This is a genomic window from Micromonospora sp. NPDC004336 (assembly GCF_053602615.1).
Genome location: NZ_JBSGDY010000028.1, coordinates 1 through 47,620 on the forward strand (window position 1 = coordinate 1; position 47,620 = coordinate 47,620).

A 47,620-nucleotide genomic window follows, 5' to 3' on the forward strand; every position below is an offset into this window, starting at 1 on the left:
GTACGCCCCAGGCAGGCGCCCGCGCGGCTGCTGCGCGCGGTCGCCGACGCCGAGCGGCGCGACGACGCCACGATCGTCGACCTGGCCCCGCTGCGTCCGGCCGACGCCGGGCGGCTGGTGGACTCGTGGGGGGTGCCACCGCGCTGCCGGGAGGCGGTGCTCGCCGCCGGCGACGGTAACCCGCTTTACCTCACCGCGCTGGCCCTGGCCCACCGCGACGCCCCGCCGTCCGCCCTCCCGCCGGCGCCGGCCTGTCGTGACGCGCTGCTGCACCTGGAGCTGCCCCGCCCGGCGCACGCCGCGCTGTCGGCCGACTTCGACGGCCTGTCCGCGCGGCAGAGCATGGTCGCCTCCGCCGCGGCCCTGGCCGGGGAGAGCTTCGACCCGGGCCTGGTCGCGGCCGTCTGCCGGCTGACACCCGGCGAGGTGTACGCCGTCCTCGACGCGCTGGTCGACCGCGACCTCATCCGGCCGGTGGCGGGCGGCTTCCGGTACCGCCACCCGCTCCTGCGGGTCGTGGCGTACGGCGCGGCGAGCCCGGTCTGGCGGCTCGACGCGCACCGTGCGGTCGACGCCGCGCTGCGCGACCGCGGCGCCGCCCCCTCGGTGCGGGCGGGCCACGTCGAGCGCTACGCCGTCCCGGGCGAGCGGGCCGCGGTCGACACCCTCGTCGCGGCGGCGGTCGCGGCCGCCGAGACCGCACCGGCCGCCAGCGCCCACTGGCTGACGGCGGCGCTGCGCCTGCTGCCGGGCGACGAGGACAACGCCGCCCTCGAACGGCGGCTGCGGATCCTGCGGGCCCGGTCCCTGGCGGTCGCCGGCCGGCTCCAACTCAGCCGCGAGCAGCTGGACGACGTGCGGCGGCGCCTGCCGACCGGCAGCGTCGAGCAGCGGGCCGAGGTCGCCACGCTCTCCGCCCTGGTCGACCGGCTGCTCGGCCGGCACGTCGAGGCCCGGGCCCGACTGGAGCGGGAGATCGAGGCCCTGCCCGAGGGCCGCACCGGTCCCGCCGTTCGGCTCCGCCTGGAGCTCGCCGCGACCTGGCTCTGCGATCGGCTGCCCCCGGACGCGCCGGCCCGGGCCGACGAGACCCGGCAACTCGCCGCCGGGTCGGGCGACCCCGCCCTGCTGGCGGCGGCACTGGCCGTCAGCGTCGCCACCCGGGTGGCCGCCGAGACGTTCACCGACCGGACGTCCACCCTCGCCGACGACGCCGCGGCGCACGTCGACGCGCTCTCCGACGGTGACCTGCGGTCCAATCTGGAGGTCGTCTGGTTCCTGAGCTGGGCGGAGATCCGCCTCGAACGGTTCGAGGCCGCCCAGCGGCACCTCGCCCGGGGCCTGCAACTGGCCCGGGTCGGCGGTCAGCACCACCTGACCACCCACCTGCTGCACGGGCAGGCCACGGTGTACGCGCTGCTGGGGCGCCTCGACGCGGCAGCCGGATGCGCGCGGGAGGCGCTGTCGGCGGCGGCGGGCACCGACAGCGAGATCCTGCGGGCGCTCGCGCTGACCCTGACGGCGTGGACGGCCATCGGGCAGGGGCGGCTGCCGGAGGCGGTCGCCGACGCCACGGCGGCCCTCCGCTGCGCCCCACCGGAGACGGGCTGGTACGGCACGTCCGCGCAGGTCACCCTCGCCTGCGCCCGGCTGCACGCGGGTGGGCCGGCCGACTGCGCGGACCTGCTCGGGGCGGGGCCGGAGCACGACACGGGCGGGCTGGTCGTCGCCCGCAGCTACCGGTACCACCTCCTGTCGATCGCGAACGCCCAGCGAGGCGACCCTGCCGCCGCGCGGGACTGGGCGCGGCGCGCCGAGCAGGCGGCGCCGCCGTCGCTGGCGCTGCCCCGGGCGTTCGCCCACCTCGCCCACGCCGGCGCCCTCGCCGGGGACCCGGCGGCCGCGGCGGTCGCCGCGCAGCGGGCGGCGGCCCTCTTCGAGCCCGCCGGAGCCATGTCGTACGCCGGCCGGGCGCACCTCTGCGCCGCCGTCGCGTTCGGCTCGGCCGGTCGGCTCGGACCGGCCCGGGCGGCCTTCGCCAGGGCGCGGGCCCTGTTCGAGCAGTGCGGGGCCGAGCTGTACCTGGCCGAGGCCGTCCGCGAGGAGCGGCGCATGAACTCGCGCCGCCCCCGGCAACGCACCCGCGCCACGGCCGAGGGCGGCGCGGGCGGCCCCGACCGGCCCGCGTTGACCGACCGCGAACTCGAGGTCGCGCAGATGGTGACCACCGGGCTGACCAACGACCAGATAGCCCGCCGGCTGTTCCTCAGCCCCCGGACCATCGAGGCACACCTGCACCGCATCTTCGCCAAGCTGGGCGTCAACAGTCGTACGGCGGTCGCGGCGATCCTGGCCGCCGGCATCCCGTCCGCCCCGCTCCAGGGCATCGGCCTCGGGCAGGGCACGCACAACGCCATGGGGCAACTGGCCTAGGTGTTCCGTCCATGGACGTTGGCGACGCACACGGGCTGGTCCGGCCGGCTGGTGATCGAAACATGCCACGTGGTGCCACCGCTCGCACGCGCACCATGGCACTGGCGTCTGCGAGTCGGGTCTTCGTCCGGATTGGACTGTCGTACACCGACGGTAACCTCCGTGCCTGGGCTCCTGACGGCGATGTCGTCGAAGTCGAATCACCCTGGCCGGCTGGCTGTCCTGCACTTCTGTGCGAGCGTCACGGTGCGAGGCGTCCGGGACGAGAAGGGACGAAGATGGCGACGTTGGAGACGGTCGGGCAGATAGCAGACCGGGCAGCGGAGCTGGGCATAGTCGCGCCCACAGCAGTGGCGAGGCTCGCGGACGAACGCGACGAACCACTGTCGTACTACGGCGATGACAAGACAGGTGCCTTGATCGCCCTGATGGAAGAGCTGGGTGTCGGCGTCAGTGTGGGCCCCAAGGTGGACAGCCTGCTGGCGGGCTACCGAGATCTGTTCGACCGGTTCGCCGCCTGTACGGGCGGCGCCGTGGCGATCACCGGTGTGGAGTTGCCTGACGGCGAGGACGGGGGGCGCATCCGGCTGCTCGTCAACGGCGATGAGCTCGAGTGGCACCTGGAGCATCTTTCCCACCGGTACCTCGACACGCTGATGATCTTCGAGATTCACGACCTTCTGCGTGCAGACGCGGATTCGCGGGTGTTCGTCAGCCTGATGGACGCGAACGGCGATTCCGGCTACGTCTTCGCCGATCCGGTCGCGTTCTCGACCTTGGCTGAAGAACTACAGATCCAGATGGATTGACCGGAGTTGTCGAAGGGGCAGCTCCAGGCGCTGCGGCGTGCCGAGCGGGTGCGTGGGCCCCTCCGCCGGCGCCGCCCCGCGCGTGGCCATCACCCGCCGGTCCGGGGCGGAAACGTGGTGACGCCGCGACCGCGCACCTCCCAGGTGCCGCCGTCCACGCCGGCGCCGCGCAGACCGTCCAGCGCGCCGGGACCGGCGAGCGTCGGCAGGCGCGAGTCGCAGAGGGATCCGAACGCGTACGTCCGGGAAGGGTCCCACGCGGTGCTCACCAGCATCCGCCGGGCGAGTTGCACGAAGCCGGTCATGGCCGCGGCGACGACCCAGGCGTCTGGGGTCTCCGCGGTCATCCGGCCGGCGGCCCGCAGCCACGAGGCCGCCGTCTCGGGCCAGTCGACGACCGCCAGGACCACGCCGCCGCGCGCCTCCCACCACGCGGTGAACGCCGCCACGGACGCTGTGGCGGCGGCGTCCCTGCTGTGACCGACCGTCACGGTCGTGACGCCGGCCCCGGGCGCCGTCAGCAGGCCGGCGAGTGCCGCCAGCTCGGCCGCCGTGTGCGGGGCCGGCCGTGGAAGCCGCTCGTACGCGTTCGCGGCCGGTCCCAGCAGCGGAGACGGGCGGGCCTCGTCGCCGCCGGGGTTGCCGGGCCGGCTACGCATCGTGGAAGACCATGCCGAGGGCGTGGCGGCGGCCGGAGTGGACGAGGCTGACCCCGTGCCGGACGGAGCCGGCGGACCAGCCGCGCCTGGTGCGGACGGGGCGGTCCCGGGTGGTGAAGACGAGGCCGTGTCCCTGGGGCAGGGCGACGGTCGTGCCGCGCGACTGGGCGCGGGGCCGCTGCTCGACGAGGAGGAACTCGCCCCCGGTGTAGTCGGCGCCGTACGCGTCGAGGCCGATCACCACCTGGAGGGGGAAGACCAGATCACCGAAGACGTCGCGATGCAGGGCGTTCCAGTCGCCCTGCCCGTAACGCAGCAGGATCTGCGCGGAGCGGTCCTGCCCCGCCGCGTGGCACGTCGCCAGCCACTCGTGCAGGTCGTCGGGCCAGGGTGCGGGCCGGCCGAGCCGCTCGGCCCAGTCCCGGGCCACGGCCAGCAGTCGCGGGTAGAGAGCCTCGCGCAGCTCGGCGACCACGGGGGGCAACTCGTGGGTGAAGTAGCGGTACGTCCCGGAGCCGAACCGGTGCCGGGCCATGTCGACGGTGCCGCGGAACAGCTCGGCCCGCTCGAACAGCCCGGCGACGGCCCGGCACTGCCCGGGGGCGAGCAGCTCGGCGGTCAGGGCGCAGCCGGTCGCGTCCAGCGCCTCGGCGAGCGCGACCCAGTCCGTCTCGCCGACACGCTGGCGGGCGTCTCGACGGGTGCTGTCGGCGTACATGAATCTCCCAGGTGTCGGACGGCGGTGATCCCGCCTGGGCCACCAGGGTGCGCCTCCGCGGTCGCGGCTTCCGGCGGTTATCGGACCTGGCATCCCGAAGCGGCGTCTCCGGCACCTCGTCCGGGCCCGGGAACTCAGTCGCGGCCGGTCGCCGACCTGCCGAAGTCGGTGCGCAGCCAGGTGGCGAGGTCGTCGGCGGGGGGATCGCGCCGCGTCGTCGGCCCGTCGCCGACCACGTCGCGTATCCGGTCGAGACGGAAGACCCGCCAGTCGGCGCGGTCGAGGTCGTAGGCCAGCACGTTCCACCGCCCGCGCACGAACAGGCAGCGCACCGAGTCGACCCGCCGGCGGGAGGTGGTTCCGTGCTGGTCGGTGTAGGTGAAGCGGACCCCGAGGTCGGCGGCGGCCGCGGCCGTCAGCGGTCCGAGGGGGGCGTCCGGCGGCCGCGCCTCGTCGAGTACGACCGTCTCGCTGTGGGCGGCGACGTCGGTGGCGAGGGCCGCCAGCCGCCGGGGCAGGACCCGGCGCAGCTTGACCAGGGCCCGCGCGGCGGCCTCGGCCGCCGGCCCCTGCTCGGCCATCCGGAGCCCGACGACCAGGGCGACCACCTCGTCGTCGTCGAACACCATCGGCGGCACCCGGGCGCCCACCGCCAGCCGGTAGTGGCCCCCGGGTCCTGGCCTGCCCACCACCTCGTAACCGAGTTCGGCGAGTCGCCGCAGGTCGCGGCGCAGCGTGCGCGGGCTGACGCCGGTGCGCTCGGCGAGTTCGGCCGCCGGCCAGGTGGGCCGGGTCTGGAGCAGGGTCAGCAGGAGCAGGGTGCGGGCGGCGACATCGTGATCCATGACAGCGTCAAGGATGCCCGGAGATGTGGCCGTGGGCTGGCCACATCCGGCGTTAGCGTCGCCCGCATGACCATCGCCACCACCGCACCGTCCGGTAACGTCGGCCGCCACGTCGTGCGCGACCTCGTGCGCGCCGGCGTCCGGCCCCGGGTGCTCGGACACCGCCCGGGGAGTCTCGACCCGGCCCTGCGTGACCACGTCGACCCGCGGGTCGTCGACCTCGCCGACGAGGCCGCCGTCGAGGAGGCCGTCCGAGGAGTCGAGGCCCTCTTCGTCACCGTTCCGGCGGTCGCGTCCGACGACCCCCTGGCCGACTACGCACGCTTCGGCGCGTCGATCGCGGCCGCCGTGACCCGTTCGGGTGTCGCCCGGGTCGTGCTGCAGAGCAGCGTCGGCGCGGAGCTGCGGCACGGCGCCGGCGAGATCGACGGCCTGGCCCGGGTCGAGGAACTGCTCGACGGCACCGGCGCGGCGGTGCTGCACCTGCGCTGCGGGTTCTTCTTCTCCAACCTGCTGCCGCAGATCGACCAGCTGCGCGCCGGCGAGGTGCCGGTCGTGCTTCCCACCGACCAGCCTATGCCGTGGGTGGCCCCCGCCGACATCGCCCGGGTCGCCACCTCGTGGCTGCTGCGCGCCGACTGGTCCGGCCGCCACGTCCGGGCCGTACACGGCCCCGAGGACCTCAGCTGGGACGAGGCCCTCGCGATCGTCGGCCGGGCGACCGGGCACCCCGTGCGGGCCCGGCGGGTCGCCGACGAGGAGATGCGGGCGATGCTCGCCGGCGCCGGGATGAGCGCGAAGCAGGTCGAGGCGATGCTCGGGATGTCGATCGGGCTGCGCGACGGCTTCGTGCCCGAGCAGGCCCGCGACGTCACCACCACCACGCCGACGACCCTGGCCGCCTGGTCGTACGCCGTCCTCCGCCCCCTCCTCGCCGGGGACGGCGGACAGCCGCGCTGACGCCCACCCGGCCCCGCGCCGCACCACGACCTCCTCCGCCGACGCGGTGCCGCGGAGCCGGGGACGCCGGTGGGACAGGCACCCCGGCTCCGAGATCACCGTAGGTGCGCGCCGGGCGTGTGCCCGAAGGCCCGCCGGAAGACGTCGATGAAGGCGCTCGCGGACGCCCACCCGCAGCGCCGCGCCACGGCGGTGACCGGCATGTCGTCGGCGAGCAGCAGCAGCGCGTGGTGCAGGCGCAGCTGGGTGCGCCACTGCGGAAAGCTCATGCCGAGATCGGCGGCGAACAGCCGGGCCAGCGTGCGGTCGCTCGCGCCGACCTCGCGGCCCAGCGCGGCCAGCGTGCGCCCGTCCGCCGGGTCGGCCCGCAGGATCGCGCAGAGCGCGACGAGCCGGGCGTCGGTGGGGTACGGCAGGTGGAAGGGCCGCTGGGGCGAGACGCGGAGCTGGTCGAGCAGGACCGCGCGCAGCCGTTCACGCTCCGGGCTGTCGTCCTGCGGATCGCGGGTGTAGGCCAGGATCAGCTCGCGCAGCAGCGGCCCCACCACCAGCACGGCGGGCCGGTCGAGCGTCAGCGGGTTGTCCCGCGCGGGCAGACCGACCAGGTGCAGTTCGGCCCTGCCGTGCGCCCGATGGGCGTGGACGGTGCCGGCGGGGATCCAGATCGCCCGGTTCGCGGGCGCCACCCACGAGCCCGCGTCCGTGTCGATCGTGAGCACACCCCGGCCGGCGTAGACGATCTGGTGGTCGTCGTGCCGGTGCGGGGTGATGCGCGCCCCCGCGGGCAACGGCTGGGCCCGGGTCGGGGCGATCGCGACGTGGCGGGTCTCAGGCATCGAGTGGCAGTTTATCGGAAGCGGGACAGCGCGCCGGCCGGCGACGATGGCGGCGTGCGAAGACGCGAATCGATCGTCCCGCTGTCGGCCGGGCATGCGTGTGTGGACTTCTACCAGGGTGCGGTGGCGGCGCTGGTGCCGTTCTTCGTCGCCGAGCGGTCGTACACGTACGCCGCCGCCTCGGGCATCGTGCTGGCCGCCTCGTTGCTCTCCTCGCTCGCGCAGCCACTGTTCGGCGCGCTGACCGACCGGCGGGCGCTGCCCTGGCTGCTGCCGGTCAGCACGCTGCTGGCCGGGGCCGGCACCGCGCTCGCCGGCGTCACCGCCTCCTACGCGACGACGCTGGCACTCGTCGCGATCGCCGGCATCGGCGTGGCCGCGTACCATCCCGAGTCCGCCCGCCTCGCCCGCCGGGCCAGTCGGGGCAGCCACACCGCGATGGGCTGGTTCTCCCTCGGTGGGAACCTCGGCTTCGCGTGCGCGCCCCTCCTGGTCGCCCTGGTGATGGCGGGGGGTGGCCTGGGGCTGACCCCCGTGCTCGCCGTTCCGGCCCTGGTCGGCGCGGCGCTCTGCGCGCCCGTGCTGCGTGGCGCGGGCACCGGGCCGGCCGCCCGCACCACGGCCCGGCCCGGCGGAGACGACCGCAGGTCGTTCGCCGTACTGACGCTGGCCATGGTCTGCCGGTCCGTCGTCTTCACCGGCTTCAGCACCTTCATCTCGTTCTACGCCCGGGAACGCACCGGCGGCGGCGCCCCGGCCGGCGCCCTCGCGCTGTTCCTGCTCTACCTGGGCGGCACCGTCGGCACCGTGGTCGGCGGCCGGCTGGCCGACCGGTGGGACCGGGTGACCGTGGTCCGGTGGACCTGCCTCCTGACGCTGCCCGCCGTCGCCGGGGTGGTCCTCGTGCCGGGGCCCGCCCTCCTCCTCTTCGTGGTGCTCACCTCCGTCGGCCTCTACGTCCCGTTCTCGCTGCAGGTCACGCTCGGCCAGGACTACCTGCCCAACCACGTCGGCACCGCCAGCGGGATCACGCTGGGTCTCACGATCAGCGCCGGCGGCCTGGCCAGCCCGCTCATCGGCGCGCTCGCGGACGCCACGTCGCTGCGGACGGCACTCGCGCCGCTGATCGTCCTGCCCGCGCTGGCCTGGTTGCTCGTCCGACTCCTCGCCGAACCGCCGGCACCACCCCTCGCCGAGCCGCCGGCGCCGCGGCCGCCGCTCTCCGGCGTCAGTCCCGCCGGCGGGTGACCGGCCGACGGTACGCGTCGGCCGGCTCGGCTTCCGGCCACGAAACTCGGGAACATCCACGCCGGCGATGTCGAGAACCGATGCCCGGCTCCGTCCCCGCAGCGGACGCGGCCAGAATGGGGGTCGCGCCGGCATCGAGGAGAACGCCATGGCCAAGTACCTGCTGCTCAAGCACTACCGCGGAGCCCCGGCCGCGGTCAACGACGTGCCCATGGACCAGTGGACGCCGGAGGAGATCTCCGCGCACGTGCGGTACATGCACGACTTCGCGGCCCGGCTCGAGGGCACCGGCGAGTTCGTGGACGCTCAGGCGCTCGCCCCCGAGGGGACGTTCGTCCGGTACGACGGCGAGGGGCGCCCGCCGGTCACCGACGGGCCGTTCGCCGAGACCAAGGACCTCATCGCCGGCTGGATGGTGATCGACGTGGACAGCCACGAGCGCGCCGTCGAGCTGGCCGGCGAGCTGTCCGCCGCGCCGGGGGCGGGCGGGCGGCCCATCCACGAGTGGCTCGAACTGCGCCCCTTCCTGACCGCGTCGCCCACCATCACGGAGTGACCTGATGGACGAGGCCCTGCTGCGGAGCCTCACACCGGTCGTGCTCGGCGTCCTCGTCCGCCGTGGAGCCGCCTTCGCCGCGGCCGAGGACGCCGTGCAGGACGCGCTGGTCGAGGCCGTCCGCGGCTGGCCCGCCGACCCGCCGCGCGACCCGAAGGGCTGGCTGGTCACCGTCGCCTGGCGCAAGTTCCTCGACGCGGCCCGCGCCGAGGCCGCCCGCCGCCGACGCGAGGACCTCGTCGACGTCGAGCCCCCGCCCGGCCCCGTGCCCGCGTCCGACGACACGCTCCAGCTCTACTTCCTGTGCGCCCACCCGTCGCTGACGCCCTCGTCGGCGGTCGCGCTCACGCTGCGCGCCGTGGGCGGACTGACCACCCGCCAGATCGCCCGGGCGTACCTGGTGCCCGAGGCGACCATGGCACAGCGCATCAGCCGCGCCAAGCGCACCGTCTCCGGCGTGCGACTCGACCACCCGGGCGACGTCGCCACCGTGCTGCGCGTGCTCTACCTGGTCTTCAACGAGGGCTACTCCGGCGACGTGGACCTGGCCGCCGAGGCGATCCGGCTCACCCGGCAACTCGCCGCCGCGATCGACCACCCCGAGGTGGCCGGGCTGCTCGCCCTCATGCTGCTGCACCACGCCCGGCGCGCCGCCCGGACCGCGCCCGACGGCAGCCTGGTGCCGCTGGGCGAGCAGGACCGCCGCCGGTGGGACACCACGTCGATCGCCGAGGGCGTCGGGATCCTGCAGGCGGCCCTCGCCCGCGACCGGCTGGGCGAGTTCCAGGCCCAGGCCGCCGTCGCCGCGCTGCACGCCGACGCGCGCACCGCCGGTGAGACCGACTGGGTGCAGATCGTCGAGTGGTACGACGAACTCGTGCGCCTGACCGACAGCCCGGTCGTCCGGCTCAACCGCGCGGTGGCGGTCGGCGAGGCCGACGGCCCGCGCGCCGGCCTGGCGGCGCTCGCGGCGCTGGACGACTCGCTGCCCCGCCACGCGGCGGTCGCGGCGTACCTCCACGAGCGTGCCGGCGACCTCGCGACGGCGGCCAGGCTGTACGCCGAGGCGGCCCACCACGCACCCAACCTCGCCGAACGCGATCACCTGACGCGGCAGGCCGCCCGCCTCAACGCCCGCCGGCGCCGCTGAGGGACGGCCGGCCGCACCGGCGTCGACGGGTCCGCCACCCGTCACGGCGAGGCCCCTGGTGCCGGACGACGGGGCGGGACGCCTTGCCGCCGGCCACCACATAAACAATGATCACTGACAGCTGTGCAGGTGCGAGCGGGCGAGCTGTGGAGGCTGTGGTGGTCGGCGGCTACTCTCCCCGCCGTGGCGCGGCGGAGCCGGACGTCGACGGGGTGGCGGCACCGCTGCTGATCGGCCGCGAGGAGGAACTGGCCCGGCTGGAGCAGGTGCTCACCGACACCTCGGCGCTGGTGCTGATCGAGGGCGAGGCCGGCGTCGGCAAGAGCCGGCTGCTGGAGGAGTTCCTCGCTTCCCCCGCCGGCGGTGCGCACTCCGCGCTGACGGCGGTCTGTCCGCCCCTGCGCGAGCCGTACACGTTGGGGCCGATCGTCGAGGCGCTGCTGGCCGCCGACGTCGGCGCGGTGGCCGGCCTGGGCCTCAGCGGCCTGGCCGGCGCCCTGCGACCGCTGTTCCCCGAGTGGGCCGAGCACCTGCCGCCGGCCCCCGAGCCGGCCGGGGACGCGAGCGCCGCCCGGCACCGGGTGCTGCGGGCCCTCGCCGAGCTGCTCGACAGGCTCGGTGTGGACCTGCTCGTCGTCGACGACGCACAGTGGTCCGACGACGCGACCCGGGAGTTCCTGCTGTTCCTCGCCGAACGGCACGGCCAGGGGCCCAGCCTGGTGGTGGCCTACCGCCCGGAGGACCTGGTGGGGGACCCGTGGCTGCTGCGCCTGTCGGGACGCCTCAGGCCGCACCGCGCACGGCTGCGGGTCGTCCTCGAACCGCTCGACGAGTCCGAGACCGCGGCGCTCGCCTCGTCGATGCTGGCCAACCAGGAGGTCTCCGGCGAGTTCGCCCAGCACCTGCACGCGCGCACCGAAGGGGTGCCGCTCGCCGTGGAGGAGTGCGTGCGGCTGATGGCCCGACGCGGCGACCTCGTCCGCCGCGACCAGGGCTGGAAGCGGCTGCCCCTGGACGAGATCGTGGTGCCCCCGACGGTGCGGGACACCGTGCTGGAGCACGCCGGCCGCCTCGACGACGCCACCCGGGCGGTGCTCCGAGCCGCCGCGGTCGTCGCCGATCCCGTCGCCGAACACCTGCTGTCGCGGATCAGCGAACTGCCGCCGGCCGAGTTCGCCGCCGGCCTGGCCGAAGCCGTCGCCCGCCGCCTGTTGCACCGACGGGACCACCACCGGGTGTCCTTCCGCCACGTGCTGGCCGGCCGGGCCATCTACGACGCCATCGACGAACGGGACCGCCGTACGCTGCACGAGCGCGCCGGGCGGGTGCTCGAAACCGTGACCCCACGGCCGCTGGCGCAGCTCGCGCGGCACTTCCGGCAGGCCGGCGACGGCGAGCGGTGGGGCAGGTACGCGGAACTCTCCGCGGACGTGGCGCTGCAGACCGGCGACGAGACGACCGCGGGCGCGCTGCTGCACGACGTGCTGACCAACGGCGACGTGCCCGCCGAGCAGATGTGCGCGCTGGTGGAGAAGGTGCCGTTCGGTTCCTTCACCGGCCCGGGCCGCCTGCGGGACCTCGCCGCCGCCGCGCGCCGGGTGCTCGACCGGGGCATCCCCGATCCGGGCGTGGAGGCCAGTCTCCGCTTCCAGCTCGCCCGGATCCTCAACGACATGGAGGAGTTCGACGAGGCGCACGCCGAGCTGGAGCGGGCGCTGCCGCACCTCGACCGTCGGCGTGCCGCACCCGCCGTCGCCATGATGGTGCTGGGCTGGCCGCGCGGCCGCTCGCCGGCGGCCCGGCACCTGACCTGGCTGGACCGGGCGGCGGAGTTCGCGCGGTCGCTGGAGCCGTCGGACCGGCTACGGGTCGCGGCCGGCCGCGCGCCCGCCCTGCTGCAACTCGGTGACGAGCGCGGTTGGGCGGAGGCGGCGCAGATCCCGCAGACGGCCCGGACCGCCAGGGACCGCCGGATCATCACCGTCGGCCACCTCAACATCGGCGACGCGGCCATGCGGTGGGGGCGGTACGCGGAGGCCGGCGGCTGGCTCGCCACCGCCCGCCGGCTCGCCGTCGAGTACGAACAGGTCAGGATCAGGGAGCTCGTCGACTCCACCCGGTTGCACCTCGACTGGTTCACGGGCGCCTGGGACGGCCTCGCGGAGCGCGCGGCCACGATGGCGGACACCGACGATCTCCACCCGGTCAGCCGGGTCGAGCCGATCATGATCAGTGGCCTGCTGCGGATGGCGGCCGGGGACCTCGTCCAGGCCGCCCGCGAGATCGAACGCGCCGTGGCCGGCGCCCGCGACGCCGGCGCCTGGGACACCGTCGCCGAGGCGGTGGCGACGTTGGTGCAGATCCGGCTGCGCGAGGGCCGGCCCGACGAGGCGTTGACGCTCTCCCGCGACCCGTGCGAGGTCGTCGCGGAGAAGGGGGTCTGGCTGTGGGGCACCGACGTGGTGCCCGCCCGCGTCCAGGCCCTGCTCGCCGTCGGAGCCACGGCACAGGCGCAGGACCTGGTCGACGCGTTCGCCCGAGGGCTGCCCGCCGGGCGGTTGCCGGCGCCGCGGGCCGCCGTGCTGGACTGCCGGGGCCTGCTCGCCGAGGCCGCGGGCGACCACGCCTCGGCGGCGGGCCTGTTCGGGCGGGCCGCCGCGGCCTGGGCGGCGCTTCCCCGGCCGTACGGCGCGGCGCTCTCCCGGGAGCGGCAGGCGGGGTGCCTGATCCGGGCCGGAGCCGTACCAGAGGGGCTCGACCTGCTCGCCGACGTCCTGGGTGGACTGTCGTCCCTGCCGGCGAGCCTCGACGTGGACCGCGTCGCCCGTACCCTGCGCGCGCACGGCCGCCAGGTGCCGCGCGTGTGGCGCGGCGGCCGGAAGGGCTACGGCCCCGACCTGTCGCCCCGCGAGCGGGAGGTCGTCGCCCTCGCGGCCGAGGGACGGACGAACCGGGAGATCGCAGATGCCCTGCACCGCTCGCACCACACCGTCGCGAGCCAGATGAAGTCGGCGATGCGCAAGCTCGGGGTCTCCTCGCGGGCGGCGCTCACCGCACGGGCGATCGGCGCGGGACTGGTCGCCGAGCCCGGCGAGGGCGCGGGGGAGTGACTCCCCGCCGGCGGTCGCGGGTTGTTTCACTCACCTGAGGGATCGCAGCACCGTCTCGCGGTTGACCACGATGCTGGCATGCCGCATCGAGATGACCCGGACGAGGACGAGACGACGTCGCCGGAGACCGCCCGCCCCGCCGACGCGCGCGTGGAGTCCCGTCCCGGGGCCGGACCGGGCGACGAGACCGACGTCGAGACCGACGCCGCGGACGACGACGACCGATACCTGCCGCTGTGACCAGTCGCGGCCGCAGCCCCCACACCCCTCCCGGAGGAGGATCCCCCATGCGCCCAGCCCATCCGTCGAGACGAAGAATCGCGACCGTGGTGGTGGCCGCCGTGGCCACGGTGCTCGCACTGAACGGCGCCGCCACCGCGCTGCCCTCGACCGCGCCGGAGCCGACGGCGGCGGCCGCGAAGGCCAAGATCCGTCCACAGCTCCAGACCCAGTTCGGCGCCCAGGAGTCCCCGGTGGACTTCTGGGTCTACTTCGACGCGAAGGCGGACCTGAGCGCGGCCCGGTCGATCCGGGACTGGAACGCGCGCGGCACGGCGGTGGCCAGGGCGCTGAGGCAGGCCGCCGACGAGAGCCAGCGGGCGGTACGCGGGGAACTCACCGCCTCCGGCGTCGCGTACCAGAGCTTCTGGGCGACGAACGCGATCAAGGTGACCGGCGACCAGGCCCTCGCCGAGCGGCTGGCCGCGAAGCGTGAGGTCAGCTCGCTGCTGCCGTCGTTCAAGGTCGCCCCGCCCCCGGTCACCAGGGGCGTCGGCCGGCAGGCGGTCGACGCGGTCGAGTGGGGCGTCGCCAACATCAACGCCGACGACGTGTGGGAGCAGTTCGGCGTACGCGGCGAGGACATCACGGTGGCCTCGATCGACACGGGCGTCCAGTTCGACCACCCCGCCCTGGCGCGGCAGTACCGCGGCAACAAGGGCGACGGGGTGTTCGACCACAACTACAACTGGTTCGACGCGGCCGGCACCTGCGGGGGAGCGCCCTGCGACGGCGACGGGCACGGCACGCACACGATGGGCACGATGGTCGGCGACGACGGCGCCGAGAACCGGGTCGGGGTGGCGCCGAAGGCCCGCTGGATCGCGGCCAACGGCTGCTGCCCGAGCGACGCCGCGCTGATCAGCTCGGGCCAGTGGCTGCTGGAGCCGACGGACCTCAACGGCCAGAACCCGGACGCCAGCAAGCGGCCGCACGTCATCAACAACTCGTGGGGGACCACCACCCCGTCGGACGCCCCGTTCCTGGAGGACATCAGCCTGGCGTGGACCGCGTCGGGCATCTTCGGCGTGTGGGCCAACGGCAACAACGGGCCGGGCTGCCGGACGAGCGGCGCCCCGGGCAGCCGGAAGATCAACTACTCGGTCGGCGCGTACGGCTCCGACCACACCATCGCGCCGTTCTCGTCACGCGGGGCCGGCCAGGACGGCGAGATCAAGCCGAACGTCGCCGCGCCGGGCGTGAACGTCCGGTCGAGCATGCCGGGAAGCGCGTACGCCAGCCTCAACGGCACCTCGATGGCGGCCCCGCACGTGGCGGGCGCCGTCGCCCTGGTCTGGTCGGCGGCGGCGTCGATGGTGGGCGACACCGAGGCCACCAGGTCCCTGCTGGACGGCACGGCCGTCGACAACCCGGACGGTCAGTGCGGCGGCACCGACGACGACAACAACGCCTTCGGCGAGGGGCGGCTGGACGCGCTCGCCCTGATGAAGCAGGCGCCGCGCGGACCCACCGGCAGGATCGGCGGCACCGTCAGCGACGCCGGGACCTCGAAGCCGCTGCCCGGCGCCACCGTCACGATCACCGGCCCGGTCAGTCGCGAGGTGACCACCGACGCGGCGGGCGTCTACCAGTCGGGTGCCCTGCCGTTGGGCAGCTACACGATCGGTGTACGCAAGTACGGCTACGCGGCCGGCACGACGCAGGCGCAGGTCCGCGAGGGCGAGGCCGCCACCGCCGACGTCAGGCTGAACCCTCAGCCGATGAACACGGTCAGCGGCACCGTCACCGACGGATCCGGGCACGGCTGGCCGTTGTACGCCAAGGTCGTCATCGACGGCTATCCCCTCGGACCGATCTTCACCGACCCGGTGACCGGCCGGTACAGCGTGCGGCTGCCCGGATCCGCGTCGTACACCATGCGGGTCACCGCCCAGTACCCCGGATACCGGGGCGTCCAGCGGACGTTCGAGCTGGGCGGGGCGGACCTGACCCAGGACGCGGCGCTGACCGTCGACGAGTCGAGCTGCACCGCCCCCGGCTACCGCTTCAGCGGCGTCGGCGAGGACTTCGACGACTGGACCGACACCGGCACGCGCGACGGCTGGCGGACCTCCGGCAAGCCGGGCTGGCGGTTCGACAATCCCGGCTTCCGACCGGTGCCCGAGGGCGGTGGCGGCAGGTTCGCCGTCGCCGACTCGACGGTCGGCGCCGGGAAGCGGTTCGACACCACCCTGACCTCCCCGGCGATCGACCTCTCCGGCGACGCCTCCCCGAAGCTCACCTTCCGCACGTCCTACTACCCGGACGACGCCGGCCAGCGGGCCGACGTCGACGTGTCCACCGACGGCGGCCGGAGTTGGAAGACGGTGTGGCGGCAGACCACGAGCCACGCGTTCGGCCAGGTCACGCTGCCGCTGCCGCAGGCGGCCAACCGCGCGGACGTCCGGATCCGGTTCCACTACCAGGGCCGCGACGCCTGGTGGTGGGCGGTCGACGACGTCTTCGTGGGCGACCGCGCCTGCCGGCCGGTCGAGGGCGGGCTGGTCGTCGGGTTCGTCACCGACCGCGACACCGGCGCGCCGGTCTTCGCGACCGTGTCCCGGGCGGATCAGCCCGGGGAGGCCGGCACGGGCGTCACCACGCCGGCGGACCCGGCCCTCGGCGACGGCCTGTACTGGGTCTTCAGCTCCGCGACCGGCGGCACCGAATTCACCGCGCGCGCGTCCGGCTACCAGACCGGCACCGCGACGGTCCCGGTCCGCGCCGACGCGGTCGTGACCCGGGACTGGTCGCTGGCCCGGGCAGGTGGCTGACATGCCGGACGACGCCGTGCAGCGCGGCCCCACCAGCTCGCCCGACAAGGAGCCCTTCGTGACCACACCAGGCAGCAACCCCCACCCCCGCAGACGCCGTCGGCTACGCCTGCTCGCCGCCGCCTCGGCCCTGCTGACCGTGCTGGCCGCGCCCGTCGCCGCCGCCGCCCGGCCCGACGAGCCGGCCGGGCGGGCCCCGGCGCCGACCGGGGCCGCCGCCGAGGGCGGCCTGCGGGCGGTCTCGCTACCCGGGCTGACCAGGCCCACCTACAAGGTCACCCTGATCACCGGCGACGAGGTCACCCTGGCCCGGACCGGTGGCCGCTACACCGTCACCGCCGTCCCGTCGGCACGGGCCGACGGGACCCGCCCGACGATCGACGTCACCGTCAGGACGGGGCCGGGCGGAGCGGACACCAGCCTCCACGCGGTGCCGAGCGACGCGCAGGCGCTGGTGGCCGGCGGCGTCGTCGACCGTAAGGTCTTCGACCTGGGCTGGCTCGCCGGCCAGTCGGAGCGCGGCGGCGGCAGCCCGCTCGCCGTCACCGTCAAGTACGGCGACCGGCTGGACAGGGCGGCGCTGGACAAGCGGGTGTCGGGCCTGCCCGGCGCGGAGACCACCGCGAGGCACCCGGACGACGGCTCGGTCGACCTGCGCGTCGAACCGCGCCGGGCCGCCGCCTTCTGGGCCGCCGTCACCGGCGAGCAGCGGGGCGGGCTGAGCAGCTACCTCTTCGACCGGGCCACTCCGAAGCTCGCCGGCGGCGCGGTGGCGATCTGGCCCACCGGGCTCCGCTCGGCCAAGGCCGGGCCGCAGACCGACACCGGGCAGCCGAAGTACCGGGTCACCCAGATCGTCAAGCGGCAGAAGGGCGAGCAGTTCTACTGCGACAGCCGCCTCATGACCCTCTGCCCGATCGGCGGATTCATGCTCGCCCAGGTCGCCGGGGCCGCGGTCGGGACCGGGTACGAGTCGGTCAGCGCGCGGTGCCTGGACCAGGATCCCTGCACCACGTTCGAGGTGACGTACGAGGTGCCGCCCGGCACCTACGAGTCCGGCGGCTACGCGACCTTCCGGATCGACGGCCGGGAGCAGCACCTCAACCTGGAACTGCCGGAGTTCGAGGTCGCCGGGGACACCACCATCACCCGCGACGGCGACGCGGCCCAGCAGATGACGGTCGACACCCCGCGACCGACCGAGACGTTCGTCGGCTCCCGGATCACCTTCCGCACCTTCAGCAACGGCGCCGGCGGTGGCGTCCTCAGCTTCACCGGCTACAGCAACTCCAGGTTCTGGGCCATCCCCAGCCCCCCGGTGACGGTCGGCACCTTCCACCTCGGGGTCAACTGGGTGCTCGGCAAGCCGATGGTGACCATGGCGGCCACCGCCCCCGAGCGGCTGGCGCTGACGCCGACCCTGCCGATCGACTGGTACAAGCGCCCCGGCTTCGAGGTGGTGCGGTTCGACGGCCGGCAGACGGTCCAACTGGTCGACGGCGGGCTGGGGCGGGACGCCGACCTCCGGCGGATCGACGCCCGGGGCAAGCTCGTCCTGCTGCGCATCGACGCCGACAAGCCCGCCGGCGGGCAGTGCCGCGTGGGGCCCGCGCAGCTGACGCGGGCGCGGGCGGCGGGCGCCGTCGGCGTGCTCGTCGACCCGACCTCCACCGGCGGGCCGTGGGCCACCACGACCTGCCTCCTCCCGGTCGAGCCGGACTGGTGGTACCACGAGACGCAGGAGGCCGCCGACATCCCGTACGCCTCCATCCCGCTGGCGCAGGCCGAGCGGCTGCGCGGCCTGCTGCGCCGCGGCCCGGTGAAGCTCGACGTGTCGGGCTACGACTCGGTCAGTCCGTACGTCTACGCGCTGCACGTCTACCAGGAGGGGCGGATCCCGGCCTCGCTGCACACCGAGCTCACCGACCGGCAGCTCGCCACGGTCGACACCGCCCTCCACGGCACGCGGGCGGAGCCGGCCAGCATGATCTACTCGGCCTTCCGGCCGAACGAGACCGCGGTCGCCGGAGTCTTCCACGGCTACTTCACCGACAGCGTCCGGTTCACCACCTACCGGGGGCCGGTCTCGCCCGACCTCGTGCGGAACCAGTTCTACGAGCCCTCGGGTTCGCAGCCCGGCGTCCGCACCATCGACGTCATCGACCGGGCGGGACCAGCCACGGCGCGGTGGGCGGCGCGGCCCCTCGTGCCCGGGCCGCCGGAGCTGTCGCCCAAGGTCTTCCGCACCCAACCCGGCAAGTGGGAGGGCGACTGGTCCACCGAGATCTGCGCCTTCTGCCGGCAGGGCGACACGTTCTACCCGATCACCTACCTGGTCTCCGGGGCGGAGCCGGAACACCTCGTCGGTTCGTACGTGTTCGAGCCGGCGAACGTGCACATGTACGCCGACGACGGTCGGGAACTGCCCCAGGGCAGCTCCACCGTGTGGGGTCCCACCTACGAGCTTCCGGCCGCGCCCGGGCGCTACCGGATGACGGCCCGGACCGCCGACGGCAGGACCACGACGGAGTGGCGGTTCACGTCCGCCGCGCCGACGCGGAACGAGCCGCCGCAGGGGTTCAAGTGCGTCGAGGGACCGGGCCGGCCGTGCCACGCCGACCCGCTGCTGTTCCTGCGGTACGACGCGGGCGCCGACCTCGGCGACGCGGTGAGCGCACCCGGCCGGCACCAGATCAGGGTCGCCGCGTACCACCAGGCGCCCGCCGCGCCGGCGGTGAAGAGCCTCACGCTCTCCGTCAGCACCGACGGCGGGGTCACCTGGCGGCAGCTCCGGACGACCGCCCGGGGCGGCGGTAACTACACCGCGAGCTACCAGGCCCCGCGCCTGGCCGCCACCACGGGCACGGTCAGCATCAGGGCCAGGGCGGAGGACGCCGCCGGCAACACCGTCGAGCAGACCGTCCTCGACGCCTTCCGCCTCACCGCGCGCTGACGCGCTGTCGGATCCGCCGGGCACGTCGCGGACGTGCCCGGCGGGCCGGCGCCTCTGGGCCCGCACCACGGGTCGGGGCGGCGGGCCGTGCCCACCGCCGCCCCTGTACCGGCGCTGTAGCCGGTTCTGGAGGTCGCGTCCCTACCCTCGCGTCATGATCAGCATCGCCCGGACCGCCCGGACCGCCCGGGCCGTCGCGGTGGTCTGGCGGGGTGGGCGGGCCAACCTGGCGGTGTACGTGCTGCTCGCACCGATCGCGGGCGCGCTGCCGGTGCTGGCGGCCTGGCTCACCAAGCTCGTCCTCGACCGGGTCGCGGACCCCGCGGGCGGCGCGATCCTCCAGGTGGCGACCGCGCTGGCGGCCGTCTCCGTCGGCCTCGCCCTCGTGCCGCACCTGACGAACTACCTGCGGGCGGACCTCGGCCGCTCGGCCGCCGTCGTCGCCCTCGACCGGCTGTACGCCGCGACCGACCGTCTCGCCGGCCTGCGTCGCCTGGAGGAGCCCGCGTTCCAGAACACGCTCCGGCTCGCCGAGCAGGCCGGCCGGGACGGGCCCAGCCGCTGCGTCGACGGCCTGCTCGGCATCGTGCAGGCCACGGTGCTGCTGACCGGCTTCCTCGGCACCCTCGTGGTGGTCAGCCCGGTGATGGCCGCGCTGGTGGCGGCCGGCGGCGTACCGGCGCTGGTGGCCGAACTGCGGCTCAGCCGCCGCCGGGCGGACATGCTGTGGGAGATCGGGCCGGGCGAGCGGCGCGAGATGTTCTACGCCAGCCTGTTGACCAGCCTCGCGGCGGCCAAGGAGATCCGGCTGCTGCGGCTGGGCGGCCTGTTCCGCCGCCGGATGCTCGTCGAGTTGGGCACGGCGAACGCCGCACGCCGGAGCCACGAGCGCCGGGAGGTGCGCGTCCAGGCGCTCCTGGCGGTGCTGGGCGCGGCGCTGTCCGGGGGCGGCCTGGTGTGGGCGGTCACCACCGCCCGCTCCGGCGGCCTCACGGTGGGCGACGTTGCCGTCTTCGTCGCCGCCGTCGCCGGGGTGCAGACCAGCCTCGCCACCCTGATCGACAATCTCGCCGGCATCCACCAGTCGATGCTGCTGCTCACCCACTACGAGCAGGTCGTCACCAGCCCGCCGGACCTGCCGGAGCCGACCCGGCCGCGACCGGTGCCCCCGCTGCGACGGGGCATCGAGCTGCGCGACGTCTGGTTCCGCTACGGCCCGGACCACCCGTGGGTGCTGCGGGGCGTGGACCTGTTCGTCCCGGCCGGGCAGGCGGTGGCCCTGGTCGGCCACAACGGCGCCGGCAAGAGCACGCTGGTCAAGCTGCTGTGCCGGTTCTACGACCCGACCCGGGGCGCCATCCTCTGGGACGGCGTCGACCTGCGCGAACTGCCCGTGCACGACCTGCGGGCCCGCATCGGCGCGGTGTTCCAGGACTACATGACCTACGACCTGACGGCCGAGGAGAACATCTGGCTCGGCGACGTCGACCCGGCCGGCCCGGACCACGTCCGCGCCGAGGACGCCGACCGGATCGCCGACGCCGCCCGCCGCGCCGGCATCCACGAGACCATCGAGGACCTGCCCCGGGGGTACCGGACGATGCTGTCCCGGGTGTTCGAACTGGACGGCGATCCGGCCGACGCGGGCGTGCTGCTCTCCGGCGGGCAGTGGCAGCGGGTGGCGATCGCCCGGTCGGTGCTGCCCGAGGCGCGGGACCTGCTCATCCTCGACGAGCCCAGTGCCGGCCTGGACGCCGAGGCCGAGCGCGACATCCAGCTCCGGCTGCGCGACTACCGGGCCGGGCGGACCAGCATCCTGATCTCGCACCGGCTCGGCACGCTGCGCGACGCCGACCTGATCGTGGCGTTGTCCGGCGGGCGGGTCGTCGAGGCGGGCCGCCACGACGACCTGCTGGCGGCCGACGGCACGTACGCCGCGCTGTTCCGGATGCAGGCGGAGGGCTACGCCCCGGACGCGGCGGAGGCGCCGACCGGGTGACCGGTGCCGGCGAGGAACGTCTCGAGCACGCCGTCCCGCGCGACGGGCAGGTCCGCGAAGATCCGGTCGGCCCGCCGCGCGTACCCGTCCGCCGCCGCGCGCTCGCCCAGGCGCTGCCGCACCCGGCCGAGCTGGCGCAGCGCGGCCGCCTCGCCGTACCGGTCGCCCGCCGCGCGCGTCAGGGTCAGCGCCTCCTCGCCGTCCCGGTGGGCCGGCGCCAGGTCGCCCGTGCGCAGGTGCACCTCCGAGCGGCTCAGCAGCGCCTCCCACTCGTCCTCCCGGTTGCCGGTCCGCCGGCACAGCCGCAGGCCGGCGGTGAGCGCCGCGAGCGCGTCGGCGTGCCGGCCGAGCTGGCTGTGCGTCCGGCCGAGAGCGACAAGCGTGATCGCCTCGCCGGCGGCGTCGCCGTGGTCGCGCCGCATCCCCAGGCAGCGGGTGAGGTGTCCGTGGGCGGCCGGGAAGTCGCCCAGCTCGAACTCGATCTCGGCCAGGTTGTGCAGCGCCATCGCCAGCCACACCGGCTTCGCCCCGGCGAGGAGTTCGACCGCAGCCCGGACGAGCTCCGCCGCCCGGCGGGGGGAGCCCGTGCGGTGGTGGAACCAGCCGAGGTTCTGCAGTGCCCGCCCCTCGCCCTCCCGGTCGCCCAGCCGGCGCCGCAGCTCCAGCGCCGCCTCCAACGCGCCGCCCGCCGCCTCCAGGGAGCCGGTACGCCAGTGCAGCGTCGCCCGCAGCGGGAGCACCGTGGCCCGGGCGGCGTCGTCCTCGGTCACGGTCACCGCCCGCTCGCAGACGGCGACCAGGGCGTCGGCCTCCGCCCAGCGGTTGTGCTTCTGCAACCAGACCACCATCGACGGGATCGCCTCCACGCAGAGCCGGCCCAGCTGCGGCGCGGCGTCGCACGCCTGCCGGGCGGCCGCGATGATCCCGGCTAGGTCGTCGTTGACCCAGCGCACCGCGTCGTCGAGGGAGCCCAGCTCGACCACCGTGGGCCCGGTGGCGAGCTCCGTCACCCGCTGCGGGCGCAGCAGCTGGCCCGCGCGCAGCATCGTGGTCAGGTAGGCGGTGAGCCCACGGCGCACCGCGTGCTGGCGCGCGCCGGCCGGATCCGCCTCCTCGGCCAGCTCCGCGCCGTAGAGCCGGAGCAGGTCGTGGAACCGGAACCGGGCCGGCCCGACGGCGTCCAGCAGGTGCGTCTCGGTGAGCCGGTCCAACAGCGACACGGCGCGCCGCTGCGGGACGCCGATCGTGACCGCGGCGAGCGGCAGGGGCAGCTCGGGCACCCGCAGCAGCGACAGCGACCGGAAGGCCGCCGCCGCCGCGCGGTCGTCCGGGTCGGCGCTGTCGAGCAGCTGCCGGTAGGTGTTCCAGAAGCTGGACCGGATGGCGAGGTCGTCGGCGCGCAGCTCGTCGAGGCGCTCCCGCTCGTCGTCCAGCCGGTCCGCCAGCACCGCGACGGACCAGTCGGGACGGGCCGCGAGCCGGGCTCCGGCGATGCGCAGGGCCAGCGGGTGCCCGTCGCAGAGCGTCGCCACGCGCTCCGTCGCGTCGGGATCGGCCGCGACCCGCTCGTCGCCGCAGAGGGTGTCGAGGAGCAGGCGCGCCTCGGCGTCGCTGAGCCGGCCCACCCGGAGCCGGAGCGCGTCGAGGGTGCTCGCCGGGCGGCGGCTGGTGACCAGGACCGCGCAGTCCCGGCCCGCCGGGAGCAGCGGCCTGATCTGCTCGGCTCCGGCCGCGCCGTCCAGGACGATGAGCAGCCGCCGGGCGGCGGTCTCCGACCGGAACCGGGCGGCGGCCTCGCCCGCTTCGAGCGGCACGTTTCCGGCCGGCACGCCGAGCGCACGCAGCAGCTGACCGAGCGCCGACAGCGGTTCGAGCCCCGCCATGCCGGGAGCCCCGCCCTGCAGGCCGAGGTAGAGCTGCCCGTCGGGGTAGTGGCTCGCGAGCCGGTGGGCGGCGCGCACCGCCAGGGTGGTCTTGCCCATCCCGCCCGGGCCGTGCAGCACGACCACCGCCGGACCCGTCCGCGGCCCGTCCGCGGCGGTGCAGGCCCGCTCGATGGCGCGCAGCTCGTCGACCCGGCCGACGAACGCCGCCGGGTCCGGCGGCAACTGCCGCGGCGGTTCGGCGGAGCCGGGCGCGCGGTCGGGCCGCTCGGCAGGCGGCGGGTCGACGTGCTCCGTCGCGGCGTCCGGTGTGCACAGCTCCGGGTCCCGGCGCAGGATGGCCAGGTGCAGCCGGGACAGTTCCGTCCCGGGTTCGAGGCCGAGCTGGTCGGCGAAGGCGGCGCGGGTCTCCGCGTACGCCGTGAGGGCCGCCGGCGCGTCGCCGGAGCGGTAGAGCGCCAGCATGAGCTGGTGCCGCAGCCGCTCCCGGTAGGGGTGGGCGGTGGTCAGCAGCCGCAGCTCGCCGGTCACCGAGGCGTGCTCGCCCTGCGCCAGGCGGGCCTCGATCAGGTCCTCGACCAGCGACAGGTGCTGTTCCTCCAGCAGGGTGACCCGGGCGGCGAGCTCCGGCCCCGGGCGTACGTCCTCGCACGGCCGACCCCGCCAGAGGTCCAGCGCCTCCCGGAACCGCGCGGTGGCGGCGGCGTGGTCGTCGCGCGCGAGGGCCGCGCGGCCCAGCTCGGTCGCGGCCTGGAAGCGGTGCAGGTCGAGCTCGTCCGGGTCGACCCGCAGCTCGTACCCGGCGGCGCTGGCGACCAGCCGGTCACCGCCGGCGGGGCCGTCGTCCAGTGTGCACAGCAGCCGGCGCAGCCCGCTGGCGTAGGTGCGCAGGTTCGCCACCGCCGAGCGCGGCGGTTGGTCCCACAGCTCGCCGACCAGGCGGTCCAGCGACACCCGCTCGTTGGCCGAGAGCAGCAGGACGGCCAGCATCGCCCGTTGCTTCTGCGGGCCGACCGGCACGGCCCGGCCGCCGACGGTGATCCGGAGTGGGCCGAGGAGCCGGAATCGCAGGCTCAAGGCGTCTCGGTTCTGTTGTGGTGCACCACGGCCAGCACCCTAGGAACGAGGTACGACGATCCGCAACGTTTTCGCGGGTAACAGTTTGTATCGATCTTGTACGTCGCCGTGTAGCAGGCCCGCATACCGTCCGCGATCAGTCCAGATTCTGATTGGAGGTACACGATGACCCGTCACGTCGGCGCCCTGGCGGACCGGTTCCTGGCGCTCATGCTGCCCAAGACCACCGCCTCGGCCGTCTGCCAGCCGTCCTGCACCCACACCCCGATGTGCTGCCGGTTCACCTACACCCGGTTCAAGTGGCGCACCTGCAACAGCAACTGCGAGTGCTGGTGGGGCACGGACTGCTGAGCAACGCCCGTGAGCGCGTCGCGGCCGGGTCGAGCTCGGCCGCGACGCCCTGGTGCCCTTTCCCGTCAGGAGCGAACCCATGCCTGTAGTCGTCGCCGTCCTCGTCGTACTCACCATCCTCACGCTGCTGAACCTGCTGCTGATCTTCGGCGTGATCCGCAAACTGCGCGAGCACACGGAGGAACTGGCCCGCGCCCGCCCACCGGTGACCCTCGCGGTCGGCGCCCAGGTGCCCGACTTCACCGCGCCGACCGCCGACGGGGACGCGGTGTCCCTCGCCTCGCTGCGCGCGTCGGGCGGCCTGGTGGCCTTCCTCGCCCCCGACTGTTCGGGGTGCCAGGAGCAGCTACCCGATGCGCGGTCGGCGCTCGCCGAGGCGCTCGACACCCCGGCGGCGGTGCTCGTCGTGCTCACCCGGCTGCGCCCGGCCCCGGAGCGCGAGGAGAGCGAGCGTGTCGAACTGGTCGCCGCGCTGGGCGTGGCGGACAGCCGGGCGACCATCGTCCACGAGCCGCTCGACGGGACGCTCCAGTCGTCCTTCCAGGTCGCCGCCTTCCCCGCGTTCTATCTGGTCGACGCCGACGGGCGGGTCAGCGCCGTCAGCAACAGCGCGGCCCAGCTACCCAGCCTGTCCCCCGGGCGCGACGTCGTGACCGCCGGGCGATGACGCCAGGCCGGGCTGCCGGCCCGGATGCCGCGAGGCGGCCCGCAGCCGGCGGATGACGACCCCGCGGACCAGCTCCGCCGGGAGCGCGCCGAAGGCCCGCGAGTCGAGGCTGTGCCGAGGCGCGTCCCCGAGGACGTAGACCTCACCCGCCGGCAGCGCGGCCACCCGCTTGACCATCAACTGGGTGGCGGCGTCGGCGTCGCCGGCGGTGATCCGGATGCCGGGCGGCGGCAGGCAGACGACGACGGCGCCGACCCGCAGCCGGCGCCGGAACCCCCGCCGGAGCACCAGGAGCTGGTCGCCCTCCTGGTAGGTCGGGGTCATGCTGTCGCCGTGGACGCCGACCACCTGGAGCAGGGCGCGGGCGACCAGCACGGCGGCCCCGAATGTCACGACGGCGCCGACGGCGATCAGCAGAGTGGATTGAGGCACCGCACCACGGTAGCGGAGCGGCGGGACGAGGGGTGGTCACCTCCTGCCGGGGGAGAGCACCAGGAGACGGGAGAGCATGTCGTACGTGTGGGTGTTCGGCCGGTGCCTGCTCGCGCTGGTCTTCCTGGCGTCGGCCGCCGGCAAGCTGCGCGGGCGGCCCGCGTTCCGGGCGTTCGCCGACTCGCTGCGGACCATGGACCTGCTGCCGGCGCGGACGGTCGTCCCGGTGGCGGGTGCGGTGGTGGCGGCCGAGGCCGTCGTGCCCGTGCTGCTGCTGGCGCCGCTGCCCGGCGTGGCGGTGACCACGGCCGGGTTCGCGCTGGCGGTGGCCCTGCTGGTGGCGTTCACCGTGGCGATCGCGGCGGTGCTCAGCCGTGGCACGCAGGCGTCCTGCCGGTGCTTCGGGGAGGCCGCCGCGGCCCCGTTCGGCCGGCATCACCTCGCCCGCAACGTCGTGCTGACCGTGGTCGCCGGGATCGGTGTGTACGCCGCATCGGGGGATCCCGGGATCACGGTCCGGGCCGCGGCGCTGTCCGTGCCGCTGGGCGTGGTGGGCGCGCTCGTCGTCGTGCGCCTCGACGACCTCGTCGCTTTGTTCTCACCCGCCGCCCCGGCGGGAGGCGTGCCCCCGCGCGGGACCGCCGGGCGGGCGGCCGGCCGGGGGCCCGGCCACACCGCCGGCCCGCCGGCCGGCCACAGCGGCACCCGGGGCGTCGCGGGTGGCCGACCGGCCGGGCCGATCCGCCCGTGAACCGACGCCGGCCGGCAGGCCGGCTCCGACAACCAGGAATCCGGAAAGGACGACACCATGAACATGCTGCGTCGGATCGCGTCCCTCAGCGCGGCGACGGTGCTCGCCGTGGCCACCTCCGTCACGGTCGCCGCCGGGCCCGCCATGGCCGGCGAGAACGCGATGGCCTGGACGTACAGCGGCGGGACCGCGCGGGGGCAGGCCGTCTGGTACCACGACGGCGACAGCCTCAAGGTCTGCGACATGAGCGCCGACGGCCGGGGCATCCGGGGGGTCGTCTACTCGTACGACTCCGCGGGCGGCTTCTGGGTCAACGAGTTCTCGGTCGCCGACTCGAACTCCTCCGACGGCTGCAAGTCCGGGTCGAAGAACGTGCCGGACGGGCGGCGCGTGGAGGTGGTGGTCTACCAGTACTGGTCCGACTCGACGTGCTGCGCCGCCAGCTCGTACGGCGTGGCCTGAGCCGACCGGGTACGGCCGCCCGTTCCGGGGGCCGGCGGGCCGTGACCGGTCCGTCGGTGGCGGCCAACCGGCGAGCCGCGAGGCGCGGGTCGACGAACGCAGGGGCCGCGGGCACGCCCGCGGCCCCTGCGGGGTCACGTGCGGCTGGCGGCGCCGAACAGGTAGCGCAGCTCGTCCAGCATGACGACCAGCACGCCGACGGCCAGCGCGGCGGCGCCGGCCAGGACCGCCTCGCCGGGGCGTACCGCACCGGCCGGCGCGAGCGCGCCGGCGACGGCGCAGCCGATGAGGAACGCGTTGCGCCACACGTGGTGCCACCCCAGGGGCGCGGCGGTGCGGCCGAAGCAGCGGCAGGTGCCGCCGCCGCGCCGCAGGTTCGCGACGATGGCGGCGGTGAAGGCGAGCAGCAGGGCGCCCGAGACCAGGAACCCGCCCAGCGGGAACACCGCCAGCAGTGCGACGGAGGCGAACTCGGCGGCGACCACCGCCGCGGCGAGCGGAGCGGCCGGCCGCAGGCCCATGTCGCGCACCGAGCGCGTGAACTCGCGGTAGGCGTCGCGGCCGGAGACCTTCCCGACCGCCGCCGCCAGCAGGACCGTGCCGAGCAGCACCCGGCACCCGATCTCGACGTACATCTGTCATCGCCTCCCTCTGACCACGCCGAGGACCGCCTCGGGTGGCACCGCGCCGAAATGCCGCGAGTCCTGGCTGTGGGTGTTGTCGCCACGTACCGTCACGGCGCCGTCCGGTTCGACCCGGTGCACCCGTTTGACCATCCACGTCAGGTCCGAGGCGGGGACGACGTCGCGGGCCCGGAAGACGACGAGGTCACCGACGGCGGGCGCCCGGCCGACACGGACGATGAGCCGGTCGCCGTCGCGCAGCGTCGGCGCCATGCTCTGCCCGCTCACCACCACCAGGCGCCAGCGGCGACGCAGCCAGCCGGTCATGTCGCCGCCCGCTGGTAGCCGTCCGCCTGGATCCGGCGGGAAAACGGCCGGCCGGTCATGTCGCCGCCAGCTGGTAGCCGTCCGCCTGGAGGCGGAACAGCCGGGCGTACTCACCGTCGGCCGCCATCAGCTCGTCGTGCGTGCCCGACTCGACGACGCGCCCGGCGTCCAGCACGACGATGCGCCGCGCGTCGCGCAGGGTGCTGAGCCGGTGGGAGATCAGCAGCCCGGTGCGGCCGTGGCGGATCCGGGTCAGCGAGGCGTGCACGCGGGTCTCGGCGTCCGCGTCGAGCCCGGAGCTGGGCTCGTCCAGGATGAGCAGGTCGGCGTCGGCGCGCATCAGGGACCGGGCGAGCGCGACCCGCTGCCACTGCCCGCCGGAGAGCGTCACGCCGGGCTCGCCGTCCTGGCCGGCGAAGGTGCGGCTGAGCAGCGTGGCGTACCCGTGGGGGAGGGCGCGGAGGCGGTCGTGGATCTCGGCGCGCGCGGCGGCCTCCTCGACCTGTTCGGTCGTGTGCGGCAGCCGGCCGATGCCGACGTTCTCCTCGGCGGTGAGGTCGTAGCACATGAAGTCCTGGAACACCGCGCCCATCCGCCGGCGCACCGTCTCGATCCGCAGCTCGCGCAGGTCCACCCCGTCCCACGTGATCCGGCCGCGGTCGGGGTCGTAGAACCGGCAGAGCAGCTTGACCAGGGTGCTCTTGCCGGCCCCGTTGAGTCCGACGAGCCCGACGGCCTGCCCGGCGGTGATCGTGAGGTCGACGCCCCGCAGGACCCAGGGGCCGCCCTCGTCGTAGCGGAACCACACGTCCTCGAACCTGATCGCGGTGCGCAGCGGCGGCGCCGGCAGGGTGCCGTCGACCAGGTCGGTGGGGCTGTCGAGGACGGCGACGTAGTGCCGGAACAGCCGCATGGCGGCGCCGGCCTCGCCGAGCTGGGCGGCGATGCCGGCCAGGCCGCTGTGCGCCGCGGTGAACGCGGCCAGCAGGAGGGTGAGGTCGCCGAGGCTGAGCCGGCCACGGACCGTGGCGTTCACCGCGAACACCGTCGCGGTGAGGGTCACCGCGGCGCCGGCCAGCGCCCAGCACGCCTGCACCGTCGTGGTGTGCCGGGCGGCGGCCAGCTCGATCCGGGCGGCCGAGCGCACCGCGCCGGTGAGCCGGTCGTGGAAGAACCGGCCGAGGTGGTAGAGGCGCACCTCCCGCGCGGCGCGCAGGTCGGTCAGCACGGTCTGGAACAGGAACCGGGCCCGGAACAGGCTGGCGCTGTCCTCCACGGCCCGCGCGGTCCGCCGGGACAGTCGCAGTTGGATGAGGAAGTCGGGCACCGCCACGGCGAGCAGGAGCAGACCGGCCGGCGGCCAGAGGGACGTCAGGATCACGGCGAAGCCGCCGATGGTGACGACGTTCTGGGCCACGTCGACCGCGAACATGACGACCACGTACGGCGCCTGGGTGGCTGCCTGCTGGGCCAGCGCCAGCCGGTCGCGCAGGGCCGGCTGCTCGAACGGGCCCAGCCCGACGAAGGTGTTCAGTTTCCGGTACAGCCGCACGTCGGCGGCGATCGTGATCGCGTTCTGCAGGGCCGTGGTGAAGTATCCGGACACCCGGCTGGCGATCGCCGCCAGCGCGCCCAGGACGGCGATCGCCACGGCGTACCAGGTGGCGGTCGCCGGGTCGGCCGAGCGGCCCCTGCCGACCTCGTCGAACAGCAGCTTCGTGAACCACGCGACGCCGATCGGGGGCGCCGCGCCGATGACGACGAGGGCGACCGTGGCGGCGAGCGCCCTGCGGTCCGCGCAGCCCAGTCGCAGGGCGGCTCGCAGCGTGCCCACGTCTCAGGCCAGGACCGGAAGCTGGTGGCTGGATTTGACGACGACGCCGTCGACGACCGACAGCACGGCGGGGAAGCCCTTGACCCCGAACTCCTTCTCGGCCTGGTCCTCGTCGATGGTCGCCGTGTCGAAGTCGGCCAGGCGGGGCGCCATCTCCACCGTGTCCTCCGGCATGCCGATCATGAACACGAAGGTGTCGTGGCGGTAGCGCCGGGCGTCGGCGGTGAGGGTGTCCAGGATGGTCTGGCACGGTGGACAGGTGGGGGTCAGCATGACCACCGTGCGCCGGCCGGCGGTGAGGTCGACGTGCGGGAAGCCGGTGACCTCCAGGCCCGGGGCGGGCAGAATCTCGGGGGCGGCCCCGTTGTCGTGGGCGGTGGCGGTCTGCGTCTCCCGGAGCCGCCGGGCGAGGGCCAGGGTCAGGACGAGGTTGAGCACGGCGACCGCGCCGATCACGGCGATGGCGGCGTAGGCGAAACCCGGCATGGGAACTCCTCAGCGAGTCAGCGGGGGGTGGGGGCCGCGCCGACGGCGCGGCCCCCGGGAAAGAGCCAGGTCAGCAGACGCCGACCTTCTTGGTGTAGCAGATCGGCGACGACGTCGTGACCGAGCACACGCCGGTGCAGGACAGGGTGCTCCGCCGGTAGTAGCGGAAGTACGAACCGCCCGAGCAGTAGCCGTTGGACACCGCGCAGCACGACTGGCCGTGCTCCGGCACGCAGGCACCGGCCACCTCGCGGCCGAGCACCTTGCTGAGCATCGCGTCGCCGACGCGGTTGATGAGCTTGGTCATGGCAGACCTCCTTGGTGGGTGACTGCCATCACTGTGCGGGGTGCCGCTGCGCGCGCCCTGCGCTCCTACTGCGCGCCGGCTGCGCTCCGCCAGCGCGGCAGCGATTCGCGCAGGTCGTCGACGTACGCGGAGTCGAAGTGCTCGAAGATGCGCAGCGCCTCCTCGCCCAGCGCGACGGCCCGGTCGTGCCTGCCGAGGGTGGCCTGCGCCCGCGCGAGCAGGTGCAGCGAGTTCGCCAGCGGGAACGGCTGCCCGACGCCGCGCAGCATCGCCACCGAGCTCTCCAGCTCCACCACCGCCCGGTCCGCGTCGCCCTCCTCGAGGTGCGCCTTGCCGAGCAGCCGCCGGGAGATCGCCTCGCCCCACTCGTGACGCAGCTCGTGGAACGCCAGCACCGTACGCCGCAGCAGCCGCCGTGCCGCCTCGCCGTCGCCGGCCGCGAGGTGCGTCGCGGCCAGCGCCTGCTCGGCCGTGGTCACGCTCATCCGGTCGCCGAGCCGGCGCGCGGCGGCCACCGCCTGCCGGAGCTGCTCCACGGCCGGCGGCCACTGCTCGGCGTGCCGGTGCAGCAGCCCGATGGTCTCCCGCGCGAGCGCCTCGCCCCACAGGTCGCCGTCGTCGACGAGGACCCGCAGGGCCGCGGCGCAGGCGTCGAAGGCGAACGGGGAGGTGAGCCGGTACTGCCCGTACTGCATGCCGAGGGCCAGCAGCGCGTGCCCGCCGACGCGGCCGACCGGCCAGTGCGCGGCGCACAGCCGCACCATCACCAGCAGTGCGGCGTCCGCCTCCCGCAACCGGCCGAGGTGGCGGCAGCACAGCGAGTAGCCCTGCAGGGCGACGAGGCGGTGCGCCACCCACCGCCCGCGGCCGTCCCGCTGCGCCGCGCGCAGCAGCGGTACGGCCTCGGTGTGCCGGTTCAGCGACCGGTACGCCGTGCCCAGGTGCAGCCGCAGCGACATCCGGGTCGCCGACGGCAGTTCGGCGTGGCGGTCGAGCACGGCGCGCAGACAGTCGACCAGCTCGGGCAGGTGTTGGCTGCGCATCGTCGCGAAGTTGCCCATCGTGCAGGCCAACCGTCCCGCCAGGTCGACGGAGCCCAGCCGCAGCAGGTCCTGCACCGCCGTGACCAGGTTCTCCCGTTCCGCCTCGAACCAGTCGACGGCCTCCCAGGCGTCGAGCGCGGGCCCCGCGTCGGCCACCGGCAGGGCCCCGCAGGGCAGCGACGCGTCGGCCCGCTCGGCGTACGCGTGCAGCCGTGCGTACCAGGCGACGACCTCGTCGACGGGGACCTCGGTGCGTTCCCGGGCGACGAGCCTGACCAGGTCGTGCATGCGTACCCGGCCGCTGGCGTCGTCGGTCAGCAGGTGGGCCCGGCACAGCTGCTCCAGCAGCGGCTCGGTGGTCTCGTCCCACATGCCGAAGCTGCGCAGCGACGTGCGGCTGAGCACCGCGAGCAGCCGCGCGGCGGGCTGCGGCAACCGCTCGAACCCGACGGTGAAGCTGCTGCGCACGTCGAGCCCGTCGAGGGAGAGTTCGTCGAGGCGGCGTCGCTCGTCGCGCAGCCGCTCACGCAACCGCGCCACGGTCATCGCCTCCCGCTCGGCCAGCCGCACACCGGCGATGCGCAACGCCAGCGGCAGGCGACCGCACAGCTCCACGACGTCGGCGGCGGCCCCGGCCTCCCGGTCGACCCGCTCGGCGCCGGCGAGCCCGGCCAGCAGGTCCAGGCCGTCGTCGATCGGCAGCACGTCGAGCGGGACGACCTCGGTGCCCGCCAGCCCCGGCAGCGCCCCCGTGCTCGTGACGACAGCGCTGCTGCCGCCGGGCGGCAGCAGCGGACGCACCTGCGCCGCGTCCGCCGCGCTGTCCAACATCACCAGCAGGGTCTGGTCGGCGAGCACGGAGCGGTACAGCGCCGCGCGCTCCTCGGCCGCCGCCGGGATGGCCTCGCCGGCCACGCCGAGGGCACGCAGGAACGCGCCGAGCACCGCGCCGGGCCGCGCCGGTTCGGGGGTGTTGCCGCGCAGGTCCGCGTAGAGGCACCCCCCGGGGAAGCGGTGCCGGCTCTCGTGGGCCGCGCGCAGCGCCAGCGTGGTCTTGCCCGTTCCCGCCAGCCCGGTCACGACGATCACCTGGGCGACCCCGGCGGCCGGCGGGGTGCGTCCCAGCAACGACAGCAGCAGCCCCAGCTCCTTGTCCCGCCCGACGAAGTCGCCGGTGACGCCGGGAAGCTGGTTGGGGCGCACCCACGCCCGTGGGGGCGTCTCCTGCTCGCTGCCGAGGATCTCCCGGTGCAGTTGCCGCAGCTCCGGCCCCGGGTCGATGCCGTGCTCCTCCGCCAGCACCCGGACCCCGGCCCGGTACACGGCGAGCGCCTCCGCCTGTCGGCCGCTGCGGTGCAGGGCCACCATCAGCTGGCCGCGCAGCCGCTCCCGCAGGGGTCGGTCGCGGACCAGCGTGGTCAGTTCCGGCACGAGTTCCCGGTGCAGACCGAGCGAGAGCAGTGCCTCGGCGCGCAGCTCTGTCGCGTGCTCGCGCAGCTCACGAAGCCGATCGCGCTCGTACTCGACGAGCCGCGACCCGACGTCGACGAACGCGTCGTCGCGCCAGCGCGCCAGCGCCCGGTCGAGCAGCTCCACGGCACGGCGGGCGTCGGCGGTGGCCGCGGCGGCCCCTACCTCGGCGGCGAACTCCGCCGAGTCCACGACCACCACGGGGTTCAGCTGGTAGCCGGGCGTGCGGGTGAGGATCAGGTCCGGCTTCGCGCCGCGGCGGACCGAGGCGACGACCGCCTGGACCCGGTTGCGCGCCCCCGTGGGCGGATCGTCCGGCCAGAGCCCGTCGATCAGGCGGTCGACGGAGACGATGCGTCCGTGGTGGGCCGCCAGGCTCGCGACGAGTGCCCGCTCCAGCGGGGCGAGCGACACGGCCACCCCGTCGACGCTCACCTCGATCCGCCCGAGGATCCCGATCCGATACCCACGCACGGCGCAAAGCTAGCGCGGTCTGCGCCCTTTGTGGCCGGACGTCCGGGACGCTCCGGGCGAGGAAAGCGCTGGTCACGACGTTCCGGCCCGAAGATCGTGACCAGAGCCACTGTCGGTCCGGTCGCCGGGTGGCCGGTCCGGGGCGGTCACCGCGACGGGCCCCTCACGCACCGTGCCGACCGGGTGTCGTGCGCGGCCGGCGGCGCACCGCGTACCGGTGCGGCGGCGGCGCCGCGGGTGCGCCGCCAAGGTCGACGGCCCAGAGCGCGACGATGCCGGCGGCGGTCGCGGCGGCGACGACGGCAGGGGCGTAGTGCCGGCCGTCGTCGGACGCCTCGCGGAGCCGGCGATCTTGGAATCCGTCCATTGTGGGATCATGGCGGCCCGTGCGCGCGGTCTCCGCGCGCCAGAGCAATTGGAGGTACGGGTGCGCGGATCAGCGCGACGACTGGCCGTCTCGATCATTGCCGCGACCGTCGCGGCGATGGGGCTCGCCTCGCCCGCCCAGGCGGCGACGAATCCGTTCACCGCGGCGCAGGCGTGCAACAACGACTTCGGTGGCTCGTGGGCCTACGCCAGTGACGGCCACCGGTCGATCAACGCCTCCGACGGCACGAAGGTGGGCGACGTCTACCTGTTGTACAACGGCGCGACCGGCTACAACTGCGTCGTCACCCTCAAGCGGGTGGCCGTCGGCTCGACGACCGGGATGAGGGCGGGCATCCGGGTGGAGGGCGGTTCCTGGGTCGAGGACGCCGGGAACTTCAAGTACTACGCCGCCATCCAGCGCTCCGCCGTCGACAAGTGCGTGATGTACCGCGGCGAGGTCATGTACTTCACCAGTTGGCAGGTCGCCGGCCGGTACAGCTGGGGCAACTGCGGCTGAGTTCCCGGCGGAGGGGGCGGTCCCGAACACGCGCGTCGACGACCGCAGGGGCCGCCCCCTTGTCGTTCCGGTCGCCGGCGACCATGTCGGTGCCCGATCTTTTCGATTGATGAACGCCTTTCGTCGCGAGCTTGCGTCCGGCCAATCGATCGATCGATTCTTGCGGTGCCCAACCGTCGATAGGGATGCGGCCGGGGCGTACCATTCCACGACTTGACCATGCACGACGAATGCGCGGGAGTTGCCGTCATGGCCCGAAAAGTGATCACCATCCTGACCGACGACCTCGACGGGGGATCGGCGGATCGGACCATCGATTTCAGCCTGGACGGCGTCGCCTATGCCATCGACCTGTCCGATCAGAATGCCGGCGCCCTGCGTAAGGCCCTGGACGTGTACATCGACGCGGCCCGGCGGACCGGCCGAAGTGGCATTGACCTGGATCGGTCGACGGCTCCGGTGACGCCCGCGGGTCGCAGCCGCGCCCAGACCCGCGCGATCCGCGAATGGGCCGTCGAGAACGGCTACCAGATTTCCGAGCGGGGCCGCATCCCGAACTCCGTGGTGAGGGCCTACGACAACCGCTGACCACTCCGTCCGCCGGGAGGCTCCCGCCGCGCCCGCGCCGCCGGTGGAACCGACGACGCCGCCTGCCGGACCTCAGCGCCGCCCGGCTGCCACGGCCGTACGGTCGGGGTTCCGTTCCCGCCGTCGGCTCCGCCGGACGGTGACGCCGACCGTCAGCGCGGCGGCCAGCGCCAGCGCGGCCCACAGCAGCGGGTCGGCCCGCACCTGGTCCGGCGCCTGTTGGGCGAGCACGAACACGCCCATCACCACGACGAACCAGCCGAACGCCTTGCGCAGCACGTCCTCGGGGATCCGGCCGGCGAGTCGACCGCCGAGCAGGCTGCCGACCACGGCGGCAGCCGTCACCGCGGCGGCCAGGCCCCAGTCGACGCCGACGCTGGACAGGTAGCCGGCCAGCCCGGCGAAGGACTTCATCGCGATGACCACCAGGGAGGTGCCGACCGCGACCGGCATCGGCAGGCCGCCGAGCAGCGCCAGTGCCGGCACCACCAGGAAGCCGCCGCCAGCGCCGACCAGGCCCGTCACCAGACCGACCACGACGCCGTCGAGGACGACGCGCAGGACCGGTAGCTCGTGCGGTGCCGGCCGTGCCGCCGCGGCCCGCCGCCCTCGGATCATCGCCACGGCGGTCGCCAGCATCATCAGGGCGAACCCGGTGAGCAGCACGCCGGCCGGGACGAACTCGGCCAGCCGGCCCCCGGCGTACGCGCCGGCCATGCCGGCCAGGCCGAAGAGCAGGCCGGTGCGCCACCGGATGCGGCCGGCCCGCGCGTGCGGCAGGACTCCCACGGCGCTGGTGACGCCGACGACCAGCAGCGAGGTGGCGATGGCCTCCTTGGCCGGCAGGTCGGCGACGTACACCAGCAGCGGCACGGCCAGGATCGATCCGCCGCCGCCGAGCAGGCCGAGGCTGATCCCGATCAGCACGGCCAGCCCGACGGTCAGCGCCAGGTTGGCGCTCATGACCGCCGCCCGGCGGCCGGCCCTCCACCCAGCTGGCCGACGACGGTGTCCAGGTCGCAGCTGGCGCCCCGGTTGTAGGGGAGCTTGCCCAGCAGCATGCCCATCGCACAGGTGTTGGTGAGGGCGGCGAAGGTCAGCCCGGCGCCGATGAACGCGGCGACCCACTTCAGGCCGGGGACGAACACCGAGGCGAGGATGCTGACCAGGACGATGGAGCCGGCGACCAGGCGGACCTGGCGCTCCAGGTCCCACCGGGGCCGGCCCTGGGAGATCGGGGCGTGGGCGGCCTGCCAGGCCATGATGCCGCCGTTGAGGATCTTGAGGTTGGGCAGGCCGGCGCCGGCGAGGGTCTGCTCGGCCTGGGCGGCGCGGGCGCCGGAGCGGCAGATCAGCACGACGTCCTCGTCGAGGTGGCGGCGCAGCTCCTCGCGGTGCTCCTTGAGCAGGTCCAACGGCACGTTGTAGGAGCCGGGGATGTGCGAGGCCTCGAACTCTCCGGGCGTGCGCACGTCGAGCAGCCGGGGCGCCCGCCCGGCGTCGATCAGCTCGCGCAGCGTCGCCGCGTCGAGGGTGGCGGGGCTGGTCGGGGTCGTGGTCATGGTGTCTCCTTGGATCACGTCGGTCGTGCGGGGTGGGGCCGCTGGTGTGGCCCGTGCGGTCGTGTGTCCGCCGCGCGGGGCCGGCATTCGCGCCGGCCCGGCGCGGGCGACGTTCAGGCGGCGGCCATCCGGACGCCGACCTGCTCGGCGCGGCCGAACGCGTCGTCGATGAGGACGACCTCGCGGCCGGCGTTGGCCAGCAGGGACGCGGCCGCGGTGGCGCGGTAGCCGGAGCCGCAGTGCACCCAGACCACGCCCTCGGGCACGTCGGCGAGCCGCTTCGGCAGGTCGGGCAGCGGCACGTGCACCGCGCCGTCGATGTGGCCGGCGTTCCACTCGTTGGTCATCCGGACGTCGAGGACGACCTGCGGCGCGGGCAGGCCCGCGGGGGTGTCGCCGGCCTGTGCGGCCGCGAGGGCCGGGAAGTCCGCGACGGTCAGCTCGCGCAGCTCGGCCGGGCCGGTCGCCCACTGCTCGGGGTCGCCGGTGGCCTGGGCGGCGGGCCGGTCGATGCCGATGCGGGCCAGCTCGCGCTGGGCGTCGGCGACCTGCTCGGGCGTCTGCGCGAGCAGGGTGATCGGCACGCCCCAGTCGATGAGCCAGCCGAGCCAGGTCGACATCGGGCCGTCGAGGCCGAGGGCGACGGTGCCGGCGAGGTGCGAGCTGGCGTACGCCTTGCGGTGTCGCAGGTCGACGACCCACTCGCCGGCGGCGATCCGCTCGCGCAGCTGCGCGGCGTCGGCGCGGGTGGCCGGGGTGAGGTCGACCGGGGCGGGGCCGGCGGCGTTGGCCACGCCCATGTGGGCGTAGTAGGCGGGGTAGGCGTCGAGGCCGGCGAGGGTCTCGGTGACGAACCGGTCGGCGGCCAGTCGCAGCACGGGGTTGGCCTGCTTCTCCCGCCCGATGGTGGACTCGGGGGCGTCGGCCTGGCTGGCGGAGCAGAAGCTGCCGAAGCCGTGGGTGGGCCAGACCTGGGCGCCGTCGGGGAGCAGGTCGGCCAGCTTCCGGGCCGAGTCGTGCTGGTGCTGGGCCAGGGTGTGGGCGTGCTGCTGGCCGAGCAGGTCGGTGCGGCCGGTGGTGCCGAACAGCAGCGAGCCGCCGGTGAACACCCCGGCCGGCTGCCAGCCGCCGTCGGTGGCCTCGTCGAGGACGTACGACAGGTGGTGGAACGTGTGGCCCGGGGTGGCGACCACCCGCAGCCGCAGCCGGTCGGAGACGGTCACCTCGTCGCCGTCGGCGACGGGGGTCCGGTCGAAGCCCACCTCGTCGTGGCCGGAGACGAGGTACTGCGCGCCCGTGAGCCGGGCCAGCTCCAGGCCGCCGGAGACGTAGTCGTTGTGGATGTGGGTCTCCACCACGTGGGTGATCCGCAGACCCTTCTCGCCCGCGAGGTACATGACCCGGTCGACGTCCCGCTGCGGGTCCACCACGACGGCCACCCGGCCGTCCGTCGCGAGGTAGCTGCGGTCGCCCAGGGACGAGGTCGCGATGACCGACACCTGTACCGACATTCGTCTTCTCCCTTCACGCCTCCCTATATACCCGGGGGGGTATATAGGGAATAGTCTCCACTCTTTGTCGAACTTGAAAACGCGCCACCCACCCCGGCGGGCACGCCGCCGGGGCTTCGGCGTCAGGCTCGGCGGATCACGCCAGGGCCAGGAACAGCTTCTCCAGCTCCTCCTCGGTCATCTCCGGCTGCTCGCCGCGGTCGCGGGCCGTGGAGCAGTGCCGCATGCCGGAGGCGATGATCTTGTAACCCGCGCGGTCGATCGCCTTCGACACCGCGGCGAGCTGGGTCAGTGCCTCGCGGCAGTCCTGGCCGTTCTCCATCATCTCGATGACCGCGTTGAGCTGCCCTCGGGCTCGCTTCAGGCGGGTCAGTGCCTCGCCGGTCATCTCGGGACGCAACTTCATCTGATCTACCTCCGCTCCCACCGTAGCGCGTACCCCCGGGGGTATATGGCGGCACGGGCCTTCCGGCGGGCGGGGGCGCGTCGATCGCGCCGCCCGTGGTCCACGGCTGCCGTACCTGATCGTCACAACATACCCCCAGGGGTATTAATTCCGTCCGGCCGGGGCCCCGGTCGGACGGCCGGCGAGGCGGGTCGGGCCAGGGTGGGGCCGCTCGGGCAGCGAGGTGCGTCGGTCGGGTGAGGCTGGTCGGTCAGGTGAGGCGGATCGTGTCAGTGCGGCGAGGTGAGGCGGATCGTGTCGGTGAGGCGATCGGTCAGGCGAGGCCGCGCAGCATGCCGTGCCAGTACATCGCGGGCAACCCGTGCCGCTTGAGCAGCCACATGTCGTAGCGCGGCTTCATCGTGTCGATGAGCGGGAAGCTCGGCCTGGGCCTGAGCTCGTAGTCGAACTCGGCGAGCAGCATCCGGTCGCGCGCGGTGACGAGCGGGCAGGAGGTGTAGCCGTCGTAGCGGGCCGGCAGTGGTTCGCCCCGGCGCGCCGCGAGCAGGTTGGCCACGACGACCGGCGCCTGCTTGCGGATGGCGGCCCCGGTCTTCGAGGTGGGCAGGTTCGCCACGTCGCCGAGGGCGAAGACCTCCGGCCAGCGGTCGCTGCGCAGCGTGTGCCTGTCGACCGCGAGGTAGCCGAAAGGGCTGGCGGGGTCGGCGAGCGGGCTTTCCTTGAGCCAGTCCGGAGCGCTCTGCGGTGGTACGGCGTGCAGCAGGTCGTAGTCGACGGTCTCCGTGACGCCGGACCTGTTGTCGACGAGGGTCGCCCGACGGCCGGGGCCGTCGACCTCGACGAGCTGGGACTCGTAGCGGACCTCGATGCCGTATCGGGCGGCCACGGACTCGAGCACCCTGGCCCAGTCGGGCTGGCTGAAGATGGTCGGCGTCGGCAGCACGAGGATGATCCGCGTGGCGTCCCGCAGCCCCTGCCGCCGCCACCAGTCGGCGGCCAGGTAGGCGATCTTCTGCGGGGCGCCGCCGCACTTGACCGGCCCGGCCGGCATGGTGAAGATCGCGGTGCCGCCGCGTACGGCGCGGATGAACTCCCAGGTCCGGGGGGCGAGGTCGTATCGGTAGTTGCTGGACACCCCGTCGCGGCCGACCGACTCGGCCAGGCCGGGGACCGCGTCGAAGTCGAGCTGCAGCCCCGGGGCCATGACCAGTTGGTCGTAGGCGACCGTGTCGCCGCCGCCGAGCGTGACGGTGCGATCGTCCGGATCGACGCCGACCGCCCGGTCCCGGATCCAGCTCACGCCCCTGGGGATGAGCTTCCGCTGCGGCCTGACGGTCTCGCCCGCCGTGGCGAGGCCGCCCCCCACCAGGGTCCAGAGTGGTTGGTAGTAGTGCTGCGCGGAGGGTTCGACCAGGGCGACGTCGGAGACGCCCCGGCGGCGCAGGCGCGCGGCCACGCTGATGCCGGCGGTGCCGCCGCCGACGATGACGACCTGATGATGCCGGACCGAGGTCATGGAACCTCCCAGGTAGGAGAAGGGCGGCTGCCGGGCGCGCCGGCGACCATCGCAGTCCACCATACCTAGGGGGGTATGGCGTGGCGAGGTGGTCGCGGCGCGCGGCGCGTCGCCGGTGGGGGACCGGTGCGGGACGGGTCACATCCGGGCGTGCGCATGTCACACCCGCGACGGCGGGGCTGCTCTGAAGAGTGAACCCCGACCGGAGGTGACATCCGTGCCCGATGCCGAGCGGCCGGCGCCGCACGCCGACCCGACCACGACGTTCCTGGCCCACCGGGAGCTGCTGTTCTCGGTGGTCTACGCGATGCTGGGCAGCGTCGCGGACACCGACGACGTGCTCCAGGAGACCTGGTTGGCCTGGGCGGCCAGGAACCGCGCCGACGGCGCGTCGATCGACAACCCGCGCGCCTACCTCACGCGCATCGCCGTCAACCAGGCCCTCGCCCAGCGTGCGGCCCTGGACCGGCGCCGCGAGACCTACGTCGGCCAGTGGCTGCCCGAACCCCTGGTCGCCCGGCCCGACGACGGCGACGCCCTCGACGCCGTCCTCCGTGCCGAGTCGTCGTCGATGGCGCTGCTGGTGGTGCTGGAGACGCTCAGCAGCGCCGAGCGGGCCGTCTTCGTGCTGCACGAGGTGTTCGGCTACCCGCACACCGAGATCGCGACCATCATCGACCGCACATCGGCGGCGGTACGCCAGCTCGCGCACCGGGCGCGCGAGCACGTGCAGGCGCGCCGGCCCCGCTTCCCGTCCGACCCGGGGCTCCAGCGGCAGGTGACCGAGCGATTCCTCACCGCCGCGCTCGGCGGCGACCTGCACGGGCTGCTGGCCGTCCTCGCGCCGGACGTCACACTGTGGACGGACGGGGGCGGCAAGGGCCCCGCCACCAGCCTGCACCCGGTGCACGGCCGCGACGACGTGGCCCGGCTGCTCCTGGCGGTCGCCGCCGGCGTCCCGGCCGGGCTCGACATCCGTTACCGGCGGGTCAACGGCGACCCCGCCGCGATCCTGTTCGAACGCGGCGCCCCGCTCGCCGTCCTGGTGCTCGACCTCGACCCCGAGCGGGAGGCGGTGCGCCGGGTCTTCTCCGTGACCAACCCCGACAAGCTCGCCCGGGTCGACGGCTGAGGTCCACGGGCCGCCGGCGCGACCGGCACGCCACGGACCCAGGCCCCGTGGCGTGCCGGCAGGCAGGGTGAGGCAACGGCCGCCGGCGTCGCCCCCGTCAGGAACTGGTGAGTACGACGAGCTGCCGCGTCGCCCGGGTCATCGCGACGTAGCGGTCGACCGCCGCCTCGATGCCCTCGCCGAAGGCATGCGGGTCGACGAGGACGACCAGGTCGAACTCGAGTCCCTTCGCCAGCTCCGGGGTCAGCGACCGCACGCGGGGCGTCGCCTGGAAGGCGGGGTCGCCGATGACGCAGGCGGTCCCCTCGGCATGGGCCGCGAGCCACGCGTCGAGGATCGACCCGAGCTCGGCGGCGGCCCCGTGCGCGACGGGGATGCCGCTGCTGCGTACCGAGGTCGGCACGTTGGCGTCCGGGAGCACCGCCCGGATGACCGGCTCGGCTTCCGCCATGACCTCCTTGGGCGTCCGGTAGTTGATGCTCAGGGACGCCAGCTCGATCCGGTCGAGCCCGACGCGTTCGAGCCGCTGCCGCCACGACTCCGTGAACCCGTGCCGGGCCTGGGCGCGGTCCCCGACGATGGTGAAGCTCCGGGACGGGCAGCGCAGCAGCAGCATCTGCCACTCGGCGTCGGTCAGCTCCTGGGCCTCGTCCACGACGATGTGCGCGAACGGGCCGGCGAGCAGGTCCGGTTCGGCCTCGGGCAGCGCGCTCCCGTCGACCAGGGCGTCCTGGAGATCGAGCTGGCGCAGGCTCGACAGCACACCCTCGCCGTCGTCGTAGGCGTGGGCCGCGATCAGCTCGTCGACGACCGTGGCCATGCGCTCCCGTTCGACGGCGACGATGGCCTCGTGCCGGCGGTCGCGCCCGGACGCCTCCGGGTCGCCGAGCCGCTGACGTGCCGCGTCCAGCAGCGGCAGGTCCGACACCGTCCAGGCCCGGGCGTCCTCGCGCTGCAGCCTGCGGATCTCGTCCCGGCTGAGCCAGGGGGCGCACCGGCGCAGGTAGGCGGGCACCGACCACAGGTCCGACACGATGTCGGCCGCGTCGAGCACCGGCCAGGCACGGTTGAAGGCCCCCCGCAGCTCCCGGTTGCGCAGCAGCGACCGGCGGACCAGGTCGTCCGGCTCGTCGCCGTCGTACCTTTCCGTCAGGATCGTGAGCAGGGCCTCCCAGATCTCGTCACGCGCCTCGTTGTGCGGGGTGCCCGGGTCCGGCGCCTCGAACGCCTCCGCCCAGTCTCCGGCGCGCAGCCGGATGTCGGAGTCGTCGGTCGGCACCGTCATCCCCCTGGTCGGCGGCTCCTCGTAGAACCGGACGGCCGCCTCGATCGCCCTCACCAGGCCGGCGGACGACTTCAGCCGGGCCACCTCCGGGTCGGTCTCCGTGGCGGCGTTGGCGCCCTCGGGGACCAGGTCCCGCAGGGTGCAGATCTGCACGTCCTCCTCGCCGAGGCTGGGCAGGACGTCGGCGACGTAGGCGAGGTAGGGCCGGTGCGGGCCGACGAACAGCACACCGCCCCGGCGCTGCCGCAGGCGTGGGTCGGCGTAGAGGAGGTAGGCGGTGCGGTGCAGGGCGACGACGGTCTTCCCCGTGCCGGGGCCGCCGTCCACGACGAGCGCGCCGCTCGATCCCGCGCGGATGATGGCGTCCTGGTCGGCCTGGATCGTGCCGAGCACGTCGCGCATCCGGTCGGACCGGCTGGCGCCCAGGCTGGCGATGAAGGCGGACTGGTCGTCGAGCACGGCGGCGTGCCCCTCGAACCCGTCCGGCGTGAACACCTCGTCCCAGTAGTCGGTGATCCGGCCCCGGGTCCAGCGGTACCTGCGGCGGCTCGCCAGGCCCATCGGGTTGGCGTGGGTCGCGCCGAAGAACGGCTCGGCGGCGGGCGAGCGCCAGTCGAGCAGGAGTTGGCGGCCCGCACTGTCCGTCAGGCCGCGTCGCCCGATGTACACGGTCTCGGAGCCGTCCGCCCTGACCATGTGCCCCAGGCACAGGTCCAGACCGAAGCGGCCCAGCGCGCGCAGGCGGGCGGTCAGCCGGCGGATCTCCTGGTCCCGGTCCACCGCCTGCCGGCCCTTGCCGCCGGGGGCCTTGCGCGCGGCGTCGAGGCGACCGGTCAGGTCGGCGGACAACTGCGTGAGGCTCTCCGCGAGGGCCGCGAAGTGCTGCTCGTCGCGGGCGATCAACGCCGGATCGGCCTTCGGAGCGTGGTCGTCGGGAAGGTCGAACACGCTGGAGGTCAGAGAATGCAATTCACCAAATCCGATCTGAGATCGTTTCTGCTTCCGGAGTGAGCGAGGATCCGCATTCTGCGGCGTGACGAATCCGGCGGTCGCCGACGGCGGCACGCTCGTCGGCCCGCGTCGACCGGACGGTCCGCGCCGCCGGCACGCGCTCAGCGAACCCGTCGGCCGGCGACGCGCACACCCGCGCCCCCGGCACCGGGTGCGCTGACGCGCCGCGCGCCCGCCGTTCCGCCCCGCACGCGCACCTCGCCGTCCGACCCGCGGTCGGGCGCCCCCAGGGACCCGGAGGTCGACAACAACACACGCATTTCGTGACGTCCATTCCTGTGGGATTCCGCCCTCGGCGGACGATTCTGCGGCACGACCCGGGTCTTGCCGCAAGCCCCCGGGTGCGCTATACATTAAGAGTGGGAGGGATTTGTGTTCCTCCACAGGTCGGCACATTCAGCCGCGTCGGCACATTCAGCCGCGAAAGAGTCTTCAATTTCCCGGGCGGGCCGGAGTGGACACACCCGACGGATGGCAGTGGGATCCGACCCTGTTCCAGGGCAGCGCGGCCTACTACGACAGGGGGCGGCTGCCGTACGCGCCGCGGTTCGCCGAGCGGCTCGCCGAGACACTGGCGCTGGACGGTTCCGGCCGGCTCCTCGACGTCGGCTGCGGGCCCGGGACCGTGACGCTGGCGCTGGCGCCGTACTTCGCGCGGGTCGTCGGCGTCGATCCCGACCCGGACATGCTGGTCGAGGCAGGCCGCCGCGCGCAGCGGCTCGACGTCGGCAACGCCCGCTGGGTGACGGCGCGGGCCGAGGAACTGCCGGCCGGCCTGGGGGAGTTCCGGGCGGTGATGTTCGCGCAGTCGTTCCACTGGACCGACCGCGACAGGGTCGCCGCCGCGGTGCGCGGGATGCTTCCGCCCGGCGGGGCCTTCCTGCACATGAGCGACCGTAAGGGGCCGCCGGCCGGACCGGTCGTCGGGCTGTCGCACCCGGCCCCGCCGCTGGAGCGCGTCGCCGCGCTGGTGCGCAGCTACCTCGGCGAGGCGCGCCGGGCCGGGCGGGGCGTGCTCGTCGACGGCACGCCGGGCGGGGAGGAGCGGGTGCTGGCGCGGGCGGGTTTCGAGGGGTTCCGGCGGCTCGTCGTGCCGGCCGGCGCGGTGGTGGAGCGGTCCGCCGACGACGTCGTCGCGTACGTGTTCTCCCGCTCGGACTCGGCGCCGCACCTCTTCGGAGATCGGCTAAGCCTGTTCGAGCGCGACCTGCGCGACCTGCTGCGCGAGGCCTCGCCGGCCGGCGTCTTCGCCGAGCAGGTGCCGGACACCGAGATCAAGATATGGCGGAAGCCGCTCGCCGCACGGTAGCGCCGGGAGCGGCGACGCCCGTCGTGAGCGCTCCTGCTGCGCACCTCACGTGGCGGCGAGCAGGCGGGTGGCGAGCCGGGGTGGCACGGCCCGCAGCAGGGTGTCACGCGGCGGTGTGCCGCCGCCGGTGCGCGAGGTCGTCCGCGACTGCCGGGACGCCACCGCCGTGAGGCGAGTGGTGCGAGGGTCGGCGTTCGGCGTCGTGGCGACGTGACCGCTCGGGAATGTCGGCCGCGTGGCGGACGCGTCCAGTCCAGGGACGTGAACAACTCCGCGGCGCCGTCGAGTTGCGCCGGAGTCGGCGCCACGGACGCCAGGCTCCGCCGGCCACCACGGTCCGTGCCGTGTCGGCGCGATCCCGCTCGTCGGGGGACGCCTCGACGATCACCACCTCGGCCGCCTCGGCGCGGAGGCTCTCCAGTAGCGCGGTGGTCGGCGCGCCGCCCCCGCCGTCGAGGGCCGTCGGGTCCGTCACGGCGCAGAGCGTACCCACCGGCCCCGCTCGCCGGCCGGGCCGGATCCGCCCGGCGTTCCCGGCGCCGGGGCGACCGGGAGCGGCCGTGCCCGTCGCGTCGCCCGGCCGGGGCGACGGCGCCGCCGGTGGGACCGGCCCTCCCGCCGCAATGTGACCCCGATCACTCCACCGTCGTGTCGGCACGGCCGGTTCCCGCCCGGAACCCGGTCGACCGGGGGCCGGACCTGCGGTTCAGGCGGATCTTCGGTCCGCCAGTCCCGCCGCGCGCCCGCCGCCGCCCCGCGGACGGGTCGCTGTCGTGTCGGTCACTACTGTTAGCGTGCCCTGCGGCGTCGATCGTGGCTGATTCCTCATGAAATATGCCTAATTTGCCACTGCGGAGGGTGTTCCTGATGGCCTGGCTACCGGTGGGAGACTCGTACGAGATCTCCCTCGTGGACGGAAAGGTGGCGGCCCGGTCCAGCGGTCCGCGTGCCACCGGCCGTCCACTCAAGACGCTGCCGAAGGTGTTGCGAGACGACCCCGAGGTGGACCGGCTGCGCCAGCTCGCCCAGTGGCTCGATCGGCACACCGCCGAATGCCTGGCCCGCGTCGACGCCTGGGTGGTCTCCTCGCTGCCGGTGCCGACCGGGCTGCTGGCCCGGGTCTGGCCGGATCCGGCCTGGCAGGGCGCGCTGCGCGACCTCGTGGTGCTCGGCGACGACCCGGCCGAGCCGGGCTTCCTGCGGGACGTCACCGACACCGGCGACCTGCGCGTGGTCACCCTCGACGGGGAGACCGTCCGGCTCTCGCCGACCACCGCGACGCTGCCCCATCCGGTGCGCCTGCCCGACCTGGCCGACCTGCGGGGATTCGCCGGGGAACTGGAGATCACCCAGCGGGTCGAGCAACTGCACCGCGGCACCTGGGGCAGGCCCGACGGCCTGCGGGAGCGCGACACCGCGATCACCGACTTCCGGGGCACCACGGTCCCCAACCGGCTGGCCGCCCGGGCCGCCACCCTCGGCTTCCGGGTCTCCGGGTCGCAGGTCACCTGCCGGGTCTGGGAGGACGGCCGGACCGTCGAGGCCGCCATGTTGTTCGACGAGGACTACTGGGACTCCGAGGCGACCCTGGGCAGCCTCTCCTGGTCGGTGGTGGACGGGCCGACGCTGCGGTTGACCGAGGTCGGGCCGGTGGCCTGGTCGGAAGGAATGCGGATGGCGACGGCCCTGTCCGGCGCCGCGACGCGAGCGGGGGAGAAGGCGTGACCGGGAAGACGACGAGGGCCGGCGGGGAGTCGGCCGAGAGCCTGTTGGCCGCCGGCGCGGTGCTGCCCGTCGACACCGCCGGAGCCGGCGAGCGGGCCGTGCCCCTCACCGCCCGCACCTACCGGCACCCGGCCCTCGACGACCGGCCGGTGGTCCGCCTGGTCGACGCCGCGCTGGGCGAGGGCGAGGACATCGCCCTCGGCTTCCTCGGCCTGGCCCCGGCCGCCGAGCCGGCCGTCGTCGGGCTCGGCCCCCGCCGGCCGCTGGCCTTCCCCGAGTGGGTGCTGGTGCACCACCCGGATGACGGCCGGCACGCGCTGGCGGTGGTGCCGGAGCTGCAGAAGCTGGCCAAGCAGGCGCGGTCGCGGCCGAAGGCCGCCCTGGACGGGCACCTGGCCGTCGCCGACCGGTTCGCCCGTACGCTGCCGCACTTCCTGCCGACGTTCTTCGAGCAGGCGGCGCGGGTGTTCCAGGCCGCCGGGCAGGACGCCTACGCGCTCCAGCTGTTCAACAAGGCGCGCAAGGCCGAGGCGCAGCACGGCCTGCCGGTCGACCCGGCCCGGCTCGACGAGGTCTACGCGGAGTTCGTGTCCGCCAAGGTGGTGTCGGCGACCGCGCTCGCCGCGTACGCGAAGGAACTGGCCGCCCGGTTGCCGGCGGACGAGGCGCTGGAGCGGTTCTGCCGGCTGGCGCTGCGCGCCGCGACCGCCGGCGTGGTGCCGTCCGCGCAGTCGGCCAACGCGGTGAACCGGCTGGTCCGCGCCGCCACGAAGGCCGCCAGGGCGAGTGCCGGCACGAAGGCCGCCAAGGCGGCGGCCGCGGCCGCCGCCGACCGGGAGGCGGCCTACCTGACCGAGCTGCTGCGGCTGCCGGCGGCCGCCCAGGCACCGGCCGGCTGGTGGAAGGCGCATCTGCCCGCGGTGACGACGCTGGCCGGCCGCGACCCGGCCGTCCGCGGCGGCCTGCTCGACCTGATGCCCGCCGACCGGGACGACCTGGCCGCGTGGCTGGCCCTGCTGACCGGCACCGGCGCGCTCGCCGGGCTGACCGATCCGGACGTGCCGGACCCGGCCCGGCCGCACGAAGAAGATGCCGTTGACCAGCACCCCGCCGACGATCGAGGCGAGCAGCGGGGGCACCGGCCCGACCGCGCGGTCGAACGCGTCGGGCGGG

41 protein-coding genes are annotated in these 47,620 nt (G+C 74.8%); 21 read left to right on the forward strand and 20 right to left on the reverse strand.

Annotated features, from left to right (window positions below):
• Window positions 1-2,433: LuxR C-terminal-related transcriptional regulator (locus ACWENR_RS09080; protein ID WP_452276488.1), on the forward strand; the 2,433-nt coding region annotated here is incomplete at its 5' end.
• A gap of 278 nt (window positions 2,434-2,711) precedes the next feature.
• Complete coding sequence (locus ACWENR_RS09085) at window positions 2,712-3,242, forward strand: hypothetical protein (RefSeq protein ID WP_452276489.1); 531 nt, start codon at window positions 2,712-2,714, stop codon at window positions 3,240-3,242.
• Between the two features lie 89 nt (window positions 3,243-3,331).
• Here the strand turns inward: ACWENR_RS09085 and ACWENR_RS09090 are convergent, their stop codons facing one another.
• The 3 genes from ACWENR_RS09090 to ACWENR_RS09100 all read right to left on the reverse strand — a co-directional run bounded on the left by ACWENR_RS09090 (window position 3,332) and on the right by ACWENR_RS09100 (window position 5,464).
• Window positions 3,332-3,901, reverse strand: a complete 570-nt coding sequence (locus ACWENR_RS09090; RefSeq protein WP_452276490.1) for a hypothetical protein — start codon at window positions 3,899-3,901, stop codon at window positions 3,332-3,334.
• A complete protein-coding gene (locus tag ACWENR_RS09095; RefSeq protein ID WP_452276491.1) occupies window positions 3,894-4,619 on the reverse strand; it encodes a 2OG-Fe(II) oxygenase in 726 nt (241 codons plus the stop codon). The genes ACWENR_RS09090 and ACWENR_RS09095 overlap by 8 nt, the downstream gene beginning before the upstream one ends.
• A 134-nt stretch (window positions 4,620-4,753) precedes the next feature.
• A complete protein-coding gene (locus tag ACWENR_RS09100) occupies window positions 4,754-5,464 on the reverse strand; it encodes a helix-turn-helix transcriptional regulator (RefSeq protein WP_452276492.1) in 711 nt (236 codons plus the stop codon).
• A gap of 66 nt (window positions 5,465-5,530) precedes the next feature.
• Here ACWENR_RS09100 and ACWENR_RS09105 point away from each other — a divergent pair, with 66 nt between their 5' ends.
• The gene (locus ACWENR_RS09105) at window positions 5,531-6,424 is read left to right on the forward strand and encodes an NAD(P)H-binding protein (protein WP_452276493.1); all 894 of its coding nucleotides are present in this window, start codon (window positions 5,531-5,533) and stop codon (window positions 6,422-6,424) included.
• Between the two features lie 95 nt (window positions 6,425-6,519).
• Here ACWENR_RS09105 and ACWENR_RS09110 read toward each other — a convergent pair whose 3' ends face one another.
• A complete protein-coding gene (locus ACWENR_RS09110) occupies window positions 6,520-7,260 on the reverse strand; it encodes an AraC family transcriptional regulator (protein ID WP_452276494.1) in 741 nt (246 codons plus the stop codon).
• A gap of 54 nt (window positions 7,261-7,314) precedes the next feature.
• Here ACWENR_RS09110 and ACWENR_RS09115 point away from each other — a divergent pair, with 54 nt between their 5' ends.
• From ACWENR_RS09115 to ACWENR_RS09150, 8 genes are all read left to right on the forward strand, one after another.
• Entirely contained in the window at window positions 7,315-8,508 is a 1,194-nt protein-coding gene (locus ACWENR_RS09115; RefSeq protein ID WP_452276495.1) for an MFS transporter, read from the forward strand.
• A gap of 148 nt (window positions 8,509-8,656) precedes the next feature.
• Complete coding sequence (locus tag ACWENR_RS09120) at window positions 8,657-9,064, forward strand: YciI family protein (protein WP_452276496.1); 408 nt, start codon at window positions 8,657-8,659, stop codon at window positions 9,062-9,064.
• Between the two features lie 4 nt (window positions 9,065-9,068).
• Window positions 9,069-10,214: an RNA polymerase sigma factor gene (locus ACWENR_RS09125; RefSeq protein ID WP_452276497.1), complete on the forward strand. Its 1,146-nt coding sequence runs from the start codon at window positions 9,069-9,071 to the stop codon at window positions 10,212-10,214.
• A 146-nt stretch (window positions 10,215-10,360) separates the two neighbouring features.
• The gene (locus tag ACWENR_RS09130) at window positions 10,361-13,324 is read left to right on the forward strand and encodes a helix-turn-helix transcriptional regulator (RefSeq protein WP_452276498.1); all 2,964 of its coding nucleotides are present in this window, start codon (window positions 10,361-10,363) and stop codon (window positions 13,322-13,324) included.
• A gap of 78 nt (window positions 13,325-13,402) precedes the next feature.
• Window positions 13,403-13,564 carry a hypothetical protein gene (locus ACWENR_RS09135; RefSeq protein WP_452276499.1) on the forward strand — a complete coding sequence of 54 codons (162 nt, stop codon included), beginning with the start codon at window positions 13,403-13,405 and terminating at the stop codon, window positions 13,562-13,564.
• Between the two features lie 47 nt (window positions 13,565-13,611).
• Window positions 13,612-16,377 carry a S8 family serine peptidase gene (locus ACWENR_RS09140; RefSeq protein ID WP_452276500.1) on the forward strand — a complete coding sequence of 922 codons (2,766 nt, stop codon included), beginning with the start codon at window positions 13,612-13,614 and terminating at the stop codon, window positions 16,375-16,377.
• A gap of 1 nt (window position 16,378) precedes the next feature.
• Window positions 16,379-19,330, forward strand: a complete 2,952-nt coding sequence (locus ACWENR_RS09145; protein WP_452276501.1) for a hypothetical protein — start codon at window positions 16,379-16,381, stop codon at window positions 19,328-19,330.
• 154 nt (window positions 19,331-19,484) lie between these two features.
• Entirely contained in the window at window positions 19,485-21,329 is a 1,845-nt protein-coding gene (locus tag ACWENR_RS09150) for an ABC transporter ATP-binding protein (protein ID WP_452276502.1), read from the forward strand.
• Here ACWENR_RS09150 and ACWENR_RS09155 read toward each other — a convergent pair.
• The gene (locus tag ACWENR_RS09155) at window positions 21,293-24,289 is read right to left on the reverse strand and encodes a BTAD domain-containing putative transcriptional regulator (protein ID WP_452276503.1); all 2,997 of its coding nucleotides are present in this window, start codon (window positions 24,287-24,289) and stop codon (window positions 21,293-21,295) included. The two genes, ACWENR_RS09150 and ACWENR_RS09155, sit on opposite strands and share 37 nt — an antisense overlap.
• 165 nt (window positions 24,290-24,454) lie before the next feature.
• Between ACWENR_RS09155 and ACWENR_RS09160 the strand changes: the two genes are divergently transcribed.
• On the forward strand, window positions 24,455-24,640 hold the full coding sequence (locus ACWENR_RS09160; protein WP_452276504.1) for a hypothetical protein: 186 nt from the start codon (window positions 24,455-24,457) through the stop codon (window positions 24,638-24,640).
• 79 nt (window positions 24,641-24,719) lie between these two features.
• Window positions 24,720-25,307: a peroxiredoxin family protein gene (locus ACWENR_RS09165; protein ID WP_452276505.1), complete on the forward strand. Its 588-nt coding sequence runs from the start codon at window positions 24,720-24,722 to the stop codon at window positions 25,305-25,307.
• On the opposite strand, the gene ACWENR_RS09170 is transcribed toward ACWENR_RS09165, so the two are convergent.
• A complete protein-coding gene (locus ACWENR_RS09170) occupies window positions 25,260-25,739 on the reverse strand; it encodes a S26 family signal peptidase (RefSeq protein WP_452276506.1) in 480 nt (159 codons plus the stop codon). The two genes, ACWENR_RS09165 and ACWENR_RS09170, sit on opposite strands and share 48 nt — an antisense overlap.
• Before the next feature lie 76 nt (window positions 25,740-25,815).
• On the opposite strand from ACWENR_RS09170, the gene ACWENR_RS09175 reads away from it, so the two are divergent.
• Window positions 25,816-26,490, forward strand: coding sequence for a MauE/DoxX family redox-associated membrane protein (locus ACWENR_RS09175; protein WP_452276507.1), 675 nt, complete (start codon window positions 25,816-25,818; stop codon window positions 26,488-26,490).
• Window positions 26,491-26,547: 57 nt separating this feature from the next.
• Complete coding sequence (locus ACWENR_RS09180; RefSeq protein ID WP_452276508.1) at window positions 26,548-26,952, forward strand: hypothetical protein; 405 nt, start codon at window positions 26,548-26,550, stop codon at window positions 26,950-26,952.
• 134 nt (window positions 26,953-27,086) lie between these two features.
• Here the strand turns inward: ACWENR_RS09180 and ACWENR_RS09185 are convergent, their stop codons facing one another.
• The 7 genes from ACWENR_RS09185 to ACWENR_RS09215 all read right to left on the reverse strand — a co-directional run bounded on the left by ACWENR_RS09185 (window position 27,087) and on the right by ACWENR_RS09215 (window position 33,883).
• On the reverse strand, window positions 27,087-27,587 hold the full coding sequence (locus ACWENR_RS09185) for a MauE/DoxX family redox-associated membrane protein (protein ID WP_452276509.1): 501 nt from the start codon (window positions 27,585-27,587) through the stop codon (window positions 27,087-27,089).
• 3 nt (window positions 27,588-27,590) lie between these two features.
• On the reverse strand, window positions 27,591-27,902 hold the full coding sequence (locus tag ACWENR_RS09190; RefSeq protein WP_013287125.1) for a S24/S26 family peptidase: 312 nt from the start codon (window positions 27,900-27,902) through the stop codon (window positions 27,591-27,593).
• Between the two features lie 55 nt (window positions 27,903-27,957).
• The gene (locus ACWENR_RS09195; protein WP_452276510.1) at window positions 27,958-29,736 is read right to left on the reverse strand and encodes an ABC transporter ATP-binding protein; all 1,779 of its coding nucleotides are present in this window, start codon (window positions 29,734-29,736) and stop codon (window positions 27,958-27,960) included.
• 3 nt (window positions 29,737-29,739) lie between these two features.
• Window positions 29,740-30,222: a hypothetical protein gene (locus tag ACWENR_RS09200; protein ID WP_452276511.1), complete on the reverse strand. Its 483-nt coding sequence runs from the start codon at window positions 30,220-30,222 to the stop codon at window positions 29,740-29,742.
• Window positions 30,223-30,292: 70 nt separating this feature from the next.
• A complete protein-coding gene (locus tag ACWENR_RS09205) occupies window positions 30,293-30,529 on the reverse strand; it encodes a hypothetical protein (protein WP_013287122.1) in 237 nt (78 codons plus the stop codon).
• A 65-nt stretch (window positions 30,530-30,594) separates the two neighbouring features.
• Entirely contained in the window at window positions 30,595-33,516 is a 2,922-nt protein-coding gene (locus ACWENR_RS09210; RefSeq protein ID WP_452276512.1) for a BTAD domain-containing putative transcriptional regulator, read from the reverse strand.
• A gap of 163 nt (window positions 33,517-33,679) precedes the next feature.
• Window positions 33,680-33,883: a hypothetical protein gene (locus ACWENR_RS09215; protein ID WP_452276513.1), complete on the reverse strand. Its 204-nt coding sequence runs from the start codon at window positions 33,881-33,883 to the stop codon at window positions 33,680-33,682.
• A 60-nt stretch (window positions 33,884-33,943) separates the two neighbouring features.
• Here ACWENR_RS09215 and ACWENR_RS09220 point away from each other — a divergent pair, with 60 nt between their 5' ends.
• Both ACWENR_RS09220 and ACWENR_RS09225 read left to right on the forward strand, forming a co-directional pair.
• Window positions 33,944-34,402, forward strand: a complete 459-nt coding sequence (locus ACWENR_RS09220; RefSeq protein WP_452276514.1) for a hypothetical protein — start codon at window positions 33,944-33,946, stop codon at window positions 34,400-34,402.
• Window positions 34,403-34,651: 249 nt separating this feature from the next.
• Window positions 34,652-34,990 (forward strand): histone-like nucleoid-structuring protein Lsr2, encoded by a 339-nt coding sequence (locus ACWENR_RS09225; RefSeq protein ID WP_452276526.1) that lies wholly within the window; start codon window positions 34,652-34,654, stop codon window positions 34,988-34,990.
• 72 nt (window positions 34,991-35,062) lie between these two features.
• On the opposite strand, the gene ACWENR_RS09230 is transcribed toward ACWENR_RS09225, so the two are convergent.
• The 5 genes from ACWENR_RS09230 to ACWENR_RS09250 all read right to left on the reverse strand — a co-directional run bounded on the left by ACWENR_RS09230 (window position 35,063) and on the right by ACWENR_RS09250 (window position 39,985).
• Window positions 35,063-35,953, reverse strand: coding sequence for a sulfite exporter TauE/SafE family protein (locus tag ACWENR_RS09230; protein ID WP_452276515.1), 891 nt, complete (start codon window positions 35,951-35,953; stop codon window positions 35,063-35,065).
• Entirely contained in the window at window positions 35,950-36,552 is a 603-nt protein-coding gene (locus ACWENR_RS09235) for a rhodanese-like domain-containing protein (protein ID WP_452276516.1), read from the reverse strand. The genes ACWENR_RS09230 and ACWENR_RS09235 overlap by 4 nt, the downstream gene beginning before the upstream one ends.
• Window positions 36,553-36,665: 113 nt before the next feature.
• Window positions 36,666-38,063: an MBL fold metallo-hydrolase gene (locus ACWENR_RS09240; RefSeq protein ID WP_452276517.1), complete on the reverse strand. Its 1,398-nt coding sequence runs from the start codon at window positions 38,061-38,063 to the stop codon at window positions 36,666-36,668.
• A gap of 136 nt (window positions 38,064-38,199) precedes the next feature.
• Window positions 38,200-38,469: a metal-sensitive transcriptional regulator gene (locus tag ACWENR_RS09245; RefSeq protein ID WP_452276518.1), complete on the reverse strand. Its 270-nt coding sequence runs from the start codon at window positions 38,467-38,469 to the stop codon at window positions 38,200-38,202.
• Between the two features lie 313 nt (window positions 38,470-38,782).
• On the reverse strand, window positions 38,783-39,985 hold the full coding sequence (locus ACWENR_RS09250; protein ID WP_452276519.1) for an FAD-dependent oxidoreductase: 1,203 nt from the start codon (window positions 39,983-39,985) through the stop codon (window positions 38,783-38,785).
• Between the two features lie 217 nt (window positions 39,986-40,202).
• Here ACWENR_RS09250 and sigJ point away from each other — a divergent pair, with 217 nt between their 5' ends.
• The gene (sigJ, locus tag ACWENR_RS09255; RefSeq protein ID WP_452276520.1) at window positions 40,203-41,117 is read left to right on the forward strand and encodes an RNA polymerase sigma factor SigJ; all 915 of its coding nucleotides are present in this window, start codon (window positions 40,203-40,205) and stop codon (window positions 41,115-41,117) included.
• 97 nt (window positions 41,118-41,214) lie between these two features.
• Here the strand turns inward: sigJ and helR are convergent, their stop codons facing one another.
• Window positions 41,215-43,350: an RNA polymerase recycling motor ATPase HelR gene (helR, locus tag ACWENR_RS09260; protein ID WP_452276521.1), complete on the reverse strand. Its 2,136-nt coding sequence runs from the start codon at window positions 43,348-43,350 to the stop codon at window positions 41,215-41,217.
• 517 nt (window positions 43,351-43,867) lie between these two features.
• Here helR and ACWENR_RS09265 point away from each other — a divergent pair.
• Complete coding sequence (locus ACWENR_RS09265; RefSeq protein ID WP_452276522.1) at window positions 43,868-44,722, forward strand: class I SAM-dependent methyltransferase; 855 nt, start codon at window positions 43,868-43,870, stop codon at window positions 44,720-44,722.
• A 103-nt stretch (window positions 44,723-44,825) separates the two neighbouring features.
• Here the strand turns inward: ACWENR_RS09265 and ACWENR_RS09270 are convergent, their stop codons facing one another.
• On the reverse strand, window positions 44,826-45,197 hold the full coding sequence (locus ACWENR_RS09270; RefSeq protein ID WP_452276523.1) for a hypothetical protein: 372 nt from the start codon (window positions 45,195-45,197) through the stop codon (window positions 44,826-44,828).
• Window positions 45,198-45,589: 392 nt separating this feature from the next.
• Here ACWENR_RS09270 and ACWENR_RS09275 point away from each other — a divergent pair, with 392 nt between their 5' ends.
• Window positions 45,590-46,447, forward strand: coding sequence for a DUF4132 domain-containing protein (locus tag ACWENR_RS09275; protein ID WP_452276524.1), 858 nt, complete (start codon window positions 45,590-45,592; stop codon window positions 46,445-46,447).
• Window positions 46,444-47,620 (forward strand): hypothetical protein (locus ACWENR_RS09280; RefSeq protein WP_452276525.1); only part of this gene is annotated, 1,177 nt, incomplete at its 3' end. The genes ACWENR_RS09275 and ACWENR_RS09280, both read left to right, overlap by 4 nt.

Excerpts from the sequence above, each read along its gene's own strand:
- ACWENR_RS09235 (WP_452276516.1), bottom strand. The coding sequence starts at position 36,552 with ATGACCACGACCCCGACCAGCCCCGCCACCCTCGACGCGGCGACGCTG.
- ACWENR_RS09245 (WP_452276518.1), bottom strand. The coding sequence starts at position 38,469 with ATGAAGTTGCGTCCCGAGATGACCGGCGAGGCACTGACCCGCCTGAAG.
- ACWENR_RS09165 (WP_452276505.1), top strand. The coding sequence starts at position 24,720 with ATGCCTGTAGTCGTCGCCGTCCTCGTCGTACTCACCATCCTCACGCTG.
- ACWENR_RS09185 (WP_452276509.1), bottom strand. The coding sequence starts at position 27,587 with ATGTACGTCGAGATCGGGTGCCGGGTGCTGCTCGGCACGGTCCTGCTG.
- ACWENR_RS09090 (WP_452276490.1), bottom strand. The coding sequence starts at position 3,901 with ATGCGTAGCCGGCCCGGCAACCCCGGCGGCGACGAGGCCCGCCCGTCT.
- ACWENR_RS09145 (WP_452276501.1), top strand. The coding sequence starts at position 16,379 with ATGCCGGACGACGCCGTGCAGCGCGGCCCCACCAGCTCGCCCGACAAG.
- ACWENR_RS09215 (WP_452276513.1), bottom strand. The coding sequence starts at position 33,883 with ATGGACGGATTCCAAGATCGCCGGCTCCGCGAGGCGTCCGACGACGGC.
- ACWENR_RS09275 (WP_452276524.1), top strand. The coding sequence starts at position 45,590 with ATGGCCTGGCTACCGGTGGGAGACTCGTACGAGATCTCCCTCGTGGAC.
- ACWENR_RS09135 (WP_452276499.1), top strand. The coding sequence starts at position 13,403 with ATGCCGCATCGAGATGACCCGGACGAGGACGAGACGACGTCGCCGGAG.
- ACWENR_RS09180 (WP_452276508.1), top strand. The coding sequence starts at position 26,548 with ATGAACATGCTGCGTCGGATCGCGTCCCTCAGCGCGGCGACGGTGCTC.
- ACWENR_RS09120 (WP_452276496.1), top strand. The coding sequence starts at position 8,657 with ATGGCCAAGTACCTGCTGCTCAAGCACTACCGCGGAGCCCCGGCCGCG.
- ACWENR_RS09140 (WP_452276500.1), top strand. The coding sequence starts at position 13,612 with ATGCGCCCAGCCCATCCGTCGAGACGAAGAATCGCGACCGTGGTGGTG.
- ACWENR_RS09200 (WP_452276511.1), bottom strand. The coding sequence starts at position 30,222 with ATGCCGGGTTTCGCCTACGCCGCCATCGCCGTGATCGGCGCGGTCGCC.
- ACWENR_RS09085 (WP_452276489.1), top strand. The coding sequence starts at position 2,712 with ATGGCGACGTTGGAGACGGTCGGGCAGATAGCAGACCGGGCAGCGGAG.
- ACWENR_RS09125 (WP_452276497.1), top strand. The coding sequence starts at position 9,069 with ATGGACGAGGCCCTGCTGCGGAGCCTCACACCGGTCGTGCTCGGCGTC.
- ACWENR_RS09175 (WP_452276507.1), top strand. The coding sequence starts at position 25,816 with ATGTCGTACGTGTGGGTGTTCGGCCGGTGCCTGCTCGCGCTGGTCTTC.
- ACWENR_RS09230 (WP_452276515.1), bottom strand. The coding sequence starts at position 35,953 with ATGAGCGCCAACCTGGCGCTGACCGTCGGGCTGGCCGTGCTGATCGGG.
- ACWENR_RS09150 (WP_452276502.1), top strand. The coding sequence starts at position 19,485 with ATGATCAGCATCGCCCGGACCGCCCGGACCGCCCGGGCCGTCGCGGTG.
- ACWENR_RS09250 (WP_452276519.1), bottom strand. The coding sequence starts at position 39,985 with ATGACCTCGGTCCGGCATCATCAGGTCGTCATCGTCGGCGGCGGCACC.
- ACWENR_RS09240 (WP_452276517.1), bottom strand. The coding sequence starts at position 38,063 with ATGTCGGTACAGGTGTCGGTCATCGCGACCTCGTCCCTGGGCGACCGC.
- ACWENR_RS09225 (WP_452276526.1), top strand. The coding sequence starts at position 34,652 with ATGGCCCGAAAAGTGATCACCATCCTGACCGACGACCTCGACGGGGGA.
- ACWENR_RS09160 (WP_452276504.1), top strand. The coding sequence starts at position 24,455 with ATGACCCGTCACGTCGGCGCCCTGGCGGACCGGTTCCTGGCGCTCATG.
- ACWENR_RS09095 (WP_452276491.1), bottom strand. The coding sequence starts at position 4,619 with ATGTACGCCGACAGCACCCGTCGAGACGCCCGCCAGCGTGTCGGCGAG.
- ACWENR_RS09110 (WP_452276494.1), bottom strand. The coding sequence starts at position 7,260 with ATGCCTGAGACCCGCCACGTCGCGATCGCCCCGACCCGGGCCCAGCCG.
- ACWENR_RS09100 (WP_452276492.1), bottom strand. The coding sequence starts at position 5,464 with ATGGATCACGATGTCGCCGCCCGCACCCTGCTCCTGCTGACCCTGCTC.
- ACWENR_RS09190 (WP_013287125.1), bottom strand. The coding sequence starts at position 27,902 with ATGACCGGCTGGCTGCGTCGCCGCTGGCGCCTGGTGGTGGTGAGCGGG.
- ACWENR_RS09105 (WP_452276493.1), top strand. The coding sequence starts at position 5,531 with ATGACCATCGCCACCACCGCACCGTCCGGTAACGTCGGCCGCCACGTC.
- ACWENR_RS09205 (WP_013287122.1), bottom strand. The coding sequence starts at position 30,529 with ATGACCAAGCTCATCAACCGCGTCGGCGACGCGATGCTCAGCAAGGTG.